Here is a 57,671-nt window from a genome sequence, read left to right as displayed (position 1 = left end):
GCTCAATATCAAGGGAGATCTCTTCCTCCTGATCCAGTTCGTACATTTCGAATACGTCTGTCGGGATTTCCAGGCTAACCATAGCAACGTGAGCAGGGTCCACCGCCTTGATTATAACCCCATCTTTTTTGAATGAAAATTTAGCTTCGCTAACGATTGTATTGAGCAGGTCAGCAACTTCTTTCAGGTTCTTCACACTAATTTTTAGTTTCATAGTCAGATCATCCTTCGCTACCAGATCAGTTAAGCAAGAAGATAAGTTATTTGTTCAATAATATTCTTACGATCGGGTCAGTATCTCATTGTCAATTTATAATAGGATGTTCCAGATACCAAGTCGTTGATCCAAAAAGGTCACAGAATACTGCTCTTAATCGCCAGATTAAGTATACCGGACCTTGAGAGAATTGAAGGATACCTTACCAGGAAAATAATAGTGAGGAGGCACACAGATTCCCTCGAAATAGATCTGGAAACTATGGAACCATCGAAGGTGGTTTCTTTTTTCAGGTCAAGCTCCGCCCTCCTATTGATCAGAAAGCTCATGCCTGAAGAGACCGTGACTAAACTTGGTAGCAGCGGGTTAGTGATTATCAGGGAACAGATACTAGATACTGCATCGGCGCTTTTTGAAGAGGAGAGATACTGGGAATCTCACATCCTTCTTGAGTCCCTATGGAAAGCAACCACTGGAGAATACAAGAAATACATACAGAACCTGATCTATTTTGCAGTATCAATGATCAAATATCAGATGGGAGAATACCAGACTGCCATGACCATTTTTCAAAAGGCCATGGAGAATTTTAAACAGAAATACTCTTTGCCTATTGACAATCTTATCATCGCAGACTTCAGATATCCATATTCATTAGATTTTACCAGAACTAGTAACATTCCAAAAATATAATACCGCTTCCTTATTCCTCGTACGATGCATTTAATAGGTGATATCCTCTCCAGTGGTTTTGTTGGCAAAACCGTTTCTGTAAGGGGATGGGTATACAGGACAAGAAGCAGCGGAAAGATAGCTTTTGTTGTTTTGAGAGATTCAAGCGGCATTATACAGACCGTAGCCAGTATCAGCAATCTTGGTGAAGAAAAATTCAAGATCATTGCTTCCCTTGGTATTGAAAGCAGCTTGGAGATTTCCGGAGAAGTGAGGAGAGATGAGCGAGCAGTCACAGGTTACGAAATAGATGTTTCAGATTTTACGGTTTACCAGAAAAACGATGTTTTTCCCATCACGAAGGATAAAGGTGAGGAATTTCTGCTTGACAACCGGCATCTTTGGCTCAGGAGTCAGGAGTTTTCCGCTGTTATGAAAGTAAGATCCACAGTTTTCAAAGCTTTTGCCGATTTTTTCTATTCAGAAGGATTTTACCAGGTGCAATGCCCCTTCATGGTATCCACTGCCACTGAAGGCGGAGGAACTCTCTTCAAAGTACCTTTTTTCGGAACAGAGGTGAGCCTGACCCAGAGTGCCCAGTTTTATCTTGAGACAATGATCTTTGGGCTGGAAAAGGTATTCACCATATCTCCCAGTTTTAGGGCTGAGAAGTCTAGAACCTGGAGGCACCTAACAGAATACTGGCACGGAGAAGCAGAGGTGGCCTGGATAAACAATGACCAGATGATGGACATTGAGGAGAAAATGATTCATTTCATCATCCAGCGTGTTCTGGAAGTAAACACAAAAGAACTGGGCATAATAGGAAGGGATCCAGAGATCCTGAGGCACTGGATGCAGCCGTTCCTCAGGATGAAATATTCCGAATTGATAGAAAGAGCCCAACAATTTGGGATGGCAATCAAATATGGAGACGACCTTGGATCTGATGAAGAAAAACAGATTATGGTTCATTTTGATCGCCCTGTTTTCGTTACTCACTATCCGAAAGAGCTTAAAACATTCTACTTCAGACTGGACCCCAAAAACCCCGGAGAGTTGTTATGCCATGACCTTCTGGCCCCTGAAGGATACGGTGAGATAATTGGCGGCAGTGAGAGAATCTGGGATCTTAATGAGTTACTTGGAAGAATGCAGGAATTCAACCTGAACCCTGAAGAATATTACTGGTATATAGACCTCAGGAAGTACGGAAGTATCCCGCATTCCGGATTCGGGCTTGGGCTAGACAGGGCTATAATGTGGATCTGCAAGCTTGACAATATAAGGAATGCTATTCCCTTCCCCAGAACAATCAGAAGGACTAAACCTTGAGTTGTTTGCATTCATCCGTGAGGACTGGTGACCTTTGAACTCCTTTAGGAAACTAATGTTTGGGAACATCCCCGATACTATTCCAGTATGGTTCATGAGGCAGGCTGGCCGTTATCTTCCCGGCTATATGAAGGCAAGAGAAACGATGTCAATAAAGGATATCTGCATAAATCCGGAAGTTGCAGCTGAAATCATGAAAGAGCCTGTAACTAAAGTCGGGGTTGATGCAGCCATTGTTTTCTTTGATATCCTACTGCCCCTGGAATCCATGGGAATTTCAGTGGATTTCCAGGAGAGTGTTGGTCCGTTGCTCAGCGGACAGAGGGAAGCAGATGGAAAACTGAAACTCAACACATTTGATAGAAAAATGATGAAATATCCTCTGAACAAAGTAATAGAAAAATTCAGTGAACACAATCCAGAAACACCAGTAATAGGCTTCGCCGGCGGACCGGTAACACTCCTTTCATACGTCGTTGCGAACGGCGCCGACCGTGAGCTTGCCATGACCAAGAAGTACGCACTGCGACACGAAGCCTCGTTTAAAGAGAATATGGCAAAGCTTACCGAGATGGTAATTGACCTGCTAAAACTTCAGATATCAGCAGGTTCAGTTGCCGTACAGATTTTTGATAGTTGGGCTGGATTCTATTCGCCTTACCAGTTCACTAACCTGATTAAGCCGTATCTTCAGGAAATTGCGTCTGAAATTACTGGCCTTACAAAAACCATTTACTTCACGACATCGGGTGGCGGCCTTGCGGGACCTGCTTCGGAATGCGGGTTTGATTTCCTGAGTGTAGATTGGAGGACCAGGCTCAGCGGCATAGAGAGAGAAACTGGCGGAAGTGTAGGTCTCCAGGGGAATCTGGACCCTGCGATTGCAGCTTCAAATTTAGAAAGTGCCTTGCGCGAAAGCAGGATGATCCTGAATGACATCTCTGGCAAAGAAGATTATATTTTTAACCTTGGGCACGGGGTACTTCCAACCACTGATTTTAAGACCCTAAGATATATTGTTGAAGAGGTGCACAGTTTCAGGCGACGTTCATGAAAACAGCAATTCTTCTCATGGCATACGGAAGCCCAACGAGCATGGATGATGTTTATCCATATCTGCAGGGGATCTACCACGGCAGGCCTGTCCCTGAGTATGCGGTTCATGAAAACACTGAGAAATACAGAATGGTTAATGCAATCTCCCCGTCCAATGCAATTTTGGATTCAATGATATCAAAGCTTAAAAATAGAATGAAAGAGAAAACCATAGGAATTTTCCTTGGAAATAAGCACTGGAAACCGTGGATATCTGAGGTCGTCAAGGATATTTCAGAAGAGGGTTACAGAGACATTATTGCTGTCCCCCTTTTCCCGTTCCCTTCACACAATGTAATTGATTCCTATGTAGATCCTCTGACGACGATTGTGGAGAGAATTGCGCCTCAGACTAATCTCACAGTGGTCAATGGTATAAGTGGCAGGGATGAATTCATAAGGATGTGGGCTGATATCATTCATAAAGTGGAAACTTTCAATGAGCCTGAGTCGCTGGTGCTGTTCACCGCCCACAGCCTTCCGAATTCTCTCATTGATGAGAATGATTATGATCAGGCTTTTAAGGACGCTGCCAGGAAGATTTCAGAAATGTCAGGAATAACCGAATATATAACTGCATACCAGAGCAGGGGGAAATACGGGGACAGCTGGCTAGAGCCGTCCATTTATGACGCACTGAAAACTGTTGAAACTGCCAGAAAGACCAAGATAATTACCGTTCCTATTGGATTTCTGTACACGCATCTTGAGGTTCTTTACGATCTTGACCTGGAATTTGGAAATTCAGTTCGTGAACATGGTCTTCGATACGTGCGGACCGAGCTTCCAGACACCAAAGATTATTGCATAGAACTTCTTTATAATGTAATAAGGGAGAAAATAGACGGAAAAGACAATTGATACCCTTTTATATTCATCGGCTATATTGAAATCTCTATGAAGGCTATCAGCGTTTTTGCCTACAACGTTCCTGATATTATAAGAGAAGTTGCGAAGAAAGGAACAGAGAGTGATATAACACTTTATAACCGCAAGGATGGCGATAATGTGCTGACATTTCTCGTTCCTTCCAGATTCCCTGAAAAAATGTCTTCACTTACGGACTCAATGTTTCCCGCGGACGTTGTTATTCTCGGAATAGACGAAATTAATCGTGACCTTGGGGAAGTGATAATCTCCCTTGACCTGATGAAAAAACAGCACGGTTACATTATGCTTAAGGACGAAAGCAAGTTGCCCACTGTCAGGAAGCTCATAGATAACACCGTTGCATCAAAATACAAGTTCTTTAAGGGATCACCCGTGGAATTAATGAGCGATATTTCAGGGTCTCCAATGAAACGACCGGATGGAGATACCGTGGTCATTGTTGACCATTTCTTCAAGGTAAAGAGCGTTGGTACTGTTGCGCTTGGCTTTGTCATGAGCGGGACTGTATCGAAGCACCAGAACCTCTTTGCCTCCGGATTAGAAAAACAGGTACAGGTGAGGTCAATACAGATGCAGGATGTTGACGTCGATGACGCACCCACAGGGTCAAGGGTTGGCCTGGGCCTAAAAAATATAGAAGTTGATGATATGGAGAGGGGGCTCCTGCTCACTTCTACAAAACTCCCAGCTTTAACCAGAATAAGCGGAAACATAAGCTTCCACAGAAGTGTAGCTAATAAGAATATAAGTGGAAATGAAATATTCCTATGTGATCAGATGAGGTACTCTAGGGGCTTCAGAAGTGGTGATGAAATAACTCTAGATCGCCCATTTTTCCCCTTAGGAACTGAGCTTGCAGTCTGTTCCAACACCTCAGTGCCAAGAATACTTGGTACCATAAAGACTCAGTGAACAACCGACTTCGCTTTTTCTTTCATGAATTTCCTAGAACCTATATCATGACGGACATAGTAATTGCCGTTTACCCTGAACAGATTGGATTCCACCAGGTCTGATGCTTCCTCTATGGTGTCACCCTTTGCAATAACTGCAAGGGCTCTGGAATTGCTCATTTCTACCCGTTCCATTGTACCTGAAACAGCGGCATAATAAATGCTTAGGTTTTCAGGCAATCCTGACAAATTAATTTGAAGCGTCCCTTTCTGAGGGTTGGAGCCGTAACCGATCGGAACAATATACTTAAGCGTGGAAGCTTTGCACTCGAAGTCAATATTGCTTCTCAGGTTCGAACCTGCAATCCTGAATAGAATATCTGAGAGGTCATCTCTCAGGAGAGTAAGAACGTTTATTCCCTCGGGGTCAGCAAATCTAGCGTTTATCTCCACTATTTTAGGCTCAGATCCAACCTGCATGAACTGCCCATACATTATACCACGGAACGGTGTACCCTCTCTTCTCATCCCTTCCGCTATCTTTCTCATTATAATCAGTGCTTCATCCCTGCAACCAGGGCTTATAAATGGCAAATTGTGATCTGCGTCCGTGATCGATCCCATCCCACCGGTATTGGGGCCAACATCGTTTTCATACGCGCGTTTATAATCCTGCGCAAGCGGCATCGAGGATACGTGTTTTCCGTCTGAGAATAATTGCAGTGAGAATTCCTCGCCGGATATTCTCTCTTCCAGCAATACTTTCCCGTCTTTTTCTACTACCTCCTGGGCATAAGCGATTGCGGAACTTCTGCTGTCAAGTTGAAGCCCCATCACTTTCACTCCTTTCCCGCCTGTTAGGCCTATTGGTTTCACGGCAAATTCTCTGTCATCAGATCTCATGAATTCTGCCACTTCGGGCTTCCCCCTGAATATCTTGGAAAAAATGTTCCCTTGGATGCCATTTCTCCCTATGAATTCCCTCATGTATTCCTTGGATGTCTCTATCCTCGCAGCCTGTCTGGACGGCGATGCTACCGAGATTCCAGATTCCTCGGCAGTGTCAACAAGCGGGGTATCCAGCACAGGATCAGGACCAACGAAGAGCAGGTCCACACCCATGTCCTTTGCGAATTGAATTATGCTCTGGTAATCAAGCTCATTGACTACCTTGTATTCTTTTGATATTTTCTTCAGCGATGGATTTAAGTTCTTTGCTGCACAATATAACTGTGTCCCGCCTTCAACGAGTTTTCTACCGATGGCATCTTCCCTTCCACCAGCTCCAACAAGAAGTATTTTATTCATTAAATTCACTCCCAATCCCCTGTTTCGACTTTTTCCCAAGCATTTTTTCCAGGCTTGTTCTGTCGATCCCAAAATACTCGAAGAACTTTTTTCCTGTGGTCAGGATTTCAGTATTCCTGTATCTTTTGGAATGCACCAATTTCATGTCCTTCAGTCTCTCAAGAGGGATTGCATACCTGTCCCCAAATTTATCCCTAAGATCTCCTCTACGGCAGGATGGGTTTGCTGCAATAAAGCCCATCACGGAAAGCTCTAGGTTTGTTAGTTCTGGTTCAGAAACTGCATTCACGATGTCTAGGTAATCCTCTCTCAACTGCATTCTGTATCTGTTGCCGATTTTCACAATAGTAATTGAAGTCTCCCCTTTATCATACTCCCTCAAAAGTTTCTTGATTTCCTTGGACACCTCTTTTGCAGGAATGGAAAGGACCCCGGAAATATCCCTGACAGTTAATGGCTTATTACTTGCATAAAGAACTGCTTCAACCTTGAGAGTCTGGTTCACTTATATGAAAAACGTGATTCGTATTAAAACCTTGACTTCTATTATCTGTGGAAAATCTGCCCCTTTTGCATCGCTTGTTGAGTATAGTGACACCGTTTGGCCCACTATATAAAGAGAGAGCAGCAATGGCTATTTTTTTATATCCTGAGCGTATCCCTTTACTGTGACCGAACAAGTGTTAGGTGAGAGCGAAAGGTTCAGGGAGAAAATTGATGTCCAGGCCGTTCCGGAAAATGCCAAGGGACCAAAACCCTCGTCGCTGTTTTTCCTTTGGTTTGGGTCCAATCTGACTATTGGAGATTTCGTTCTGGGCTTTATCCCAATTTCTTTGGGCTTTGGAGTGTATACAACAGTGGTTGCACTTGTTATTGGTAATTTGCTGGGAGCATCCCTTCTTGGATTAATGAGTTCCATTGGACCTAAGTCCCGCGTGCCTCAGATGGTCACGGGAAAACGGTCCTTTGGCAGCAGGGGATCTACGGTTATGTCCCTGCTTCAGTGGGTGAATACTACTGGATGGTTGACCATTAATACCATACTTGCCGCGTTTGCGCTAAGTTTGCTGGTAAATGGCGCAATCCTTGTTTACTCTGTGATCCTTATCACATCAGTGGTAGCGCTATCTGCATACTTTGGGCAGCGATTCATTCATGGTTTTGAACACTTAATGGCGTACCTTCTTGGAATACTATTTGTTGTAGTGACTTATTTCTCCCTCGCAAAGATGAATTTCACCATCTCATATGCTCCCTCAGCGTCGTTTTCAACCTTTACCCAATTCGGCGTGGTTCTTGCCCTGTCTTTTTCCTACATAATGAGCTGGGGGCCATATGCTTCAGATTACTCAAGATACATAAGCTCCTCCACGAAACCATCCAGGACGTTCACTTACACGTTCATTGGTGGTTTTACAGCGTCTCTATGGCTTGAGATTACGGGGATGTTGGTTGCTATTGGTTCAGGAATGGCCTCCGCAGATAATCCTTTCAGGGCTCTGTCTCCCATCATGGGAAATTTTGTTGATCTTGGCCTGATTGGAGTTGTCCTTGGGGGGATTGCAGCAAACTCGATCAATCTTTATTCAAATTCTCTGTCTATCAAGGCCGCGGGCTTGAAAGTAAACAGGGTAACAGTGGTTGTTGTAATGTCCGCCTTAGTGGTGATACTTTCCCTGATTTCTGCTCTCAATGGTTTCAATTACTCTTACGAAACATTCCTCTATCTTCTTGACTACTGGATTACCCCGTGGCTCGGAGTGATGATAGCTGACTTTTTCATCGTAAATCGAGGCGGGAAACTCTCTGAGGCGAAATTCAGGAGTTTTAATTTCTCTGGTATAATATCATATTGTGTAGCGCTTCTTGCCTCCATTCCATTTATGGCTCCTTCTGGTTTTCCTTACGGCCCAATAGCTGTTGCGTTGAACGGGGTAGATCTTAGCTATTATGTTTCCTTTGTTCTTGCGATCGTTCTATATGTTCTGCTAAACAGGTTTGGCGTTGGAGAGTGGAAAGGTAGCGGGGTTCCCAAAATCTGATCTATTATTGGTTTATGGTCTAAACGGAACAATATTTACTACCCTTTTCATGTGGTAGGTGAATGATCTCAGACAGGGAAATTAAATCGATGGTATCAAACGGAGAACTCATAGTGAGTGATTTCAGGCCTGAACAGCTTACCCCGAATGGATATGACCTCACCGTTGGGGATCTGAAGATACAGGGCGGAAAGGGCAACATTGACGTGGTCCCGCCCAAGACACTCTTCTGGATATCCACAATGGAGAAACTGTGGATTAGATCGGGAATAACCGGACAGATATGGCTAAAGTCGTCTTTCTGCCGAAAGGGAATTTTAGGAAGTTTTGGGCTTGTAGATTCCGGTTTTCGCGGGGTGCTGACCTTGACCCTTTATAACGCTTCCGACGAGGCTGTCGTCATTACAGTTGGAAAGCCAATAGCCCAGATAGTTTTCACTAGGATGTCCACATTGCCGGAGATGACTTACGAAATGCGTTCTGGGAACTTTCAGGATCAGGTAGGTATTGTTACCGATATCCCTGAAAGGAGTGACAGAAAGTAGCTTGTACCCTCTACCCTTGACCTATTTGTCAGGATTTAGTTTGGCTTAATGTGCTACAGAAGGCTACTTCAGGTTACGTCAACACACTGTCTGAGACAGGGAGCTGCCACTCCCATGTTTTTCAAGGCTGCTGTGCTATTTCTAGGGCTCAGTGTGTGATTTTTGCTTCCCATTAACGTTGGACAAACGCCGAGGGAAACCTTTCAAAGCTGGCTTTCACATGATATTCACACTGCATAGTAACTTCAACCGAATTTTTGGGGTTGTGCCAATTTTCGCGATTGTGACGACCAGAAAAAGTCTTGACTCAAAAAGAGTCGTTTTTCGGAATTATTTATATTCAATGGACTATGGAGGATTTGATGCTTGATCTAATAACAGCAATACTTCTCCTACTTGTTGTAGGGATAGGATTAGGGGAATTGTTCAACGTTATTGGTTTCCCGGAAGTCGTTGGCGCGATTATAGCAGGAATAATACTTGGCCCAGCGGTCACTGGCATCGTATCTCCCACATCGGGACTCTCCACATTGAGTACACTGGCATTATTCTTTATCATACTCCAGATAGGTATAGAAGCCTCATCGGACATATTTTCAAAGAATATCAAGTACGTAACTGGTTTTGCGGTGACATCGTTTTTAGTTCCGTTTCTGGTGATGTCTCTTGGTTCTTTTTACATTTTCAAGCTACCGTATATTGAAGCAGTGAGCATTTCCCTTTCTGTAAGCATCCCGTCAATTTCCATAACTTCCGTATTGCTCGTAAGATCTGGACTGATCAAGATGGAAGATGGACTGAGGTTGCTTGGTGGCGTAGCTATGAGCGATGCAGTCGCTTTCATAATCCTGGTTTCATTCCATCGGTCATCGTTAGATATAATGGTTGATACTGCTGCGTTTGCAATTTTTCTGGTAGTACTTTACTTTGTTGACATGATCGTGAAACTAAAGTCCGAACATCTTGTCAGAGGGTTCACCAGATTAAACGGGAGCCAGAAAGAAGCCATAATTTTTGCAATTGTTATAATGATGGGGCTTGCATTCTCATCTCTCTTCGAGTATATTGGCATAACGTTTGTCCTTGGAGCATTCTTTTCTGGTCTTATCATCCACAAGAACTCTGTGGGAGAAGAAACTTATGGGATGCTGAAGAGAACCTTTCAAAGAATCAATTCAAGTTTCTTCATCCCTCTTTTTTTCAGCATATCAGGCCTCCAAATGAGCCTAATACCTCTTTCCACTATTCCACTTCTCGTGTTTCTTGTGATAGCTACTGCATTAATCGGTGGGTTTGCAGCCTACCAGTTCTCAAAAAGATACATGAAGGATATTACCCCAAGGGTTTCCCTTGGAATTTTTGGAGGCAGAGGAGCTGTGGGCATAATAATTGCGTCCATAGCGCTATCCAAGGGATTTCTGGACACAACTGACTATTCCGTCGCTATTTTTGCTACCATAATCATGGCGATCACCTTTACGCTTGTTTTCGATCGTTCCATCAGGAAGATGAGATCCAAAGACTTTGGGCTACCTTTGCAGTGAACTGTTTCACTGTCTGTTCACCGGCACGTTATATTCCATGAGCTCCATACTGGCGTATGTTTGCGGGAAGATCAACCTGGCCTCTTCCAGCAATTTTCCAATATCTTCTATCCTCGGACTGTAATGGAATAGATAAAGTCGTCCGACAGCAGCTTCAGCAGCGATTTTAGCTGCCTGTCTCGAAGAAGTGTGCCCGAACTCGTTCACTTTCGGCTCGAATGACGAATCGGTTGTTGTATCGTGAATGAGGACGTCAGCGTTCCTGGCGAATTCCGCCATGTTGTCCATGGGTCTGGTATCTCCTGTATATACAATCTTTCTTCCTTTTCTTATTCCTGCGCTAACCTCTTCGAGCCGGAATATCCGGCCGTCTATTTCAAGAATGCCTTTTGTTCGCAATTCTTCAAGCCTCCTCACCGGAAAGCCAGCCATTTCCGCCTTTTCCCTGTCTATTTTTACTAAGTCCTTCTCTTCCAGGCTATATGATATTGCTGGAACCGGGTGATCGTTCTGTTTTGTTCTGATGACAAAATCCCCAAAATCGTAAGTTCGATCTGAATCCAATTCCGCAACATTTACATCAAAATTCAGGCGGAAGTATCCAACATTCAGCGCATTCATGACCATGTGAATTGCTCCCTTTGGCCCGTAGATATTAAGCGGTTCTTCCCTGCCATTGAACGACATGCTCTGTATCATCCCGATCATGCCGATGAAGTGATCCCCATGAAAATGGGTGATGAAGATATTCTCGATTTTCATAAATGAAGAATTGCTCTTCATAATCTGCTTCTGTGTTCCCTCCCCGCAGTCAAAGAGATTTAGACGGTCGTCGACCTGGACTCCCACTGCGGGTAAGTTCCTGCCTGGAGAAGGCCATGATCCCCCGGTCCCGAAAAATGTGATCTTTATGTTTGATGACAATACCGGGATAATCCGGCATAGAATAAATCTTTATTTCATCTCACGCTGCTTTCTTCTAGTGATACCGGTCTTCACAGCGTTTTGAACTGTGTCAAATATGGATGGTAGCTCTTCCACCGTTCTTATGGGCAGATTTTCCCGGATATAAACCCATAAAGCAGAATCCACATCAGAAATAATTGGGGTCAGTATAGATGATAAACGTTTTTTAAGACTGGTTCCCTTGCGATCGAAATCAAACAGTACAACCACCCTGTCGTGTTCCTTTGCAATCGCTTCCGCAAACGCAACTATACTAAGCCCCGCGTTGAAGACAATAACCTCTCCCCTGAACCCTATTTTCCTCAGGGCTTCCATATCCCTTGAACCCTCAACAATGATGGGAACTTTTTCATTCTTTCCTATGTATGCATCAATGATTTGCATTGTTTTTTCCGGAGTTCCCTTTTTGAAAATCATTGCACTACCCTCAGTCCCAGAATCTCTTGTTCTTTGCGAATTCTATTTCTGCGTTTAGGATAGCCCTTATCATATCTTCATCACTGTGATAGGAAACCTCAAGTATTCTAGAGGCTGTCTCGGCTCCTATTCCTCTGGCAGCCATGGTCATTATCGCAGTCATGCCACGTTCTCTCACAAGATGCGCATTTTTAGATATCCTTCTTCTTATTTTCGGATTGTCCTCCTTGCTCTTATTGATCGTGTCCAATTCTTCCCTGTCGTATCTAGACAGCGATGCCACAAGGTAGCTCCCACAAGCGGGGCACTTTATGGAAGTTATCTCGCTTATCTTAAGGGTCCTCACATTGCCACAGGAAGTGCAGTAAAGAACGGTTTCCTCATTCATCAGTCTTTTTTTAACGGACTCCAATATGGATTTTGTCGGTTTTAGTGGAAGTACCTTCTCCGAATAATGCCGAAGGAATATTCCTGAAGAGTTTGAGATACTGTTTCTGAGCACAAAATCAACTGAACCAGCATTCAGGAGGAATGCACGCAGGGAGGGGATATCCATATAATTGGTGATCAGTTTCCTCACGGAGTCCATATAGACGGGAGTTTCTCTATAGGCATCCACGATTTTTTCGAACCGAATGCGGCTCATGTCGGCATCCTTACTTATAACCCCGAATTTCTTGGCTTCGTAGAGAAATACCATGTTAAAAAACCTTGATCTCCGCGCAACCCCCTCTATATATTTTTCAAGCATGTCAGGATTAATTCCCAGAATCACTCTTTTTATTTCCTCCGCGGTTATCACCCTCGAACACCTTACATAAACGTGGTACGGCGAGTAATCCATTTCAACGCTCTGGCTGGTCATCGACGAGAGGAAGCTAGTGATTATTTCAGCAAGCGCAAAATTAGCCCTGGTGCCGAGAATAATCTGTATTATGACCTCTCCATTCTTTGTTTCAATAATAACGCGGTTGTCAAGCGCGAGATCATTTGCATACCACTCTTTAAGGATCCCTCTAGAATAATCGTCTGTGTAGAATGGAACCAACTGTTTTTCCCTCATCTCAGATATTTTCCTGGTAACGTTAGGGAGGACTGGAATATCCTCGCCCGACCACTTTGGCGCTATTGCCACCGTCGGAAATGCCTCAACGAATATTCGGTCCTCATCAATCCTGACTGTCCTCCAGGTCGACCCCTTGATAACAAAATAACTACCTGGTTCAATCTCATTCACCACATATCTTTCATCCAGCGTGCCAATGAATTTTCTTGAAACTAGATCAATTACCCTGTAATTTTTTTCGCTGGGTATCATGGAGATATTTTCCAGATAGTAATTTAGTGTTCCAGATCTCCTGCGGATAGCTGGTGGATCATACCATATTTTCCTCACTTTAGCTAAGAACAGAAGCAAGGAGATAAACTCCTCTCGCGACAAAGTTCTGAATGGATATGCCGACCTTACCATTTCAAATAACTGGTTCTCGTCAAGTTCCTTAGCAAAATGAACTTCTGAAATTATCTGGTTTGCAATTGTTGCCAGAGAATTTTTCATGATCAGGATGTCCTCGAGATTCCTTGTTTTAGCTTGTTCAATGATAGCAAGGGCTTCCTCGAGTTCTATCACATCGGTACACACTATAACTCCAACGGAGACCAGATCAAGGCTGTGCCCAGATCTCCCCACCCTTTGCAGCATCTTGTTGATTTGTCTTGGGGAGTTGAACTGTATCACCAGATTGGCTAGTCCAATATCTATGCCCAGTTCAAGCGATGACGTGGAGATAATCGCCCTTATCCTTCCGCTCTTGAAATCACGCTCGGCTGTTTCCCTGGTATCGCGGGACAGAGATCCATGGTGAACCATTATCGGAGGGTCTTTCACCAGCAGCCTGATCCGGAATGAAATGTCTTCGGCAATACTCCGCGTATTTACAAATACGATGGTTCCAGGATTTCTTTCAATCAAGTTCCAGATATGGAGAATCGCGCCTGCGTACTGTTCATCGCATCCCATTATCTCGGCTGCAGACTTGTTAGAGGTAGGAGGTATAACCGCCAGCGCATCCATTCTTTTTTCCACAGGAACCTTTATGATTTCGACCTCTGCAGAGCTTCCAAGCATGCGAGACAATTCCTCCGCGTTTCCAACTGTTGCAGATAGCCCTACTGATTGAAATCCTCCCGTAAGCTTCCTTAAACGTTGTAAGGCAATCGAAAACTGCGAACCTCGCTCATTCTGGGCGAGTTCATGAAGTTCGTCAGCAATCACGTATCTCACGTTTCGAATGATTTCTCTCAGATTTTTTCCATTGAGCATTATCTGCAGTGACTCGGGAGTAGTTATTAGCACGCTGGCAGGATTCTTGAGAATCTGCCGCTTTTCCGCAGGTCCAATGTCACTATGTCGTACTTGCACGGAGATATTAAGGCTCTTTCCGTAGTCCATGAGCCTCTGGAGCATATCCCTGTTTAAGGCTCTGAGAGGCGTTATGTAGAGTATAGAAACTGGAGGAGGGTTATCTCTCAGCAGCAGATGCATTAACGGAAGCATAGCCGCTTCAGTTTTTCCACTCCCGGTCGGGGAAAGCAGGAGAACATCTTTTCCATTAATTATTGGTTCCATAGCCATTGACTGGGGGGCAGTGGGATGTAGAATGCCCCTGCCCGAAAGCATTTCAATGATACGCCTGTCTAACAGATCAAATGTGTCCAATTCAATCTTTCCTGCACAATATATGTTATAAATTTCCGGGGTCATTGTCCTCGACAGACAATGCCAGCCAGAAGAAGCATGATTTAATCATCATCGTCGTAGTCTTCATCCTCGTCGTCATCAAAATCTCGTCTTTTGATTACAAATGACATACGTGCACCTCCTCGGGGACTACAAATATTACACATATTTAAGATCATGGTAAAGAGCTGGAGATCCTGGCCATGCTCTGCAAAATGAGAAAATATCATTCTGAAGGATTGCATCCACTCCGAAATTAATCTGTGTAGGATTGCCTGGCGTTCTAGTACCATCCGTTATCAGCATTAGAGGCCATATCGTTGATATTGCTTAAAAAAAAGAGGCGGATGAAAGAATGCGAAATGGTAATTCTTTGAGAATTGAAATTGATGGTCACTCGACTGAACGATAAAAGAACCATAATATATACGAGATAAATGGAGGTATATGGATCCTAAATTTAGGGTCGTGGAAAGAGACAAAGACTCCATGACGCTAGAAATGCTAAATTACGACAATGCTCTTCTGAGACCTATTGTCGAGGAACTCCTTCACGATGATCAGGTTGAGGAGTCACATTATTATATCAAACATCCGGTGATAGATAACCCCCAGATTTATGTGAAGGTTAAAACCGGCAAACCTCAGGCTGCTGTGAAGAGATCGATCAAGAAATTGAGCAAGATATATGAGAATCTTGCAGTAGACCTCGCAAAAGAGACCAAGAAAAACTGATATTTTCATAAGCGGTAAATGCCCAGATATATTCTTGAATGCAGTTCCCTGAATCTGGAGCTGGTAAGGAATGAGATATCATCCATCAGCACCAACTACGGGGAATTCTCCGTAACTGATCAAATAGGTAATATTACAATCATTGAGGGAAACTGGGAAAAAACCAGATTATCAGCGTTTGTCAATATTGTGGATGAAATCCTTCAGGAGGTAGACTCCCCTGAACATTTTGATAGCGGTGTGCTTCCAGGTGGGAAATACTTTGTCAGGATGAAAAGAGTAAGAAATACTCTTCAGAAATATAATGAGTCATACATTGGGTCAATTCTCAAGTCTGAAGGCAGGATTTCATTCAAGAACTACGATTTTGTAGTTCGCGTTATCTGCGCGGAACACTGGTATCTCACCATTCAGATATATGAAAGAGACAAAAAGTCTCTGGAACAGAGACGGGCTCCCATGAGGCCGTTCTTTTCTCCCGTTTCACTTCATCCTAAATTCGGGATATATCTTGTGAACACAACAATGACGAAACCTGGCGAAACTCTTCTTGACCCATTCTGCGGAACAGGAGGGATACTGATCGAAGCTGCGATCATGGGAAGACGAATAATTGGAAGCGACTCATCACTAGGGATGGTCATGGGGGCTCGCCTGAATCTTAAATATTTTGGCTATTCTGAAGCTACTATTATAAACAGTGATATTTTTGATCTGAAGTTAGACAGTAAAGTGGATGGAATAGCTACCGATATGCCTTATGGGAGGAATTCCACACTGAATGGAAGGTCGGTAAAGGACCTCTATAAGAAAGCATTCGAAGTGTTCCACGATGTCTTAAAGGACGGGGGGAGATGCGCGGTCGTCGTGGGAGATATTTCGCTTTTGGAGCTCACGGACAATATGTTCAGCATTGAGTCCGCCATTGCGGTTCCCCAGCACAGGTCTCTTACGAGATATTATTCAGTTCTGAAAAAGAAATAGTATGGGTTATTTACCCAATTCAATGGCATCAACATAGCTGCACTTCAGTATAACCCTAGACTTCCTCAGCGTAGCTGGAATGATGACTTTTTTTACGTTGATAATCGCGTCAACGTATTTGTCGAACGTTTCGTCATTAACATCTGTCAAAGTGAGGGTATCAATATTCTTGAAAACTGTCTTATGGCCTATTTCTTCCAAATCCTTTCCAGAGATGTCTACGTTCTTTATGTTCTCTATGTACTTTGCCATCCCACCAACAAGTCCTTGCTTGAAATTGCGTGATATGTTCCCAAGCCCGTCAAAAGCTCCTATCATTGACTTGTAAGCTTCATTTGTAACTTCGCCAAGGGTTTTACCTGTTGCCTTGGCAATCTGAGAAACCTTGTCGTATACGTCCTTTCTGATTCCCTTCACTGAGATGTTCTGGACGGTTTCATCTTCAGTTCCCTGCTCTTTTTCATCCTTGATCTGCTTCTTTGACTCTGGCATAGATATCAATACTAAATAGATATCCTGCATTTAAGTTTTCTGGTTTTCGCGAAATCCCACTTCCAGACCAAGTTAGTTTTTATAATATTACTCCTTATCCTTGCCATGAGAACTGCGATACGTGAATATTATGGGAAGAATGTCAACCTTGATAAGCTAGGTCAGCTTATTGTCGAATTCTTCAACGAGGAGCACTTCAAGACACAGACAGCGAAACACCCGAATGGAATCATAATTCAGGCAAAAAAGGGTGGGGTTTTCAGAACCATTCTAGCTATGGACAGGGCGTTTACTATCATAATTGAAGGGGACCAGAGTGATTTCAAGGTTAAAATTGGGGTCAGTGCATGGTTGATGGACCTTGGAATAGCCGCCATTGAGACTTTCTTTATTGCTGGAGCACTTGCATTCATAGAAGTGCCGGAGGCTCTTTGGTCATACGAAATCGAGCACCAACTCTGGCATTACGTGGAAAATCAGGTTGAACTCGGCATCCAGTAATGCTATCATTATTTCCCATAATTTTTACCATTTTTCCCCTGTGATCCTGGTGAAGAGGCTACGGTAGAGATCGCTCGTCTGGCTTATGAGATTTTCAGGAAGGGCTGAAATGTCAGGTTCTTTTGTTCCTTTAGACCTTGCCTCATAAAGTTTATCATGATATCCGTTTGACCTATAGTACTGTCTGACAGACTCCTTGCTGAGTTCTATTATCCTGCCATTTTCGTACTCTTTTCTGTCCCAGAATCTGTCTTCATCAGCTGTTCCGAAAGTATCTACAATGACCGGTTGCCTGTGATCCCCAAGCGCAAATTCTTTCTTTCCATCAGCGTGGATGAGGCCATTTGATCCGACTCTTTTCTCTATCCTTCTGTCAATTTTAAGGATATACTCGAAGATTTCTGAAAGCTCCTCATTTCTTAATCCGCCTATCTCCAGCGCTTCACTCTTATTCAATGGTCTGTCAAACCTTTCAAATTTGGTAGTTGCCTCGAGATACGGATCATCAAGTTTCTGACCATAAACCGGCTTGCCTGCCAATCCAATTTCAGAAAGCGCAACTTTGCCTTCTGCCACCCTGTCATACAGTGAACCAGCTAAATAATATCTTGCAACAAATTCCAACGGGATGAGAAAGTTAACTGAAAAAATGTTGCCGTTTCCTTCGGGGACGGTAAACTTCCTTACCCTCATTTCTATTGGTGATACTTTTTCAATAAGGTGCGTTTCAACTCCAGCCTGCTGTGCAACAGTCCTAAACCAGAATTCCGAGGTCCTGCACAGCGATTCCCCCTTGAAAGGTATCCTCGATGGTATAATCTTGTCAAACACGGATATCTTGTCTGTAAACTTGAACAGAAGCGTCTCCCCTTCGTCGTATACCTCTTTGACCTTCCCAACCCTGACCAGTTTCATTGACACATGACCGTTTGAACTTTTATTAATTCTTCCGTAGATTAGATATCACTGGGTCTTAATGAACGATCTGTTAACGTTTCACGATATCGTAACTATCTAATTAATAGAGCGAAACGTATAACCAGTCAGAATTGAAGCACAATATAGAGAGTATGCTGGAAACGGCAGTCAGGGATGCGTGTTTTCGAGCGGAAATTGATGACAGAATAAATGAAATTATGAAGATGCTGGACAGCGGGTTCAGCAACTCCAGAATCAGGAGAGAACTTGAAAGAAGGAATCAGGTTAATGCTGCCTTCCTGATCGAGATAGCTCAGTCCAGAATAAGTACAAGAGGAAAATTCTCTTTGGGTGACAGGTTGTGGCTTGATCATTACAGCGCCAGGTATTCAACTCCTGAAATTGTTGGAACTTATCGGGCCAAACGAATTCACGGAGAGGTCATATTCGATATTGGTTCAGGCGGAGGAATGCAGGCAATATTTTTCTCTAAGAGCAATAAAGTTATAGGTTTTGAAAGGGATCGCATAAGACATCTTGAATCTGTGCTAAATGCCATGGCATACGGAATCGAAAATGTTGAACTTCTGAACAAGGAGTGGCCAGTTGAAACTTCGGAGTTAACGTCTAATGCAGTATTTTTCTCTGATCCACTCAGGCCATCCACTGCTGTGGAGAGAAGACTCGACGATCTTGTGCCTCCACCAGAAGACGTTATGAAGCGATTGGCTGGCATTACAAACAAATTCGCGTTCGATATTCCCCCACAGACCCGGCTTGATCGTTTACCGAAAAATGCCGAGACTGAATATGCTTCAGTGAACGGTGTGTTGAATCGGCTTACCCTTTACTTTGGAGACCTGAAAGAAACTGAAACCAGAGCCGTGATTTTGCCTCAGGGGCAAATAATCTCCGGAGTAAGGCAGAAAATGAATCTAACATCGTCGCAAACAGTTGAGCAGTATATCTGCATGGTGGATCCCGCAATGGTCTATGCAGGTCTTGTCAACAAAGTAGTTGAAACCTGGGAATGCAAGTTCCTTGCTTCAGACAAGCGGAGAGTTCTTCTTACAGGAAAGAACGAACCGGACAGGTCTGTCCCCGGGATGACTTACAGAACTCTCGACATCTGTGACAATTCTACGCTGGATACTTCTCTCAAGAGTGCAGGGGCAAGAAGGGTCTTTCCGCGTTTCGAGATAGATCCAAAGGAATACTATGTCCTAAGGAACGAGTTAGAGCAGAATTCCAGTGGATTCAGGGACGTCTATATCTTCAGGGTCTCGGAAAAATTTGTGTTATGCGAGAAATTGTACAATCAACTGTAAGCCCCATGTTAAAAAAACAGATATGAACTGCAACGTTACACAAAAATGGTTGTACATATTTTTATATCAGAAATCAATTTATTCGAGGAATAAAATGGTGAAGCTATACTCAAAGGCAAAATTGCCGACGATTTTCGGATTATTTGAAATATACGTGTTCTCAGATGAGGAAAATGAAGAGAATGCAGTTCTTGTAAGGGGAGACGTTACTTCCAAGGAGAATGTGCCTGTGAGAATCCACTCTGAATGCCTTACGGGAGATGTCCTAGGTTCAAAGAGATGTGATTGCAGGGATCAGCTCTTAAAGTCACTGGAATTCCTTGGGAAACAGGATTTCGGAATGTTAATTTATCTCAGGCAGGAGGGGAGAGGCATTGGCCTGCTTGACAAGATTAGGGCGTACAGCCTACAGGATCAGGGTTATGATACGGTTGAAGCCAACCTTATGCTTGGCCTCCCTGCTGACAAGAGGGATTATACCTTTGCAGTAAATGTTATAAAATACTTTAAGATAAAATCCATCAGACTTATGACAAATAACCCGCTGAAAATTGATTTCCTGCAGAAGTACGACATAAAGATTTCAGACAGGATCCCCATTATCAGCGAACCCACGCCCTATGACCAGTTCTATCTTGATACCAAGAGATTAAGATTGGGACACCAGATATGAAATCTGACCTAAATTAGAACTACGACATTTTAATACCATTTTGAAATTGCAAGCCATGGAATATGTAAAAGCAATTTACACAGTTGCTCCAGGTGGCGGAGTTAAGATAGACAGGCTTCCAATTGAAAAACTACCGGAGCAAAATGTAAAACTGAAGGTCATTTACAACGGACTTTGCGGTACAGACAGAGGAATTGTTTCTGGATCACTTTCCTTCGCTTACAACCCCTCTGGTTCTGATAGACTGATCCTAGGGCATGAGTCCCTTTGCATGATCGAAGAAATTTATGCTGAAAGCAATGAGTTCAAAAAAGGGGACCTCGTAGTACCCATCGTAAGGAGACCGGGTGATTGTGTAAACTGCAGGATAGGGAGACAGGACAACTGCTCCGACGGCAAGAAACATGAAGCTGGAATAACTGGGATGGATGGTTTCATGAGAGAATATTTTTACGATAATCTGGACTACCTGGTTAAAGTCCCAGATGTGGCACTCAAGGACGTTGCTGTGCTTACAGAACCCCTGAAAAATGTAGTCAAGGGGTTTGAGGTCTTTGACATAGTTTCAAAGAGATCTGTATTCGCAAATGAATTTTCGACCCTTGAGGGAAAAAGGTGCATGGTCATTGGGACAGGATCTGAAGCTTTCCTTTACGCAATGGTTGCCAAAGAATATGGTTTTGACGTCACTTTGATCAACAGGCACTCACTGGAGCCAAGGAAACTGGAAATAATTCACAGCTTCGGAATAGAGTTCCTTGACTACATCACGGAACCGGGCAAGGCTATTGACCATGAAAACAACCTGATAATCGATACCAGCGGGGACCCAGGAACAGTGTTCAGATTCTTGAAGACCCTTGCCTACAACGGTGTACTTGTTCTCTTTGGAACCAATGGCAGAGCTGCGCCGGCTTCGATAGACGGAAAGGATTTAGACTTCTTCATAGAGCGCAACATAACCGTTGCGGGTACCGTGGATGCTGCCAAGATACATTATATTAAGGCCATTGAATATCTTAGGAAGTGGAAATATGTTTATGGAAATTCGTTATCCGATCTAATAACCGGAATCTTTCCGCCTGAAAATCTGGAGTTGTTTTCACGAAAACCTTCCGGTGAGATAAAGTCTGTATTGAGGTGGTAATGAATTGACAGAACAAATCCTTGGTGGACCACTTGCAGAAAGAATGGTTGAATCACTGAAGGCACGGGTGACTTCGTTGAAGGATCATGGGATAGACCCACATCTATTTCTCGTTCAGGTCGGAAGTGATGAGGCAACAGAAACATATGTGCGAGCTAAGGTAAAGAGGGGAAACAAGATAGGCATTAAGGTTTCCCATCAGAAGTTTGATGTTGGCATAACCTATGAAAAACTGATAGAAGAGATCAACAGCATTTCACTAGATGAGGAGGTGAGCGGCGTTATGGTTGAAAATCCGCTCCCAAAGCATCTGGATTTCTTTAAGGTGGTGGAGAACATCCCCTTTTACAAAGATGTCGATGGGATGACCGCGACGAACCAAGGGATGATTGCCCTGAGGAATGAATTTCTTGTCCCTGCCACGGCAGCAGCTGTGGTAGAGCTAATTTCTGACGTAAAGCCTCCACAGGGATCAAGTGTTGCCATCATCAACAGGTCACCGATTGTCGGCAAACCTCTTGCAATGATGCTCATAAACCGTGATTTTACAGTTACGGTCTGCCATTCAAAGACTCCGGACATAAGGAAAATTACTAAGGCCTCAGATATCATTGTTCCAGCCGTTGGAAAACTAAATTTCCTTGACCGGAGTTATGTCAGCGAGAATAGCATAATTGTTGATGTTGGGATAAATGCTGTTGAAAATGGTATAAAAGGCGACGCTAACTATGAGGAACTGAACGGATTTGTAAGGGCGATCACACCTGTTCCCGGAGGCGTTGGACCACTTACTGCCACACTCATTATGGAGAACACGGTAAGGGCGGCCGAATACAAGAGATCTCACCGGTGAACAACCCAAAGCCGGGTATTCAGATATGCATTCAAACCTGCTGAAATATATAATCAAAAATATTTATTTGAGTTTCCAGTATTAGCTATACTGTGAATTCTGCAGTTTCTGCTGAGGCAGTGCAAAAGATCGTGAAATTTATCCGGTCCTATGTTTCTAAGAAACAGGCTATTCTCGGGGTCAGTGGTGGTATCGATAGTGCACTGGTACTAAAACTACTTTCCCTGTCTCTCGACAAGGAAAGAGTCAAAGCTTTTTACCTCCCTGATGGGATTTACGGAACAGCTGATGCCATAGACGTAGAAAAGATTTCTTCGGCCACGGGTATTCCTGTTCAAACTGTGGATATCCACGAAATAGTTTCTGCCTTTTCTCACACATTGAAAATCAGTGATAGACGGGCACTGGGAAATATAAAGTCGAGAATAAGAATGAGCGTACTCTATTATCAAGCTAATATTCACGATGGCCTTGTTGTCGGCACGACCAACAAAAGTGAGTTTTACACCGGGTACTTTACAAAGTACGGGGACGGAGGATGCGATCTTGAGCCCATCCTTCACCTTTCTAAAAGCGAAGTGCGTGATCTTTCTGCGTATCTGGAGATTCCGCCGAGCATTCTTTCCAAATCTCCAAGTGCAGGATTGTGGGAAGGCCAGACCGACGAATCGGAATTAGGGCTTAAATACAGGGATATAGATAACGCCATAGAAAACCTGATCAACCGCAGGAAAATGCCATCAAACGAAGAGGAAGCTAGAGTCTCCGAGCTAATCAGGGCCTCGGAGCATAAGAGGAGGTTACCTGAGTCTATGCTGTAAGAGGAAAGATAAGGTTAATGGTGTCAACATTTGCATATGAGTATTATCAGATAAGTTTCGTTTTCATTCTTGCAGCTTTTGCTATCCCAATTTCGAGAAAATTGACCATCGCCTATATCCCTATATTGATCCTCCTCGGCATTGTTTTTGGTCCCATGTTAGGGGTTCTAAGCAATAGTTTTTCCCTGTACCTGATGTCCGAATTTGGCACAGTAGGTATCGGGCTTCTCGGAATAGTCATAATCCTTTACTCGGAAAGCCACCATATAGACCTCAAGGTACTCAGGAGCCAGTTCTTTCCTATAGCAATTCTCGACACCCTAGGGATAACCATAACAGCCCTGATTGCCGCAATTCTTTTTTCCTTACTGACAGGCGCCCCGTTTATCATTGGATTCATATTCGGAGCTATCATTTCCCCCACTGACCCTGCAAGCCTCATACCAATATTTAGGAGGGTCAGCGTGAAGGAGGACATCTCCGGAACCCTTATAGGGGAAAGCCTTTTCAATGATCCCTTAGGTATTATTCTCTTTACGATTGCACTGGCATTTGTCGCATCACAGTCACCGGATGTCCAACTCTTTAATACTTTCGCAAGTCACGTGGGCATGTATCTGGGAACAGTCTCATTCCTGATTATGCAAATTGCTGTCCCATCAGTGATAGGCGTCGCGATAGGTTTCAGCGTTATTTATTTGAACAAATACCTGAATTTCGAGAGCCTGATAGTTGGGCTCATGCTTGGGATTGTGATACTGGAATTTACTATCCTCGAAGCTTCCGGCATCACGCCATTCCCCGCAATAATAGCCACTGGAGCTATAGTCGGGAACTTCAACGATAAGAGCATTTTCTGGAGCAGAGAAGCAGGATTTCAAGAGAATTTGTCATTTCTGTCTCAATCCATAATTTTTCTGCTTCTGGGAAGCATACTTACGAGGACAAACATTTTTGTTTATTGGGAAATGGGCGTCGCCCTGGCTCTTGGCGTAATTTTTGTTGCGAGACCAGCAGCTGTTTTTTCGTCTTTAAGTATATTTTCGAGGAAAATTTCAAAGAAACCAATAAACAACAGGACCAAGCTGTTTATTTCTCTTGTTGGTCCCAGAGGCGTTGTATCGGTCGTTCTTTCCACCTTACCGCTTGTCATAGGGAGGGAATACAACATACCATTACTGCTGCAATACGGCCAGGCAATTTATGTTGGAGTTTCTTTCATCGTTATAATTTCTATCATACTTCAGACCATATACACACCCTTCATAGCCAATCGCCTTACCAGGGAAGGGCCGAAGATATGATCAAACGCCATACATTTCTATAACTTTATCCCTGTCGTGGTAGAATGAGAAAATCATACCTGTAAATTCATCATAGTTAGTCGATCCCTTTCGGATCATTGATTCCAGAATACCTTTTCTGATCTGTACATCCTTCTCCATGACAGATGCCGGTATGCCATACCTGTTTCCAATCTTCTGAAGAAGGTAACTGAACCCGGAAGAGCTGAAGGTATCATCATGATTCAAGGAATAGACTTTATTCACCGTCAACTCTCCCCTATGACTCTCTGGAGGCATTACTTCAAGCAGTGACTTGACTCTCCTCCTGGTTTCTCCCTTATATACAAAATTGCCCATCACTATGACAGCGTCCAGGGAGCCTATAAGATTTCTTGGGATATTGATTGGCTCAGATTCAAGCCTATGGATCAGGGTGTCTATATCTTCAGCGTGAAAAGTGGCAAGTCCATACCTCCCAGTAGACATGGCTTGGAATATGGTAAATGCCTCACGCCCTCTCACTTCTCCTATTACTATATAGTTTGGTCTGTGCCGCAGGGATGCCGTGAGGAGATCAAACATATCTATCTGTCCCAATCTCTTGCCATTGGCCCGCGTTTCGCGACCTGTCCCTTCTCTGGAAATAAGAGAAAGCCAGTTGTCGTGCGGTAACCTCAACTCCCTGGTGTCCTCAATGGTGATAATTTTCTGGTTCTGCGGGATAAATAGTAGAATTGAGTTCAGCATGACAGTCTTGCCAGAAGCTGTTCCTCCCGTTATTATTATATTGGCACCATATTCTACCGCAAGCCACAGATAGGCGAAAACTTCTGAAGGGGCAGTCCCAAGGCCGATAAGGTCAAGCGGCGTGAGTGGCTCTTTCCGGAATTTTCTGATTGAAAAAGCTGGCCCTGTTGGCGTAACATCTCCACCTATAGATGCCTGTATTCTCGACCCATCAGGAAGGGTGCTATCCACGATGGGGCTGGCCACAGATATATTCTTGCCAGAATCCTGGACAATCTTGCGAATAAAAAAGTTAAGTTCATTCTCTGTGGCATAACTCACATTTGTGGGAATAAAACCATAAGCTTTCATAAAAACAAACACTGGTTTAATCGCCCCTTCACACGATATGTCCTCTACATCGGGGTCCAATAGAAGACCTGTTATTTTTCCGTATCTCGAAATATCTCTGTTAACATAATATTCTACCACATCTAAGTCTGATTCCCCCAGAATGTTAGACGCGGGATGTTTAGATTCCCTTGAAAAAAGATAGTCCCACCTCTTGGACGATGTGCCGTTACTAAGTCCGCTCTCAATGATTTTACTTATGCGCTTCCTATACTCCTCTTCTGCTACGGGACTCATCTGGGGCTCGAATATCTCGTATGAAATCCGTCTATCATCTGCATTTCTGTATATATGGGAATAAATTAGGCCGGGAAGGATTTCGCGAAACGACAGGTCACCCTCTCGCCTCTCCTTAACAAGCAGACGATGGCCATCAGCCATTCAGATCACCCCGAAAATAGCTAGAATTACGACCGATAAGAGAAGTGTTACTCCAGCGAGGAAGGATCCTGTCCCGATGCTTCCATCCCTAAGGATGCCAGACATGAAGCCTGTACTTCCTCCCTGTACAAGGATACCGATACTAAATATTATTTTGATTAATGCAACGCTTGCAATTCCGAGTGTAGTAAAGCTTCCGTGTGATATTTTTCCCAGAAATTCGATGTCGATGATAATGACAACAAAAAAAAACACTGCAAATGCCACGTACATCACAAGTACAAAATTTTTCATCTCGGATATCCGCCCCTCGCGAATAACCTCCATCTCTCCGGAGAATTCAGATACAAGGCGAAGAACCTCCGAAATATTATTTCCAGACTGGGTTGCCTTTCTCAGTACTATAAGGGCCCTTTTGATAGCCTTGGACTTAAGATTTTTCTCCTCAGATTCTATTGCTTCCTCAACAGGAACACCCGAAGAGATTTTTTTAGCCATGTTCCTGACGATTTCACTGATTCTCCCATAATCGTTGCCTCCAGCTTTCACTATTGATTGCGAAACAGGGAGGCCGAAATTTGCGTATTCCGCGATATCTCTCAAAAGATCAGGCAACCGTCTTTCCATTTCAAGCATGCCAAGCTTTTCCTTGTACTCATAATAACCGTATGGGGTTAATGCTGAAATCACGATCAGGGTTGCAGCGAAGATAGGATATGATCTGAAACTGAGGAATGGTATGTTCAGGTACGTTCCTATTGAGACGAGTATGATAACCGCCGCAACAGTAAAGGAAAAAACAAGATTCCTTTGAGGGTTGATCAGAATTCCACCTCCTTCATTGTGCTTCGTATGAATATTGAGAACAAACCAGTGATGACCGGTATCATTATACCTACTATGATCGCGAGGAAGAGAATTATGTTCAGGGATGGTGAAGGTGACAGTACCGCAATCACGCCAACGATTACCATCATCATGAGTGGAAACGCTACTCCAACCGTGATATAGCTCTCAGCCAGAACACCTATTGACTCAACATTACGCCTTATTCCGATTGTCAGTTCTGAATTGTACTGTTTTGCTTTACCCAGCAGGTATTCTCGAAGGTTCCCCCCCGAATTTGCAGTTGTATATATACCAGATAAAAACTCTGCGAATCTCCGAGACGGACTAAACTTAGAGGCTTCTTTTATGGCTCCGAGAATATCCATTCCAAATATTTCGGTCAACACACTTATTGACTTAGCTTCTCTTGAAATTTCTCCATAAAGCTCAATCTTTCCGAGATCTGAGAAAATTCTGTCAATCGGAATGTCAGCAGATGCCATTGCAGAAATATAGCTTATTGCTATGGGGAGCTTTGCATCTATGTCCTTTCTGCGTGCTGAAGTCACACTTGATGGAAAATAAAAAATGTATAACCCCCATGCGATGAATGACAGGAAAGCCACGGCGATTATGTAAATTGTATTGAATTTCAAAATCTGGCTGACTGAGATAGACACTGCAATATCCGCTATGAGAAAGAAAAGTGAATAAAGTGACATTAGAGATAGATACTGAACCGCTGTCAGGGGGATTTTTGACCTTTTTAGATCATCTTCGAGCTTGTTGGAGAGGGAGTTATTATTGTAAATCTTTTCAAATACCCTTAACGAAAATAAAAGCGTTGGAGATGGCAATCCCTCTTTGAAGACAGAATGCCCTGAGGCCTTTTTTTTGTCTTGAACATCGAGCTTAACGGCAGAAACATCGTCAGAATTTGGCATTACCGTATCAAGCCCCCCACTGTCCACTTTGCCTAAGATTAAACTTGCGAATCTTATCAATGATGCCGGATAGATCGTTATGTTCTGATGTTGATAGATCTGTCAGGAAATTTAACCTTGCCCTAAAATCCATGCTGAATTCATTGTCGGATAAACGACTCATAACTTTGAACTTTTCAAATATTTTACTCTGCCCGTTTAGGCGATGCTTATTGGCAACCGGATCATATTCAAAAATCTTATTGTAAACAATGCCATTTCCAACTTCTTCCGTTCCTTCTATTTCGTCAATTTCCGTGACTCTTCTTACCAATTTGTTGTTGATTCTAACAAACTTAACGATTATAACTGTATTCAAGTACACAGTGAGTATTCTTGGAACATTTATCGGTTCGCTTTCCAGCCTATTTATAAGCGTTTCCATTGAATCTGCATGTAGAGTTGAATAAACTGTATGGCCAGTTGACATTGCCTGAAAGAGCGAGAAAGTTTCGTCTCCCCTAACCTCTCCCACGACTAAATATGTTGGCCTCTGGCGCATAGCTGCCCTTACCAAGTCGAAAGTGTCGATCTTAGGCAGATTCTCCATGCCAAATCCAGTTTCAACCTGTCCCTCCCTCACTACAGTTGCAATCCAGTTATCATGCATAAAGTTGAGTTCGCGTGTTTCTTCAATACTGAATACTTTGGAATTCTCGGGAACGAATGCCAATATAGCATTAAGGAGAGAAGTTTTTCCTACAGCTGGTGGCCCTACAGCGATTCCAGAGGACCTACTCTCCACCATATACCAGAAGTAAACAGCCATTTCCGGGCTTATAGTTCCACTTCTGATAAGATCTGCTATGGTAAATGGATTCTTTCTGAAGAGCCTGAAGGTGAATGCGGATCCTCTTGGCGAGATTTCTGAACCGTAAATGGCCTGTATCCTGTGCCCATCCGGCGATGTGCCGTCTAGAATCGGGTCGTTAATAGAGATACTTCGCCCGCAGAGGCTGGATAACTTTACAATAAAAGAGTTTAGGGACTCTGCATCCCGGAAGATAACGTTAGTCCTCATTGTACCATACTTTCTGTGGTACACGAATATAGGGATATTTACACCGTCACACGATATATCTTCTATGTTGCCGTCCATTACGATGGGGTCGATAGCGCCATACCCGTCGTTGTCTCTTTTAAAATAATACAAGACCCTCTTTTTTGTCTCACCGTCCATAAGTGGTTCATAGAGTTTCAGGTAGTCTTCGAAGGCTTCCGTGCCTTTATTTTTCCCATTTCCTGCCCTGGATTTTCCCAGAACCACGTTCCTCATATTGCTATACATTCTATCTATGAACTGTTTAAGTTCAGTCGATACTTCGGGTTCGTTTATAGAATACAGAAGCTCTCCGGCAGCCTCTCTAATAATATCTACATATACAAACTGCGGGACTATATCGTAATGATCCTCTATAATTTGCCTTGAGTCTTCACTGTTCTGGCTCGTTATCTTTGTCTCATCCAAGATAAGACTTCACCCGATCGCTATAAATAAGTCTTTTGCACGATATAAGGATTTAATGTATGTCCTCACTGCGAAACGGGAACGTCCCGATATGTCTTTCATCGTAATGCATAATTTATGGGCCGTATCTGAATTTTTAACGATCCACTTAATCATTTAGTAATTGTAGAAACACCACCGATGGATAGTACACAAACTATCTAACAAATTACTACTTTGCAGGGGAAATGAGAACAAAAAGACAAAATTTTAAAGCATCCTCCCAATCCGTCCTTAATTCATTCGGGCTGGTAGATCAGAGGTAGATCGCTTCCTTGGCATGGAAGAGGCCCGGGGTTCAAATCCCCGCCAGTCCATCGGCAATTCTGCATGGTTCAACGGATTTGAACCTCAGAAAAAATTTGACTTTCTTCATCCGCATCTCAATGAATGCCTTTTCATGTGCAAATGCCAGCCTGAGCTTTCTGGTTAACGCCAACCTTTTCTTTGTATCCTGGAGAACCTTGAATGTAATGTAGAGGTTGTCATCCAGGTCATTGTAGATCTTCCCCTTTTTCCAATCATCGAGAACGTTAAGAAGAACCTTCCCTGAACCGCCGAATACGTCCACGATAACATCGAATGCATCCAGGTGATCCTCCATGATTGCAAGTATATCCCTCAGCTGGTTGAACTTCCGCCATAGTATCTGAACAGTGATTTCATTATTGCCGTTTACGCGGTCATTTTCAGCTTAAATGGTTTCTGGTTGCATAATGGAAAACTATCAGCACTCACCGATCATGATGAATGGTGGATCCAATTAAGGTCATAGAGAAGCAGTCAGGATTCCTCAGGCTGATTGTATTTCTTTCCAGGGAAGGGAAAAAAGCCTCTCACCTCAATACTAGCTGAAACCGATATACCTGTGCACCAGCTCTATTCCAGCATAGAAAAGGCCAGAGGATTAAGATTGGTGAATGCCAGAATAGATAATGCATCATATCCTGCTCGGAACCTGGTATCTCTGACAGATAAGGGTAAAAAATTCTCAGAAAAGATAAATGAAATGGCAGAACTGATCTTATCAGATTAGTTCCAACTCTTCCATAAGTTCCATGGCATTCTGGTCTGCAATCTTTGATATGACGTAATCGAACCTCTCTTCAAGGAACTTAATCAGTTCCTCCCAGGATTGCGTCTCCTCCAATGCCTTTCGGAAGATTGCATAATCAAGGTCATATTGGTCCTTCCTGCCTGTATAGTATTCCTTTGTGAATGGATTCCTCTTTGCCACTATCCCACGTTCCTGTCCAGTTCCGCTATCTTTTCCCTGAGCAGTCTCGAGAACTCCTGGAAGTCTCTGCTTTCTCTTAGCGCATCTTCTATAATGTTCATGTCCTGGAACTTCCTGTCGTTCCATCCCTTGTTGTATCCCAGCTTCCTTGCCTTCTGGACCGCAAGGTCATCAGGCAGTAAGAGGGATTCGCCTCTGTTGTTCATATCTTCGGCTAAGTTCCAATATTACCTATAACTATTCAAGGAAATAAAAAATGAGAAAAAGAGCCTATTTATCCAACTTGCCTATGCCGGAAACCTGTTCTATAGGGTTATTGCCATATCCGGTCATAGTTAGAGAAAAAAATACTCGACGTAACGCACGTATCGGCAAGTGGCCAAAAGGACCCATAGCAGTTTGAACGATCTGGCTCACAATCTGGTTTCCGTTCCAAATGTAGGACGGCGAGTTTGACACTGGAAATGGCGTTTGTCCTGGTTCGTTATCCTATAATTGCAAAGTACGCATCTATCATTATGCATAACTCTATAATGCGCATTGTTAAAAAAAAATATGTAAGTATTCCAATACAAATTTCCCTGCATCAAGGAAAATTTGATACATCTTCATGATTTGCTCATAAAATTACCTCTGAATTTGATTTATTTAATATGAAAGGATGGGCGTCATTTTCAGGCGGTAACGAGAGCACTCGTGATACTCTTGAAATGCAAGCTATATAAAGGTTAGAAGGGATTGTCTATATCAATACGGGAGGAGGTTTGTCTTGTACTTTCGAGTATGTAAAGAGTCTTTCAAGCTCATTTAACTGGAATTTGGAGGTTGCTAAGGGGTATACCAGTTATGAGGATTTCTGATAACCCAGAAGATAACGTTTTTTAATATCCCGGTCCATAATCAAAAAAGGGTATTTATCTGAGTCAGTGAAAAACAATCAAGTAAGAATTTTTCAACAAAAGAAAGGTTTTAGAAATCCTCTATAGTAAATTATTTACAGTGATGTGCCTATCAATCTTCACATCTTTTTTCTTCGGGAACTGAGAAGCTAAATCAAACATTTGTTTCACTGCCGGTGCAATGTTCTTCTCAATAATGGGCTTAGGAAACACGTGTTTTTCCTTTAAGTACTCATGAGCAAAAGATCTACTCATGAACTCTATATCCGAGAAATCAAGAACGAACTGAGAATCCTTCTTAGCCATTAACAGTTTGAAAAGCTCGTCGGCCCAAGATCGCAATGCCAAATCCCGCATACCTAATAACCCTGAAACTTTCACTTCCATAAGTAGTTAATTTTTCTGGCGATTAAAACTATTGCATTTTATTATGAACATTATGATGTTTATTATTAGCTCGTGTATTTGTAAATTTCAATATTGCTAGTTTTCATAGGTATTCTAATGCTAATTAACGTCCCCTGAAATCTTTGCTGGTCGTTGAGTCGATATAGTTGCGTTTCTTCAGACTTTTTGTAATAGACGCCATTTCTTGACACTATCATCGCTTCTGCTCCAGTTCCTTCACAGTATATCTGAAGTGAACTTTTGAGCCCTACCCCTCTCATAATTATCTTTTGTAGATTGCCCACTAACTGCCATTGATATGGCATTCCAGTCTCCTTCAAACCCTATACTGTGCTCTTCAAAATTACCTGGTATTGAAATGCCATCATCAATGAACGAAAGCTCAACGTATCCTTTCTTCCTATAAGCTTGGCACATCATAAACGACTTTTTAAATTTAGAATGCTGGCATATGTTATCAGTTAACTCGCTCAAGACGTATTTAAAAGCATTTTCTCCGCCAACTGGCGTATGGGATTCTATCAATTTACTTACTTTTGCGAATAAAGTCTTGAATTCTGTTTCTTCTTGGGGCAGTTCTGAAAAAGGAAGGTAAGAACTTCTGGCATTCGACATCTGAATGATTTCTTTCTTCCACCACATTGGATCTTGTGTCATTTGATCATAATATCCTTTTGCGTTGCTCTGACCAGTGCTGGTTACTTCGCATTTGTATTTAGTCTTCAAATAAGCAACTAAAAGTACACTAGTGGAGCATAACCAACTTCGATTCTTTAATTCAACAGAGTGGTCTTCTTGAGCCTGAGTTCTAAAATCGACAAATTCTGCATAATCGGTAACCAGCTCAGGCTGTGTTTGTGACATGGGTATTAATATCTCCAGTTTATATATTATTTACACTGGAATCATTCACATTGTGCATCAATTGATGTATTCCAGTCACCAGAACAGACATTTCAATCCCTGTCGATCTTTGTAACTTGATTGTGGCCACAATTTCATGGTGTAAATATTCTCTTATAATCCCACGTTGTAACCGTCATTTGCCGAATCATCCACAAACCACACATTCTGTAGAGCCACTTAGGAAACAGGGTCTAAGTTCTTTAGCCCCTTGAAGGTGAGAACTCACGCCAGTCCATTTCTATCGATGACCAACTGATTCACTCATTGACTCATGGCAATTTATGTGTATGAATGGAAAGGTGCCGGAAGTGTAGCTACGCATTAACTTTTATGATCAAATGACCAGATAAGTTATGTGTGGAATGCTGTAGTCCTGTTGAATGATTCTATATGTACCATCGTCTGCGTATATGATGGCCGGACGCAAAGTTTATAAAAAAAGGATAACATACTTCCCTATTGGCAGAAAAAGTTAGAGAAGGAACAGCGGGAAAGCTAAAGATCTTCATAGCCTTCTTGTTGGGCATTTTAATTGTAGCGATTTTCCAATTTTACCTCCTGCCGGTTCTTGAAAAATCTTTTCCCGTACTTGTTGGGTACGACCGATATCTCAGAGATGCTCTTGGCGCAATTGTCATATTCGCCCTTTCTTACGTAATTCTTCGCGTCATACGGAAGATGATAGAGAGGGCCACCAATCGCTCGCAGGGAAGGAACTATCACGGACTTTACACGATTATGCGTGCTCTGGTATACGGTGGAGCTATAGCCTCATTTCTGGGATATATTGGCGTAAGTCTGACAGGAGCCCTGATAGGAGGTACTGTTGGTGGTCTGATACTTTCATTTGCACTCCAAAATACTGTCTCAAACCTTCTCACCGGTCTTTTGCTTGCGTCCGCAGGGCTTGTGAAGCCGAAAGACAAGTTGGCAATATACTCCTGGATGTTTAATAACCCCGTGCTTGGTGAAGTTGTTGATATAAAACTATTGACTGTGCAAGTAATGACCGTCGACGGGAATGTTACAGAGTTGCCGAGTACTGCACTTCTCGGTCAGACCCAGTTCACCAATCTTGGGTCCGGTGCCGTCATCAGGGCCTCACTTCAGATTGCCCTGCCAGTTGACAGCCAGATAAGAGGTATAATTGAAATTGCTTCTGCTGCAATGGAACTTAGGAAAGGAGCTCTAGGTGTAACAAGTATAGAGTTGTATTTCTTTGGAAAAGCCTTCAACTCTAATACAATAAAATCAATCTTTACGTTTACGAGGTTAATGGAATACAACAGGATAGTCGACATGATCAACACAGCATTTGATGAGGCTTACTGGGAAATGAAGTTCAGAACTCCGCAGGGAAGCAATATTCTCCTGGGGTTTCCTGTTGACGTACCTGTTCTAAACATAATAAGCAAAGGAGACGCAATTTTGAATACAAGAATTACGGAAGCTGGCATATCCAGTTTTCACTCTTACTTTTACAATAAAAATTCGACCCTAAACACGATAAACGTGAAATTCAATACGATCTCGGGAGCTTCATATGATGTTGTGACGCACGTAGTCAATTCGTCTTATGAAGAGGCGTACCTGAAATTGAAGAATGACACCGGAGTAAAGGATTAGATATTATCGTTGATATGATTTCTCTGGGCACCGTTCGGAGAGCGATTTTCCCCCCGGTACAACATTAGCTAAACAGTATATGATGAAACCAATTATGGCGTTCGTGTGACAGCATTCAAGCGTCGAAGCATACATGTGCAAGAGTTAGAAGGTGAATTGAACTAAAGGTGCAGTGAATATATGAGCGCTAAGTCTTCCATTTGGCCTTGATGTAATCCTTCTAATGTTATTTCCTGACCCTTCACTTTTCGTTCCAAAGGAGGCCATGAAAATGACCGCTTATACTTAATTTATGCAGATAAATGGAAAATATTGTACATCTACCTCACATGGTGCCCTCAAAAAAAATGAAATGGTAAAAATTACTCCATTATTTGCTTTGTTGCCGGAAATTCACGCTTCACACTGGACTCGGGCTAGCTGTTCCGGCTATCACCGCCACCACTACTGCAATTACGACCATCGCTATTCCATACAGCAACAAGGTTCTGTCCAACTCTAGTCGCCCCCAATTATCAATACAATGTGAAAATATACACGTTGCTCTTCACCTGTAAAGTAAGACTGAAGAGCCGTTTTATGGCTGTAGAAATAGTGCAGCAGCAGTATAAAGACCTATTTTCTTGTTTAAAAGTGTGATAGAAAAAAAATAAAATACCAGCGGTTGGGAGCTATACGCGCACAAAATTTTATGAGCGGGTGCAGCGGGGTTGCATGCGTTCAATGAAATGGAACCATGAATTGTTGTGCGGAAAACTGTTAATTTCAAACGAGATCACACATTGATGGCAGTTAGTCTCCTGTACAGTTCGCGCAAGCTCTGCCCTATCTGTTTAATAAGTTCAACTAAAGCAGGCATAACGCTTGAATACATCGCTTCAAGCCGGTCAATGAGATGAATCATGAACTCTACCCTTGATTTGAAAACCTCGACCGCTATGGCGAATTCCCTCGAGGACTTTGCTTTTTCATCCGTCGACGTGGACTCGACATACTCTTTCGTACCGATGAGTTTCCCCTGTGGAATCTCAAGATCAATGGCACTGGGATACTTGATAAATATAAAATTCGTCAGTTTTACTCCCTGATCTATAGCTTGTACACAATCTTCTTCCGTGACTTGTCTCCAGCTACCGTTCATAAAAATTATTTTTAGATTGAGATCTATGCAATTGGGATCTTCGAAAGCCCTGAGCTTCTCTGCCAGTCTTCCCTTGATATTTGCATAAACTGAAAATGGGTATTTATCATGCATCTTCCATATTTCTTCCTGAAGAGCAAGCAACCCTTTGTATCTATTTATGCTATTAATCCTCTCAATCGTTCCATGGTATCCATTGAGGCTGTCGTCTCCCACAAGAGAAAATTCCAAATTTATATAAGATACTAATAGCGTCTTGCAAACATGAACAAATTTCGCTTGGTTTGTTCACAAAATGACGCATTGTCTAGGATAGATTTCAATATGTGTCTATCCATGCGCGAAATTTAATCGCTGAATAGCAAAAATATGGAGTCGGCACAATCAATGATCTAAATTGACAAATTTCAAAAAATTGGGTGCATTCAATATCCAGCAGTCGACCGAATATCAATTTCGCTGTTATGTCATGCATTTGTTACATACACGATTTGATCCTAAATGTGATCTCCAAGTCAATGGTCTTGGAATAGCTATTTTGTGGCTTTTGTAGGTTTACCGTTTTCTTTCACTTAAAAGACCTGTTTATTTTTGTATTTCGCTGACAAATAAGCCAAGCGAAGGAAATTCGTTCTGAACGTAGTAATTCATTTGAAATCCCTTCGATTCCAAACCAGATGCTTATCAAAGACGTCGATCAGCTTCTTGACATGCAATGCGTGATTGCGATCAAGGATGGGTACGAACTACTCGATTTTAGCGAAAAGTTCCATCTCAATCTCTCCTGTACCGCAATAGTTGAAAAACAACAGATCGGTCTAGTCTTTTTTATTCGTAAGGAAGAATTTGAGAACAGGGATATCAGAATGTTCCTGAAAACCTTTAACGCCGAAGAAAAAGATGGGGTTTGGATAGTAAAGCTAACTGAATCTGCGGACAGCGAGCTGAATGTTCTGAAAAATTTCCTGATTATTCCCTCGGTTGTGCTTGACCACATATATTTGGAGAATGGGATAATATATGCCAGAATAAGATTCCACAAAAATTACTTGAAGTCCATATCAGATGAAGTTATGAGAACTGTCAAGAGAACAGATAAAGTTTCTTTGGAATATCTTGGTAAGAGTGATGGTCTCTTATCGGTTCTTAAGGAAATTGACAGGAGAGTACCGCTTTTCTATTTTTCCTTGGACAGCGAGCCTCCGGAATCTGCAAAGAACTCTGACGATACTCCGGTTCCTGGAAAATGGATCAGAGAGATAAAATTCACCTCCGACGACCTGATAAACGGGATTTATGCCGTAAACTCTTCTGAAAACGTGACAGATAACAGGGTACAAGAAATATCCAAGTGTGACAAGTTATATGAGGGAAAGTCAAGAAATGATGTCCTCGACTTCCTCCGTATCAGATCCATGGAGACTTTGATCCCGACATTCTCAAATGTTCAGGGATATGATGGAAAGAAGCTTTCTATGGATTTTGTAGTTCCTGAGTTCGAGGTCCAGAAATTTCTTTCAGTGGTCTCGGAAACCCTCAAAGCGTTTCCAGACTGGAAGATAAATGTGGCCAATGCCGGAAAATTGTCATCAATACTTGAAGATGGTTAGTTGATTCCAGCTGAAAATCTCATAATCAGGACCAGGATTTCTGGATATAGATCGCATTTTAGAGAATTGTATCAGTACAATGATGGAAAACATTAGATACCGTCATTCTATTTTTAATGGGATGGTGGTTCAGTGACCGAACTTAAGCGGGGACAGGTCAGGAAAATCAGAAAACTCCTGAAAGAGGGTGTTGACGTCCCCGAAATATGCAGACAGTTCAATATTAAACCGGAAGAGTGGAGAGAGCTGGTAAACAGATACGAGCTGTTTTGAAAAGAAAACTCAATTTACCACACAGAATTTCCGCGCCCTGGTGCAGAGGTCTCCGGTCTGTTTTATAAATATTATAGGATAGATAATATTAATAACGGAACAGTTATCTCTCACCCCTGGATCAATAGCGCAGGGAAGGAGTTTTTCGAATGGAACAGAATGCAGGTAGACTTTGGATTGTTTTTTCCCAATATTTCAAGAACTACTACCGCTCCAGAAGCTTTTACTTGATGCTCATTGTCTCGTTATTTGTATCCATAATAATGACTTACTTCTCCCTGAGGTATGGAAGCAATATTCAGGTCAGGTTTGATGGATTCACGTTCAGTTCTCTGAGCAGCCAGTTAAAGGAGAACATAATTCTCTACATCTGGGGCATCATACTCTCCTATCTTCCAGTGTTCTCGTCTGTTTTCTTTGGCTCTCCGGCAATATCAAGCGAAATCGAGAATGGCACCGCATATCACATATTTCCACTTCCAATCAAAAGGACTACACTTCTGGCGGGCAAACTGATTTCCGCTATATTTGTGTCATTTATTGTCGTCAGCATTTACTCTGTCTTCGAGCTTGTAAATTTAGAAATTATGTTTGGCAGTGTCCCTTGGGTTCTTTTCCTTTATTCTTATCTGCTACTTCTTTTATTTATCGTTTCAATAACTTCGTTCACTTTTCTCGTGAGCGCAGTATTTAACAAGAATCTGTATGCGTATATCACTGTCTTTCTCCTGTATTACCTTATTTTCAGTGCCGTTTACATCATATTGGAGTTTCTCTACAATTATAATGCTTATTTTTTGCTGAACCAGGCCGCCACAATAATTGAGCGTGTTTTTGTCAACCTAAATTTTCTTTTTCCACTCAGTAATTCCACCATTAATGGAGCTAGTGCTGGAGAAATGTATAGCGCTGCAATTGTGATGTTCCTGTATACCGTGATTTCTGTTGCCGGCGCCCTTCTGTTGTTCGACAGAAAGGAGGTCAAATAATGGCCACAGTTGAAGTAATCGAGGTTTCAAAGCGATATGGCAGATTATTGGCTCTTGAAAACATCAACCTGAAAATGGACTCAAATGGATGCGTAGGGATCCTTGGTCCCAATGGGGCGGGTAAGACCACCCTTATGAAAATAATGACAAATATAATAAAACCAACGTCAGGAAGAGTTCTGATCAACGGTGTCAATGTATCTGAGAACCCATCAAGGGCGCTAAGGACGGTTGGAAGTATTGTGGAACAGCCAGAATTCTACAGGTACCTGACCGCTCGGGAGACACTTATGTTTGTATGCAGGGTGAAAGGGGGATCTTTAAGATACTGCGAAGATGAAGTTGCGAGGGTTTCTAAAATCACCGAAGTCCAAGGATTTATTGACAGAAAAACTGGAACTTATTCCAGAGGGATGAAACAGAGACTCGCTCTTGCAATTGCCCTGATAAATACTCCCGACGTGATAATTCTAGATGAGCCAACGTTTGGTCTTGATCCTCGCGGAATGGCTGATATAAGGAAAACACTTGCAAGAATAAGGGATGAAAGGCAGTCACTGATCGTAATGAGCACCCACCTTATATCAGAAGTGAAGGAGCTCTGTGATAGGGTAATAATAATCAACAGCGGCAATATAGCATACGATTCAGTTTCCGACACCTCTGACAGGATTCTGCGAGTGCGGTTCTACGAGCCCCTAAAGGAAGGGTTGGGTAAGCTTAGCCTTGATGCAAGGATTGGGGATGACGGCAAGACGGCATTGATAAGAGTAGAAAATAATACCCCCAACTACTTTGTGATCCGTAAATTGATCGAGAGGGGGTTAAAGATAAGGGATGTCGATGAATCCACCAGCATAGAGGAAAAATATCTCTCCATAGTTGGTGCCAAAGAAGCATAAGCAGCTATTTCTGAGCCAGTGTAAGGCCATTATACTGACTTTCCTGTTGCGAGAACGTTTTGAAAGCTCTATTTACTTCTATTGCTTCCCCAATAATAATCCCAGTAGTTAGGGCAAGAAGAGCGTCCACACCAAGGATAGCATAGAGTACTAATGGATACAGCACCGCAAGGATTTCTCTTACAAGAAATGATATTAGCCAAAAAATAAGAATAAATTGAGATCTCTTGTAATAAAGCGTTTCATTCATTCTGTAAAATTTGACACTTGATCCGAATCTCAGTCCCATCGGGATACCGGGCAGGATAAGAAGAAGTACTGATATTTCTAAAATAAAATTGTTTCCCAGTGCAAACATCGAGAAAACTAAGAGGAAAAAATAAATCGCAGGTATAACAGAAAGGCGAGATTTGCGATACTGGCGTCCGTAAATTCCTCTGTAAATTCTTCTGATGACGAAAAGGCTGAATATGACGATAAGTGCAATGGAATCTTCGAAACCAACGGGAGGGGAAGAGGAAACTCCCACCGTGGAAAACCCGGAAATCATGGCGGTGATTTTGATTGGTTTTTCATATAAATTGTTTATGTTTGATATGCCCATTATCTCGCGTTTGAGCTGGTCGAGCTATAATGAGATGATCATCTACCCGTATTACACAACGAAAACGAGGTCGCAGACGCCACAATATTATGCAATTAACTGAAAGAGTTTATATGAAAGTGCATAATGCATCACCATATGGATGTCATAAGGGAGTCCCTTGCGGGAAAAGTTGCTGTTGTTATGGGCACAGGACCCGGCCAGGGAAATGCAGTTGCACGGCTCTTGATTAACTTTGGCGCCAAGGTTGCCTTGATATCAAGATCCGGGAGCAGTTTCGGGCTGGTGGAGTCTTCAACAATTAAGATATATAAGGGAGATTCAACCAGCGAAGACTCTGTGAAGGCTATTAGAGATGAAATCGTTGCCGCTTATGGCGGAATTGATGTCATATACAATTCAGCTGGGAAGTACGAGGAAACAGGAAAGGAGTTCCCCGCCCTAACAGATTTGACAGAGATGTTCTTCAGCAATGTTGTGGCACAGTATAATGTAATCAGGGTAATGTCTGAGACAATGAAGAAGAAAGGTGGGGCTATCGTTAACGTCGGGGCATCCCCTGCACTGTTCACTGGATCAAGTATATCCTATTCGATCGCAAAAAAAGGGATAGAGGAGATGACCAGGAAATCCGCGGAAATGCTTAAACCGTATAACATCAGGGTTAACGCAGTCTTGCCTGGTGCAGTTTCCCGTGAAGACAGATTCAGAAAGACATTCCCATTTAATTTTGGGAAAATATCTGATACCACTGACCTTGAGGCCACAGAAGTTGCCTATGTTTCGGTCTTCCTTCTAAGCGAAATGTCATATGGAATAAACGGCCAGTCCATAGTCGTGGACAAAGGCATGAATACAATGAAACTCTCGAGAAAATAATTTATCTACAAAAATTGTAGCGATCGAGAATGCAATTACGGCTGTATTCATCCAGCCCTTAGCTAAACCCTTATCTAATTTTTAGTTATACCTGATCATGCCATTTGATAATGAAAATACACTGATAAAATTAAGAGAGGCTGGCAAGGAGAAGGAATTTGATGAACTTTATGATAAGGCGGTGAAGGAAGCTGAGACCTATCTCTTAAAGGAATATCCGAACCTAGCAAACGGCGAGGTAAGAGAGAAGGAAAAAATTAAGGATATTTCACCAATAGATGGAAAGGAAATAGCCACCTTTCAGATGTCATCAAGTGAATCAGTTGAAAAGACTCTCGAGGCACTCCATTCATCTTATCGTGCTTGGTACAACCTTGGCTATGTAGAAAGGTCAAGGATTCTTCTGAATGCTGCAGACATAATGAGCAGGAGGAAATTTCTTTTATCAGCGCTGCTAGCTTACGAGAACGGAAAGAACCGGTATGAGGCCATGGGAGATGTTGATGAGGCCATCGACTTTATGAGATTCTATGCTCTTAATTTGCTGGAAAACCAGGGTTTCAACAGGTTCACAGGTAAGGGCTACAAGAACGAGGAGAGCCTCAGCCTCATGAAACCGTACGGCGTATTCGCCGTCATACCACCATTTAACTTCTATTCGATTACAATAGGGATGACAGTTGGCCCGCTCGTCGTTGGGAATGCCGTTGTTCTAAAGCCATCAAGTGACATACCACTTTCCTCGTATCTTGGGATAAAGATACTGCATGAAGCAGGGGTCCCAAAGAATGTTCTAGCTTTCCTTGCCGGATCTGGAAGCGTTGTAGGAAAGAAACTGAGTGAGAGTGAACTTGTTGCAGGGTTCGTTTTCACAGGATCAAGAGACGTCGGCATGTCACTGTACCATAAGGCCACTGAGAAACATCCCAGAGTCGTTGTCACAGAAATGGGTGGGAAGGATGCTATAATAGTGTCATCTAAGGCAGATCTTTCCAAGGCTGTGGAAGGAGTTGCAAGAGCTGCTTTTGGGTTTTCAGGGCAGAAGTGTAGCGCATGTTCGGTGGCCTATATCATTGAGTCTGTTTACGACAAATTTGTCCCCATGCTGGTAGATCGAGTTTCCAGGATGCAGGTTGGAGACCCTAGGAAGAAGGAAACTTTCGTATCTCCCGTTGTTAACCGGGGAGCATTTGAGAAGTACAAAGAGTTGATTCCGAAGATTGAGAAGGAGGGTAAGATTATATTTGGAGGCAAAGCAAGAGACGGTGATGGTTACTATGTGGAGCCGACCATTGTCGCAGATCTGAAGAAAGATTCCTTTGTACTCAAGGAAGAGCTATTCCTGCCCATACTTGCACTGGCCAGGGTCAAGAACCTTGACGAGGCAATTGAAAGGGTAAACGCTTCAGAGTATGGTTTGACCGGAGGTATTTTCACAGAAGACCAGAAGGAGATTGAACAATACTTTGCCTCTGTTGATGTTGGTGTTATTTACGCTAACAGGACCAGCGGTGGATCAACGGGAGCTATGGTAGGATCACAACCATTTGTGGGCTGGAAGATGAGCGGAATAAGCGGGAAAGGAACGGGGTCCTTCTATTATCTTCAGCAGTTTCTCAGAGAACAGGCTCAGACAATAGCCCATTGATTTCCTTCTGGAAGTCAATTAATTTTTCATATTTTTTATATTCCGTGATGCTTAATTTTTCAAGCAATGCGTTCTCAAGCTCCAATTTAACTTCGGCCATATTTATGATTCGTCCGGTCTCCTTCTCCATGCTCGTCATCACGGAAGCGTCAAACCCACACGGAGATATCTTGTGGAACTTTGTGAGATCTGTTGACACATTCAGGGCTATCCCATGAAAAGTGGAAAATTCCCTGATCGCGAAACCAATTGAGCAGATTTTTCTACCGTTCGTCCATACGCCAGTCTCCCTTTCGAGCCTTCCTTCTGCCTTTATTCCATAATTATCCAGAATCCCTATGATTGTTTCTTCTACAGCAGTTATAAGATCTTTTACGTTTATTCTCCTGTCTTTCATGTCTATTATAAAATAGATTACAAGCTGACCTGGCCCATGATATGTATAGGCGCCGCCCCGCTCCACCTCAATCACAGGTGTCTTAGGATCAATGAGCGCGGATCTGTCTCTATGTATGCCTGCAGTATAGGTATCTGGATGCTCAAGGAAAAGCAAAATGTCACCAATCCGCCCTGAATTCCTCATGCCAACAAGAATCCGCTGAATTTTCAGGATTTTCTCGTAATCCTGCAAGCCAAGATCAAGAATGTAATCCACTGCATGTTATCCTTCATCCATTAATGTAAATTACTGCGTCCGGATTATCTCAATTGTCAGAATCAGCGAATTGCCCATTAAATAAAAGTTTAATAAGCTCGGTTCTTCATAAGAACTCTCATAATTTCGGGAAATGTTGAAATTGCAACTTAAATCAACAAAATATTATGCGGAATCAGGCATAACCATGCATGATACTTGAGCAATCCAGATTAAACCAGCTCATGGTACTCGTGAATGTTTTCAAGGGGAAAACAAAACCCACAGAAATTGGAAAAGATCTCGGGATAACCCTGCAGGGTGTTATCTATCATCTTAAGATACTCAAAAAGGAGGGACTGGTGAGCGAAACAAATGAACTCACGAAGAAGGGGTTTGACTTCCTTTATAGCGGTCTGAATGAAATTAGAAACTTTGTCCGTGAAAATATAACCGAAATGGATTCCGCACTTACTTGGGAAGCCATCAGTGACCAGAAAATAATGAAAGGCGAACGGGTGAGCCTCATAATGCGAGATGGGTATCTTCACGCTTCTAAACATGCGGAGCCATCTAATGGGGCTGCAGGAACTGCACAGACTGACGCACTTGCAAATGAAACTGTGGCAGTTTCTTCCGTGACTGGTTTGATCTCGATGAAACTTGGTACCCTGAAACTGGTAGTGGTACCGAATGCAGAGGATCTCCTTAAAAAGAGTGAATTGATCCAACACATAAAGCAGTTAAAAAACGAAGAGAATACGCCGTTGGTTGGTGTGATAGGTGAGGCAGCGAGATTTTACGCGGTCCAAGCTGGCTTGAGGATCGATTTCGAATTTGCTTCTCTTTACGCAGCTTTCGAGGCTGCGACCAGGGGGGAGTCCTCCATGATAATCGTATCGCAGAGGCGGTTCCACTTCTCGCTTCCCGACATAAGATCTCTCCAGGTGAAGAATCCAGAAATCGTGCTCAAAATATTGCATCTAGAGTAAGTTTAGGTCTTAATCTATAATATTATTAAAATAATATTATTTATATTCATTACACACGCTAGGGTTTTACTATTTTATTTATCAAAGTGAATTTTTATCAAAACTAAGAGTCCCAATAAATATTTAAATACAACATATTAATTAAGGAAAACTGTAATAATTGAGGTGAAAAAATGGAGGATGATGAGAGTGGCCGTAGGTGTACAAATTATTGCAGACCTTTACGGTGTCGATGAAGAATTGATATCTGACGCGAATAGACTTTACCCTATATTTGAGGGGGCCATAAAACATGGCAGGCTCACGGAGATTTCCTCAGACTATTACCAGTTCCAGCCAAGAGGTGCAAGTGGCGTTGTCCTTCTGGCAGAATCGCACCTATCGTTCCACACTTGGCCTGAACACGGGCTGGTAACGCTGGATATATATACCTGTGGAGAACCTCAGAGCGCGGACATAGCCTTCAATTATATAGTAAGTCGTCTAAAACCTGAATCTGTTGATTACAAGAAACTCAACAGAGGCGTAAAGGTGGAGGAAACTGTAAAGGTCCTAAGACCCGAGCAGATAACCATATCGTGATTAATTGAGAACTCTGCCCAGGGACCTAATTGCTGGTATTATTTTTGCTGGCATTATTATTCTTATAATTGTTGATTATTATTCTCGTTCTATTCTCTTTGCCACCATTGGCCTGTTGATTTCAGTCATTGGCCTTTGGATTGGTTCTGAATTCTTTGTTGATCAGGCTATTTTCTTTGGGAAACGGTTCAAAGTATCCGGAAAGTTGGTGGGACTAGTACTGCTTTCGATCGGAGCCTCCATAGATGAATTTATCCTTTCTCTTACAGCGGCGTTCGAACGGTACGGTGAAATCAGCTTAGGAAACATCCAGGGATCAAACATAATTACTTTCATCGTGTTTATTGGGATAGCACCATTTATTCTGAAGAGGAGAAGAGAGGGTTTTACGGTAGAAACCCTGATGTTACTTATCCTCTATATTACACTGATTTGCTTTACTTTTTCCGGATTGTCTTCATTTTACGTGGGCACAATACTAGTAGCTGTTTTCATAATTTATATAGTGGCATCTGGAAAGCGTGTGCCGGGGGATTATGCGAACGTTATTGCAGGACGCTTTTCATGGCTTAGAAGTCTTTTTGGGATTGTGTTACTTTTCCTGGCTTCTGAACAGATGGTAATGGTAGTAAATTTCTTTTCAACTAATCTTAGCCTCTCACTTTTTACGTCCGGCTTCATCTTTGCTGGAATCACCGGTTCGATACCTGAATTGTTCATTCTGTTAAGTGCAATCAGGAAAAGGCAGAGCGACATGAGTATAGGAGTAGTTTACGGGAGCACCATCTTTAAGGTAAGCCTAGTGCTAGGATCTGCTATGATGGTAACTTACGTCAATCTCGGCCCAGCCCTATACACCTATTTCATAATGCTGATACTCATTCTGGCCAGCGGGCTGTCAATTTTTGTTTTCACAAGGAGAAGTAGCATGCCCGATGCATGAGAACTCCCTCACGCTCTTGTTCCCCAGAATATATTGCCCTTTCTCTTTATCTTAATTGTCTCATCCATTGCACTGAGAGTACCTTGATCAATATTGCTTTCCCTTAACTCTTTCACTACGGATTCAGGAATATCGACGTAAAGAGATTCCCCTGGGAAAATCTGCCTGTTCAACGTTACCCCATCAATAGCAACAGCTATTTCCGCAGGAGCATCTGCATACCTCTTACTGATCTCCCCGTCTCTTATGCTCTTGATTGTTCCCCCGTACCTGCCGTCCGACTTTATGAGTTTATCTCCAACCTTGATGCTCCCGCCCTCGATGTGAATCCCAACTATGACGGGCTTGTTCGCCCTGAATATGTTATCCGGCATTATGGTGATCTTTGCAGGCATAGATTTCTCCTGCTTCCTAGCTTCGTGCATCTGAGCGACTTTATCTTTGATCCACTTTTCCGTTTGATCCATCAGAGAGTATATGATATTTCCACTCAGAATGCCCACATCCGTGGACAGGACAGCATCCCTTGCATCCTCTGTAACATTAACATTAAAGCCTATTATCAGCCGCTCTGTCGGATCGTTAAGTGTTGATACGCCAGTGAGATCTCGTCTTGTTATGTCACCGATTGATGCACTTCTGACAGGTATATTGCGCTGAGCCAGTTCATAAGATATGGCTTCAAGTGATCCAAGAGCCTCTGCCTTCACAGTTACCCCATGAGTCGAAAGTTCAATATTTGTCTGTGATTCCTTTTCTATCTCAGAAAAAACAGATTCAACGGATTCAGATGGATTGGTGGGGCTGATCAGCGGAGATCCTGCGATGACCTCAAATTTGTCACCGATGAGGACTCTCACTCCAGCAGCTGCGGATACTGATCTTTTTTCAACGAGCCCTTTCTGCTGGTTACCGCTGTTCACGAGCAGGGCTTTGACGCGGGTTATCTTTGGGCCCTCGCGCGTATTTATGGCTATAACGTCACCCGCGTGCAGGGTCCCCTGATACAGGATGGTATCAAGAGTCGTACCAATCGAGCTTTCTACCTTCACCTCTATGATGGTTCCTCTTGCCTCCCCGCTCACCAAAGATATTTCCTTTTCAAGATATTTCTGTGATAATCCGGCTAGAATTACCAGTATATCTTGAATACCGATCTTGAACTTGGCGCTGACAGGAATTATCGCGACGGTCTTAGAAAAATCGGTGACCCTGTCAAACCTGTCAGATGGAAACCCCTGAGTGTATATTGAATTCACCAGATCATATATTCTCTTGTCCAGTTCCTCTTTATACTCTTCTCTCTGCTTCTTCATGAACTGAGAGAAATTAAGATTGTTTACTTGTGTGATGAGAGGGATCAGGTCAATCTTATTTGCAACGATTACAAATGGTGTCTTGTGCTTCTTGAGTATGTTAATTGACTCAATCGTCTGCGGCATCAGCCCTTCATTGACGTCAATGACCAGAATGGCTATGTCAGCAAGGGCACCACCTCTCGCACGCATGTTTGCAAAGGCCACATGGCCTGGTGTATCTATAAAAAGAAGTCCAGGGATCTTGAGATTTGAATCGGTAAGGAGATTTTTTGTCCCCTTTATAATTGTGGAAACGTCTATTTGAGTGGCACCAATCCTTTGGGTAATTCCACCGGCTTCCCTGCTAGCTTGTGTGGTGCCACGTATTGCATCGAGAATTGTCGTCTTACCATGATCAACGTGTCCAAGCACACATACTATCGGCTGCCTGATGGTTCTGATATTCATAACCACCTCTAAACTATATTTTCGTCACCGTAATTGAATTCAAGGATTTCGTCCTGCTTAAAAAATATTGGATATTCATGATCATACGATTCTTGGGAATCAGATGCGTGAATTATATTTCTCTCGATACCCGTTGCGAAATCTCCCCTTATAGTTCCCGCTTGGGCCTTGGATCCGTCTGTGCTACCCGACATAATCCTTACTACCTGAATAGCGTTATTACCTTCCAGCACTGCCGCAAGGATCGGACCGGATGTGATATATTTAACGAGATCATTGTAGAATGGTTTTCCCTTGTGCACCTCGTAGTGTCTCTGGGCCATGGACTCAGTCATATGTAGCATCTTTGCAGCTAGTATCTTCAGCCCCTTCTTTTCCATCCTGCCGAGAATCTCACCAATGAGTCTTCTCTTTACACCATCTGGTTTCACGAGAATAAGCGTTCTTTCCAAATGAGCACCTCACTGCTTGGTCGATCTCGTCTTGAGATCCTTAATCTTATGATATTCGGCGGTCCACTTTGTGTACCTGGGGACTCTCTTAAGCTCTGTCATGTTTATTCTGCACTTTCTGCTGCAGAAGTTAAGAATAGCTCCATCTTTCCTCACCATTACAGTACCGCTACCAGGTTCAATAGTAGCACCGCAGAATGAGCAAGTTCTATTTACCATTTTATTACCTCATGGAAAGCTTCTTTGCTTCCCTGGCTGTTTCTCTCAGCATCAAGATGTCCCCAACTTTGATCGGCCCGAGGACATTTCTCGCAATTATCCTTCCCTGATCTCTTCCAGACAGGACCCTTACCTTGACGGTTGTAGCTTCCCCGGCCATGCCGGTTCTGCCCATCAATTCAAGAACCTCCGCTGCTGTTGCTTCATCTGCCAGAAAAAACACCTCACTTCTTCAGTTTGCTGATTTCACCGACAATCTTGTTGTAAGCTTCCTCAGATTTTCCATAATCAACAACTGAAATTGAAGCAGCTGATGATATACCGACCTTCGCACCAAGATCGATTCTCTTCTTAACATAACAGTACGGGACCTTCCTTTCTTCACAGAGCATGGGGAGATAGAAAACGACTTCTGGGGGTGAAACGTCTTCTGCTATCACCACAATCTTACTTTCCCCTCTCTCAATGGACTTAATTACCTCATTGGTTCCTTTCTTTATCTTTCCGCTCCTGAACGAGTTTTCCACAAGATCAAGCACGTTCTTTTCAAGGGACTCGGGAGTTTCAAATTTTACGTACGTTCCTTTTTGCATTTTAATTCCTCCTTCACTAGGCTTACAGTTAACTCACGACAATATTTATAGTTTCTTGATTACACTGGCCTCATCAGGTTCTAGCTTTGCCAGACTTGTTCATTAGATTGTCTATTATCTCAGGTGATGGTTTCTGCATAGGAATCCTGTATCCTCCTTCGATGCCGTGTTTGAAGTAAAAAGCTGCATAGTATGCCTCGGGGAATGTAGTCTTTGATAACTGATCCATCATGCCATTGATATTATCAAGCTGAATCTTACTGCATTCCTCTAATTTACCGTCAGCGAATGCTCTGTATAGATCCATGACAGATCGAGAAAAGTTGGTTGTGCCGCAAACACCGCCGTCAGCTCCAATCGCTAGAGAAGGCAAAAGCAGATCGTCTTGACCCTGGAAAACAGAAAAATCCTTGTCGGAGAACTGTAAAAGCCTGGAGAAGTAACGCATGTCTCCTGAACTTTCCTTTAGACCGACAATATTGCTATTTTTAGCAATGAGTGTTCTTATTGTTTCCACGCTTATGAATTCTCCAACAAATTGTGGGATATTATATATTATAAATTCGGAATCAACTGATCCAAAAACAAGATCCATATGGTTCCTAATATAATTCTGATCAGGTTTAATGTAGTAACTAGGCATGAGCACAAGCGCATCCGCGCCAGAGTTGGCCGCGTGTCTTGATAGTTCAATGCTGTCATAGCTGTTTGATGCCCCAACACCAACAAACACTTTCATCCCAGCAGAATGTTCAATGACAAAATCAGTGAATTTGTTCCTCTCATCGTTGCCCAACCAGTTGAACACCCCCGTGGAGCCAAGCGGAAAGAGTCCTTGTACCCCTATCGACTTCAGAAACGCAAGCAGTACTTCAGTGGCTCCATAATCTATCTGACCTGATGGAGTGAAAGGCGTAACCATGGGCGTGATGATTCCAGTAAACTTCATTAACCAATATCGAGGCATTGTTGATAACCTTTGGCAAGATCAGAACATGTATCCGGGTTTTTCTGATCTCATGGCATCGACGAGTTCCCTTGGCATTCCTTTTTCCACAAGATAATCCCAGCCGGAAATAACTGATTTGGATATGGCAGAATTCACAAGGTCATATAACTGCACATATATAGTTCCAGGGGCGTAAATGGTTCCCAGGACCCAGGGAGGAACATCGAAGTAATTTTTGAAATGCCCAGGCACAACAGCTGCAAGGACCTCGTCGAGTATAGTGGATATATTTTCATTGTAATACCATTTTTTTATTGGAGAATTCGTAAAATTACCTTTAGGAATGTAAACTTTCCATTCCAGGTCAAACATCGTTTCTGTTCCAACGAACTCAGAGCTTCCGCCGAAATTATCAAGCGAAGTCTGTGGCGGAAATTCTTCGATTCCAGAGACAGAATTAACGACCTTGAGGTCAAACTTATTATATACACTCATGTATCTGTTTATAAGCCTGTCCAGTTCCTCAACTTCTGCCATTGTAACTTGCGGATCATTCTGCAGTTGTTCAGAAATGAGATGATACTCGTCGAGAGATGCATTGAGTATCAATTTCAGATAATAATTGAACCTGTCACCAGACATAACCCCTCCTGCAGACCTCTGAGTGCCTGAACCATCATAAGCAATATCTCTATTTAATTTTAGCGAATCTGTAGCAGTCGAATAAGATCTGCACATTTTTTGTGAACTGGTTGATATTAAATTCATGTTTATAGAAAGGAAGTTACGATCACCGCTAATTTAAGGACATTAAGTAAGAAGCAATTGATGAATGATGGGATATCAGGCAATTGACTCAAAGATAGAAGAGTACCTCTTGGACACCGTTTCGATACGAGACAAATTTATCGAAACTCAAATGAGCAATAAAGTGGATTCAAATGTGATAACTCCTTGGAGCTTAGCACAGATTTGTGCAAATCTCAATGGTGTTTCAGAAGAAAACTTGCTGGACTTCGTTTCAAGGTATAATGACACACTCATTCTCGATGCAGATGTATATGGCAAAAGGATATTGCTGAAGGCTGGCAAAAATGTCCCTGAGTTACAGCGGGTTGATTTACCCAGACACATCCGTATCATTGATTCTCTCTCGTCCTGCAGAGTATCAGACGCTTTCTCAATTCTTCTTCTCGAAAAGGTAACGGAACTAACTGTGGGCTTGTCAAATTGGGTGAAGAAGGAGGATGCCATATTTGGAATTAAGAATTCCCTTATGATTCCAGACGACTTCATGCCACCGTCGTGGATGTTAATCGTGGAAAATGATGAACCGATAACATCTCTGGATGTGCTGGACGATATAAGCATAATATCTGGCGAAAAGTCGCTATATGTATATTCCTCGATGTTACAGGGAGTACCCGTAAGACCTCTTTTTTTCTATCCGAGAAAATCATCTGGGATTAAAGTGACCCTGGCGGAAGATGACGTGGCGAGTCGTATAACTGAAAGTTTCAGCAAGATGCGGTCATCTGAGAGTTTTGATGTCTTCGCCGCAAGCAGGTCAATAAAGAATGCCATCTTCAATCTACAGGCAAAGAACACGAGGGAACTCAAAAAACCAATGTTTGACACTGGCAAACTTGGCCTGATGATTAGAGACGGCTTGGTGTCAGAAAGGGATGGGAAATTCTTCCTGAATGATTCTATTGATCTTGCTGAACTGGTGAGGATTCAATCAGAATACAAGAGAGAATCTGCAAAACTTGCGCGAACATGGTTAGATTCAACCTTTACCTAGAGTATGGTTTACATTGCCCAGCATACTAATTGTGAAGATGTATTGAGATTATTGCGATGCCAACGCATGATCTTACCATTCGCCTTTGCCATGGTTTCTTAGACAGATCAGGACAGCGGATACAAGGTTTCTCCTAGATGCGTTTTGCTCAATTGCAAACTAACTTATTTCTTCAGGCTGATCTTGTCCAGGGAGTCTTGAATTTCATTTGCAACATCACCGATGCTTTTGATCCTGCTGGCCACATAGTCTCTTGTGATACCAGCCTCCTCTAGACCTTCTGTTGGCTGAAAATCGTTTTTGATTACGGCAGAGAAGAAATCAACATAATCTTGTCCTGAGATTCCAATGACCGCCTGAAGAACTTTTATGTAATCCGTTCCGGCAAGTATGTCATTTCCGGCTACTGAAAGCTTAAGCAGCTTCAATCTGTGCACCTCAAGTGCGTGGATTGCTTCAAAAATTGCCTTCATGGCGCTTTCAAGAGATTCCATATCCAGGTTCTTGTTCAGGGCAGGTTGAGACGTAACGTCGACCTGTTTAGTAGGATCCGTATAGTCCACACTTAAAGTAGATCCTTTGTTATCATTGGAGTAAATAAACTTAAAGTTGGATTTCTTTGAGGTGTCAGAGAAATTACAAATAAGATTGCTTCCGGACAATTCGGCCGATGCCATTGCATATTTGTCCAGTCTTTCATAGTCTATTGCAGGTTCCTTACTTATCCACGTTCCAGCTGTTCCAACAGGGATCTTAAATGATTTAATAAGTGCAGAGAAGAACAATACATCCCTAAAAATTTCTATATTCCTGGCGTTAAGCGAAAAATCGTATTCAATATCGCCATCGCAGAGATATTTTGCCCGAGCTTCATATCCGCCTTCAACCATTTTTAGAATGATCCCTTTCTCATGAACACGAAAATAGCTTCCCGAAACAAATGCTTCCAGAGATTTCAAAGATAGGGTCCTGCTGGACTCGATTTCACCAGTTATCTCGTTTACTTTATTTGAGTATATCTTATTCAATTTTGACTTTACCTGATCCAGCGCTGTTGTTGCGAAGCTGGTTATTGGATCAAGGTTTTCTTTGAGGTTTTCCAGACCCACCTCGTCTATATATTGCTTGATTAGACGGGAGATTGACTGGAGAAGTTCATCTGTTCTAACCAGTCTCGTGGATAATTCCTTCTGAACCTTCTCGGTATCTTCCTTCTTGTCTGAGGATCTTTTGGAATAAATTATGGCATCAAAAAGGTCCGAAAGTATGCCTTTTGTTAAATAAGTATAACGTGACCCTGGTTTATCGACATTATCTGGAACCATGATTCTGTGTATTCATGTGCTGGTATAATAGTTTGGCATATATTAACTGGTTTACTTTTGCCCAAGCCCGAAAAGGTTTTGGAAACTGAAAATCACTCAATAAAACCAACATACAAAGGTTTATAGTTTATCTAAAGTCACATGGATTGGTTAGACGTGCAGAGATCAGATTCCGGAAAAAACGATGACATTTTGGACAGGTTAATTTTGGATATCAAGGCGGTTATGCTGATCGCAAAGACAGATTCCTCATTAAGTGACCTTCTGGAGAGGAAAATTAGTGGTTCTGTGGATAGTGACGTACAGGATTTCAGGAAAATAATCCAGAAGTCAAAGGAAATTAACGTCTTGGGGATAATTTTGATATCAATAGGCGAAATCGCCCTTGCTTCAGTAATGGTTATAACGGGAATCGGGATCATATTTCCTTCCCTGCTTGGTACTCCCTTTTCTCCGACTGGAATTGTTCACTATTTCTCCATGGCGGAAGTGAATCTTTATAATCTCGGTAATTCGGCAGCGCTGGTTCTATTGATAAATTACGTTCTCGCGGTACTGTTGCTCGCATCAGCGTTTTATATCCTTAGGAGGGCCGCAGAGGAATTGAGCGATGCAGGCCTGAAGGTATAGGTGCTCCGTAACATGCTCAGATTAGATATAAACAGGAAAACGCTTGTTCTAAGTTTCAAACTCGCTACGGTATGTATTGGCGTATTAATTCTTATCATGGGTGGATCGTACCTTGTTACTATGATACGGCTTCTTCTCGAGGGTGTTCCATTCAATATGGATCTTGTATTTACGCTCGTTGCCTTTTTTGGCTGTATGATAAGTGGATCTGCCCTGATCATTGCATTACCGGATTCTCTACGAGTTAGATTCCGCAGGCCTGACCTCAAAGGTATTTCAAGGCCTACCTATGGGTTCACAACACTTTTGGCAATCGGTATTGGTTCAACGATTGGGTCTCCGCTTTTTGTAATCATACCTGAGAATATAGTGGAGTACTCTATTCTTTCAGTTGGATCCCTGATAATCGCCGCAGCTCTTTCGTTGTTAATGGCAAAAGTCTACAGAGATATGAATGCTTATGCAAACGAGAAGAGCCTAGATGCCGTAGGCGGCCCTGCCTTTTCCAGGGAAGCCCTCGGGCAGAGAAGCCTCCGTTACTTTATCACGAGATTTTCGATGTGGATAGCAAACACAGCCCTGGCGGCTTTTTCTTCAATTTTCTTTATCCTGTTTGCGTTCAGTGTTGTTCCTTCCCTTCTCTCTGGGCTGGGATTTAGCCCGTTGATCAGTCAGGCAATCGTTTTTATTGTAATTTCAATTTTTGTATTCTGGTTCCTCATTAACGCCTTCTTTGAGAACACGTTTCTTAGGGGGATTGGAAGAGTACAGATCGTAATGGTAATTGTCATGGTTTCCATTCTCGTTATTCAGAGTGCTGCAATTTTCTCGAAGACCTCGTTTAACCTCTCGGGAATCCTACATCTCTCCAGTGGAAGTCCTGTCATTGCACTCATAACGAACACTGGCTATCTCTTCATACTATTTTTCGGCTTCCAGGAAATACAGGTGCTGAATAGGGAAACGGTCGACGAAAGTTCTATACCAATATATACTAAGATCACAGGAAAAAAAGTAACTAGGGTAACCTACATGGGGCTTGCCATGGCTCTCACGGTGATCATCTCAGCTACGGTTGAAATATTCTATGGACTTGCAATTTACAGTCTCCATCCTAACCTCGCTTCCCTTTACGCCTCCAATATTCCTGCACTGTATGTAGCAAGAGAGTATTTCAGTCCTTTGTGGGAGGTGGTAGTAGCCATTTCGTTCATGATAGCAACCATCACCACCTTTGTTCCGGCATTTCTGGCTGCTTCCAGGCACCTGAAAGCACTGTCGGAGGATGGCTATTTTCCTGCATCGTTCGGATCACTTTCATGGGCATTCACCCTGATAGTAATTACAGTGCTTTCTTTTGCGGGAAGTGATTTCCTGGTCAACATTACCGATTTCATGGTTCTCATCAGCCTTGGTCTGATCAACTTCTCCTCCCTGTGGCTAAGACATGTGAGTTTCAGAGCGCTCAAAAGAAAGGATTTTTACCCCATAATTGTAGGCACAATGTGTTTTATAGTAGGAATTTCGGTTTATTTACTTAGCCCATCTGTTGTACTGCTGGGTTTCCTTGCAATCCTCTTAAGCTTTCTGGTGTACGATATTATAAATCTTGGCTCCATTGGACTTCAAATTTTTATTATTATTTTCAATCTTGTATCTTTTTACGTCTTTTCTGTATTCAGGTTCAGTCTGAAAGGCTACGGAATAGACTCCTCTTCATTCATTGGTGAAATTGGAAGAAATGCTCTGATAGTAGCACCCATGGTGTTGCTCATCAGCAGCATCCTCCTCTCCATTAACGTTCTCACAGACGTTTTGGTCCTGAGGAGAACGAGGATAAAAGCGCAATCCTATGAGCAGTGACTGCAAATTCCCGTATTGAAGCAATTCTATTTAAATAGAATACACACTTATCTGTCGTGCATTTGATAGGTTTCACCATCCCTTCGGTAGAATCATTGCTGGGTTCCCTGAATCTTTTGCAGCTTGGCTTCTTAGGCATAATCATTGTTATCCTTCTTCTGTTCTCTGTAAGATTGACACTTGCAATGCACGGCACAAGATATACAACATTTCGCTTAGCTTTCGTGCCGATACTGTATACACTCTTCTCATTGTACCTATTTTACCAGACCGTTGGAACGAATATTTCGATCCTCGGTACCCCCTACGTGCTGAGATCATTTGTTCTACTTATACCGTTGGGGTTAGCTGTGGGCTTCGTTCTTGGTATGGCTGCCGGGAAGAATGTGAAGTTTTACAAAAAAAATGGAGGAGAATATTTCAGGAAATCCCTTGCAGTAAGCCTCTTTTGGACTCTTTCCTTCATCCTGGAGTTTATTTTTGTGATCTATTTTCCGGCAACTAATTTCAATCTCCTCTTTACTGGTATTCTTTCCATAGCAACCGGTATGCTTGATGGCCAGGCTATACGCGCACACTTCATGCATCGGGCAAGAAGCAGAGATATTTCTGGTAATTAATATAATGTTTATAATATATTGTCAGCCATATTAAATAAAAAACGTGGAAAGGTTTTAATATGAAAAAATGGTAATAAGTGAACCGGAGGGGAGATTAGGTTGAAGAAAGTAATGCATAAGGATGATGAAGCAGTATCACCGATCATTGCAACCATACTTCTGATAGCGATTACGGTTGTCCTTGCGGCCACGTTATACTCTGTGATTCAGGGATATACCTCATACCTTGGAGGAACTACGCCTACTGCGAGTATCAAACTAATTCCAACTACCACAAACACAAATGAGAATTACCAGATCTATATAACCGGTGTCAGCCCAAACGGTAATATTTCACTTTCTAACGTTGAGCTAATGATAACCAACAACACCGGCAACATAACTGAAACAACCCTTGGATTCGCAAAATCTACTGGCACTGCGCAAGTCACTGTCTCGTCTTGGATAATTTCAGTGTCTGCTGGCAACTACCTTGGCGAAGATCCTGTCATAGGGCTTCAGAGCAAAGTCGGACCCCAGTCCGTTTCTTATCTTGAACTTATAGATACCCAGACCCACGCGACCATAACGACTTATTCACCATCTACGGTCTAGTCCGTCTCGTGTCCCCTGTCCTTTACGATATGTGTGCCATAAGGTCTTCAGGTGTGTAAACAGGTGGGAGACACGAGAAGTTTCTGCATACAAGTGCAGATGTCTTCTCAGCAGCTTCGGTGGAAATATCAGTGTATTTTCCCAGTAATTCCCTGTTGGAGTCATTTATGACAAGTACAGACAGCAGGGGATTGAATTTTTCTCTTGCCTTGGCGATCATGGACTCTGATACCTGGTCCTTTCCGCTGAAGATTCTAATCTGTATAACGGGGCCGATTGCCAAGTCAACAGCACACATCAGGTAAAGGTGAAAAACGGTGGATCTCGATGCCGTTTCATACTCGGAATTAATGGATTTGAGGGCAACTTCTCTCAGTCTATCGTTCTCGAGTAGTTGGGATAAGCGGAGGAGATTCAGTATCTGAATAGAATTTCCTGCAGGAAGTGCGCCATCATATCCTTCCTTTCGCCTGTTTCCGATCTCATTTCTGTAAATGGCGGTAAAATAAAATCCAAAGTTGGTCTTATCAAGGAACTCTGTGAGGGTTCTGTCATTCAACCTGATGGCTTTCTCCAATAAACTTGAATCATATGTCGCTTCGTATAGATCAAGCAGTGCCTGTACCATATAGGCATAGTCATCAATGAATCCCTCTACAGAAGGAACTCCTTCCGAATAGGTGTGAAATAACCGATCCTGGCCCGCGTCAAGTTTTTCAAGAATGAAATCTGCCGTTTGCAAGGCCAGATCAAGATATTGTTTGTTTCCAGTCGCAGAGTATGCCTTTGCAAGCGCAGTAATTATTATTCCATTTGTTGCGGTTATAATTTTTGTGTCAGTGGCCGGCGGAATTCTCCTCGTCCTTGCTTCGAACAGCTTCTTCCTTGCCGATTCAATCCTGCCTTTAAGTTCGTCTTCGCTGATTCCCTCTTCTTCTGAGATTTCTGCCAGCTCCTTGTCGAGGTAGAGTACGTTTCTTCCAGTATGCCTGCCGGTTGCCTCGTCGTGAAAGTTTCCTTCCGAGTTAGCGTTGAATAGCCTAGCATAATACCTTCCATCCTCGTCGCCGAGGAATTTTAATATCTCCCCCAAGGTCCATGTGTAATATTTCCCCTCCACACCTTCACTATCGGCGTCAATTGCGGAATAGAATCCTCCGCTTTTTGAGTGAAGATCCCTCAGAAGAAAGTCATGAATTCTGGAAATAAGATCGCTGTAAAAGCTGTCATGAGTAACACGATACAGTTCAGCAAGCACGGTCATTATCATTCCCTGATCATAAAGCATTTTTTCAAAGTGAGGCAGGAACCAACCAGCGTCTGTTGAATATCTGTGGAAGCCAT

At 42.7% G+C, this 57,671-nt stretch carries 61 protein-coding genes and 1 tRNA gene (2 of these 62 cut by a window edge); 33 read left to right on the top strand and 29 right to left on the bottom strand.

The features are described 5' to 3' along the window. Nucleotides 1–214: the 5' portion of a DNA polymerase sliding clamp gene (locus QW597_05245; GenBank protein MEM0155989.1), read on the bottom strand. 536 nt of this gene lie to the left of the window's left edge; only the first 214 of its 750 coding nucleotides appear in the window; its start codon is at nt 212–214; its stop codon lies off the left edge, out of view. Nucleotides 215–340: 126 nt separating this feature from the next. On the opposite strand from QW597_05245, the gene QW597_05240 reads away from it, so the two are divergent. From QW597_05240 to QW597_05220, 5 genes are read left to right on the top strand one after another with little or no spacing between them, the layout of a single operon-like run. After that, nucleotides 341–910 carry a DUF309 domain-containing protein gene (locus tag QW597_05240; GenBank protein MEM0155988.1) on the top strand — a complete coding sequence of 190 codons (570 nt, stop codon included), beginning with the start codon at nt 341–343 and terminating at the stop codon, nt 908–910. A gap of 24 nt (nt 911–934) precedes the next feature. Continuing rightward, a complete protein-coding gene (asnS, locus tag QW597_05235) occupies nt 935–2,224 on the top strand; it encodes an asparagine--tRNA ligase (GenBank protein ID MEM0155987.1) in 1,290 nt (429 codons plus the stop codon). A gap of 34 nt (nt 2,225–2,258) precedes the next feature. Continuing rightward, nucleotides 2,259–3,278 carry a uroporphyrinogen decarboxylase gene (gene hemE / locus QW597_05230; GenBank protein MEM0155986.1) on the top strand — a complete coding sequence of 340 codons (1,020 nt, stop codon included), beginning with the start codon at nt 2,259–2,261 and terminating at the stop codon, nt 3,276–3,278. Beyond that, complete coding sequence (gene hemH / locus QW597_05225; protein MEM0155985.1) at nt 3,275–4,180, top strand: ferrochelatase; 906 nt, start codon at nt 3,275–3,277, stop codon at nt 4,178–4,180. The genes hemE and hemH overlap by 4 nt, the downstream gene beginning before the upstream one ends. Before the next feature lie 36 nt (nt 4,181–4,216). Next, nucleotides 4,217–5,122, top strand: a complete 906-nt coding sequence (locus QW597_05220; protein ID MEM0155984.1) for a GTPase — start codon at nt 4,217–4,219, stop codon at nt 5,120–5,122. On the opposite strand, the gene purD is transcribed toward QW597_05220, so the two are convergent. Both purD and QW597_05210 read right to left on the bottom strand, forming a co-directional pair. Next, complete coding sequence (purD, locus tag QW597_05215) at nt 5,116–6,411, bottom strand: phosphoribosylamine--glycine ligase (protein MEM0155983.1); 1,296 nt, start codon at nt 6,409–6,411, stop codon at nt 5,116–5,118. The two genes, QW597_05220 and purD, sit on opposite strands and share 7 nt — an antisense overlap. After that, nucleotides 6,404–6,916 (bottom strand): SMC-Scp complex subunit ScpB, encoded by a 513-nt coding sequence (locus tag QW597_05210; GenBank protein ID MEM0155982.1) that lies wholly within the window; start codon nt 6,914–6,916, stop codon nt 6,404–6,406. The genes purD and QW597_05210 overlap by 8 nt, the downstream gene beginning before the upstream one ends. 163 nt (nt 6,917–7,079) lie before the next feature. On the opposite strand from QW597_05210, the gene QW597_05205 reads away from it, so the two are divergent. The 3 genes from QW597_05205 (at nt 7,080) to QW597_05195 (ending at nt 10,542) form a co-directional block, all read left to right on the top strand. After that, nucleotides 7,080–8,453, top strand: a complete 1,374-nt coding sequence (locus QW597_05205; protein MEM0155981.1) for a cytosine permease — start codon at nt 7,080–7,082, stop codon at nt 8,451–8,453. Between the two features lie 62 nt (nt 8,454–8,515). After that, entirely contained in the window at nt 8,516–8,998 is a 483-nt protein-coding gene (locus tag QW597_05200) for a dCTP deaminase (protein ID MEM0155980.1), read from the top strand. A gap of 362 nt (nt 8,999–9,360) precedes the next feature. Continuing rightward, nucleotides 9,361–10,542: a cation:proton antiporter gene (locus QW597_05195; protein ID MEM0155979.1), complete on the top strand. Its 1,182-nt coding sequence runs from the start codon at nt 9,361–9,363 to the stop codon at nt 10,540–10,542. Between the two features lie 6 nt (nt 10,543–10,548). On the opposite strand, the gene rnz is transcribed toward QW597_05195, so the two are convergent. From rnz to QW597_05180, 3 genes are read right to left on the bottom strand one after another with little or no spacing between them, the layout of a single operon-like run. Further along, nucleotides 10,549–11,466, bottom strand: coding sequence for a ribonuclease Z (gene rnz, locus QW597_05190; GenBank protein ID MEM0155978.1), 918 nt, complete (start codon nt 11,464–11,466; stop codon nt 10,549–10,551). A 30-nt stretch (nt 11,467–11,496) separates the two neighbouring features. After that, nucleotides 11,497–11,925 (bottom strand): hypothetical protein, encoded by a 429-nt coding sequence (locus QW597_05185; GenBank protein MEM0155977.1) that lies wholly within the window; start codon nt 11,923–11,925, stop codon nt 11,497–11,499. A 10-nt stretch (nt 11,926–11,935) separates the two neighbouring features. Then, on the bottom strand, nt 11,936–14,644 hold the full coding sequence (locus QW597_05180; protein ID MEM0155976.1) for a DEAD/DEAH box helicase: 2,709 nt from the start codon (nt 14,642–14,644) through the stop codon (nt 11,936–11,938). 468 nt (nt 14,645–15,112) lie between these two features. Here QW597_05180 and QW597_05175 point away from each other — a divergent pair, with 468 nt between their 5' ends. Then, nucleotides 15,113–15,400, top strand: coding sequence for a DNA-directed RNA polymerase subunit L (locus tag QW597_05175; protein MEM0155975.1), 288 nt, complete (start codon nt 15,113–15,115; stop codon nt 15,398–15,400). Between the two features lie 18 nt (nt 15,401–15,418). Further along, on the top strand, nt 15,419–16,384 hold the full coding sequence (locus tag QW597_05170; GenBank protein MEM0155974.1) for a methyltransferase domain-containing protein: 966 nt from the start codon (nt 15,419–15,421) through the stop codon (nt 16,382–16,384). Nucleotides 16,385–16,390: 6 nt separating this feature from the next. On the opposite strand, the gene QW597_05165 is transcribed toward QW597_05170, so the two are convergent. Beyond that, nucleotides 16,391–16,876 carry a hypothetical protein gene (locus QW597_05165; GenBank protein ID MEM0155973.1) on the bottom strand — a complete coding sequence of 162 codons (486 nt, stop codon included), beginning with the start codon at nt 16,874–16,876 and terminating at the stop codon, nt 16,391–16,393. A 105-nt stretch (nt 16,877–16,981) separates the two neighbouring features. On the opposite strand from QW597_05165, the gene QW597_05160 reads away from it, so the two are divergent. Beyond that, the gene (locus QW597_05160) at nt 16,982–17,377 is read left to right on the top strand and encodes a hypothetical protein (protein ID MEM0155972.1); all 396 of its coding nucleotides are present in this window, start codon (nt 16,982–16,984) and stop codon (nt 17,375–17,377) included. Nucleotides 17,378–17,401: 24 nt separating this feature from the next. Here the strand turns inward: QW597_05160 and QW597_05155 are convergent, their stop codons facing one another. Then, nucleotides 17,402–18,292, bottom strand: coding sequence for a phosphoribosylaminoimidazolesuccinocarboxamide synthase (locus tag QW597_05155; protein ID MEM0155971.1), 891 nt, complete (start codon nt 18,290–18,292; stop codon nt 17,402–17,404). Nucleotides 18,293–18,426: 134 nt separating this feature from the next. Here QW597_05155 and QW597_05150 point away from each other — a divergent pair, with 134 nt between their 5' ends. From QW597_05150 to QW597_05125, 6 genes are all read left to right on the top strand, one after another. Next, nucleotides 18,427–19,623: a hypothetical protein gene (locus tag QW597_05150; GenBank protein MEM0155970.1), complete on the top strand. Its 1,197-nt coding sequence runs from the start codon at nt 18,427–18,429 to the stop codon at nt 19,621–19,623. A 94-nt stretch (nt 19,624–19,717) separates the two neighbouring features. Next, a complete protein-coding gene (gene ribA, locus QW597_05145) occupies nt 19,718–20,296 on the top strand; it encodes a GTP cyclohydrolase II (protein MEM0155969.1) in 579 nt (192 codons plus the stop codon). A 55-nt stretch (nt 20,297–20,351) separates the two neighbouring features. Beyond that, nucleotides 20,352–21,443, top strand: a complete 1,092-nt coding sequence (locus QW597_05140) for a glucose 1-dehydrogenase (GenBank protein ID MEM0155968.1) — start codon at nt 20,352–20,354, stop codon at nt 21,441–21,443. 4 nt (nt 21,444–21,447) lie between these two features. Continuing rightward, nucleotides 21,448–22,296 (top strand): bifunctional 5,10-methylenetetrahydrofolate dehydrogenase/5,10-methenyltetrahydrofolate cyclohydrolase, encoded by an 849-nt coding sequence (locus tag QW597_05135; GenBank protein ID MEM0155967.1) that lies wholly within the window; start codon nt 21,448–21,450, stop codon nt 22,294–22,296. Between the two features lie 92 nt (nt 22,297–22,388). Further along, nucleotides 22,389–23,117: an NAD+ synthase gene (locus tag QW597_05130; protein ID MEM0155966.1), complete on the top strand. Its 729-nt coding sequence runs from the start codon at nt 22,389–22,391 to the stop codon at nt 23,115–23,117. A 17-nt stretch (nt 23,118–23,134) separates the two neighbouring features. Beyond that, nucleotides 23,135–24,421 carry a sodium:proton antiporter gene (locus QW597_05125; GenBank protein MEM0155965.1) on the top strand — a complete coding sequence of 429 codons (1,287 nt, stop codon included), beginning with the start codon at nt 23,135–23,137 and terminating at the stop codon, nt 24,419–24,421. Here QW597_05125 and QW597_05120 read toward each other — a convergent pair whose 3' ends face one another. From QW597_05120 to QW597_05105, 4 genes are all read right to left on the bottom strand, one after another. Further along, complete coding sequence (locus QW597_05120) at nt 24,422–25,921, bottom strand: type II/IV secretion system ATPase subunit (protein ID MEM0155964.1); 1,500 nt, start codon at nt 25,919–25,921, stop codon at nt 24,422–24,424. Beyond that, nucleotides 25,922–26,611, bottom strand: a complete 690-nt coding sequence (locus tag QW597_05115) for a type II secretion system F family protein (GenBank protein ID MEM0155963.1) — start codon at nt 26,609–26,611, stop codon at nt 25,922–25,924. 131 nt (nt 26,612–26,742) lie between these two features. Next, the gene (locus tag QW597_05110) at nt 26,743–27,693 is read right to left on the bottom strand and encodes a type II secretion system F family protein (GenBank protein ID MEM0155962.1); all 951 of its coding nucleotides are present in this window, start codon (nt 27,691–27,693) and stop codon (nt 26,743–26,745) included. A 7-nt stretch (nt 27,694–27,700) separates the two neighbouring features. Further along, entirely contained in the window at nt 27,701–29,200 is a 1,500-nt protein-coding gene (locus QW597_05105; protein MEM0155961.1) for a type II/IV secretion system ATPase subunit, read from the bottom strand. 284 nt (nt 29,201–29,484) lie between these two features. Between QW597_05105 and QW597_05100 the strand changes: the two genes are divergently transcribed. Further along, a tRNA-Ala gene (locus tag QW597_05100) sits at nt 29,485–29,556 on the top strand. Here QW597_05100 and QW597_05095 read toward each other — a convergent pair. The 5 genes from QW597_05095 to QW597_05075 form a co-directional block, all read right to left on the bottom strand. After that, the gene (locus tag QW597_05095) at nt 29,538–29,864 is read right to left on the bottom strand and encodes a DNA adenine methylase (protein MEM0155960.1); all 327 of its coding nucleotides are present in this window, start codon (nt 29,862–29,864) and stop codon (nt 29,538–29,540) included. The genes QW597_05100 and QW597_05095 overlap by 19 nt on opposite strands. 402 nt (nt 29,865–30,266) lie before the next feature. After that, a complete protein-coding gene (locus QW597_05090) occupies nt 30,267–30,476 on the bottom strand; it encodes a hypothetical protein (GenBank protein MEM0155959.1) in 210 nt (69 codons plus the stop codon). After that, nucleotides 30,476–30,682 carry a hypothetical protein gene (locus tag QW597_05085; protein ID MEM0155958.1) on the bottom strand — a complete coding sequence of 69 codons (207 nt, stop codon included), beginning with the start codon at nt 30,680–30,682 and terminating at the stop codon, nt 30,476–30,478. Before QW597_05085 ends, QW597_05090 begins: the two co-directional genes overlap by 1 nt. Before the next feature lie 774 nt (nt 30,683–31,456). Next, nucleotides 31,457–31,762 carry a hypothetical protein gene (locus QW597_05080; protein MEM0155957.1) on the bottom strand — a complete coding sequence of 102 codons (306 nt, stop codon included), beginning with the start codon at nt 31,760–31,762 and terminating at the stop codon, nt 31,457–31,459. A 237-nt stretch (nt 31,763–31,999) separates the two neighbouring features. Continuing rightward, complete coding sequence (locus QW597_05075) at nt 32,000–32,647, bottom strand: hypothetical protein (GenBank protein ID MEM0155956.1); 648 nt, start codon at nt 32,645–32,647, stop codon at nt 32,000–32,002. A gap of 501 nt (nt 32,648–33,148) precedes the next feature. Here QW597_05075 and QW597_05070 point away from each other — a divergent pair. Continuing rightward, a complete protein-coding gene (locus QW597_05070; GenBank protein MEM0155955.1) occupies nt 33,149–34,315 on the top strand; it encodes a mechanosensitive ion channel in 1,167 nt (388 codons plus the stop codon). A gap of 775 nt (nt 34,316–35,090) precedes the next feature. On the opposite strand, the gene QW597_05065 is transcribed toward QW597_05070, so the two are convergent. Continuing rightward, the gene (locus QW597_05065; GenBank protein MEM0155954.1) at nt 35,091–35,672 is read right to left on the bottom strand and encodes a hypothetical protein; all 582 of its coding nucleotides are present in this window, start codon (nt 35,670–35,672) and stop codon (nt 35,091–35,093) included. Nucleotides 35,673–36,133: 461 nt separating this feature from the next. On the opposite strand from QW597_05065, the gene QW597_05060 reads away from it, so the two are divergent. From QW597_05060 to QW597_05045, 4 genes are all read left to right on the top strand, one after another. Continuing rightward, nucleotides 36,134–37,066: a hypothetical protein gene (locus QW597_05060; protein ID MEM0155953.1), complete on the top strand. Its 933-nt coding sequence runs from the start codon at nt 36,134–36,136 to the stop codon at nt 37,064–37,066. A 132-nt stretch (nt 37,067–37,198) separates the two neighbouring features. Then, nucleotides 37,199–37,339 carry a hypothetical protein gene (locus QW597_05055; GenBank protein MEM0155952.1) on the top strand — a complete coding sequence of 47 codons (141 nt, stop codon included), beginning with the start codon at nt 37,199–37,201 and terminating at the stop codon, nt 37,337–37,339. Between the two features lie 149 nt (nt 37,340–37,488). Continuing rightward, nucleotides 37,489–38,328, top strand: a complete 840-nt coding sequence (locus QW597_05050; protein ID MEM0155951.1) for an ABC transporter permease — start codon at nt 37,489–37,491, stop codon at nt 38,326–38,328. After that, nucleotides 38,328–39,230: an ABC transporter ATP-binding protein gene (locus tag QW597_05045; GenBank protein MEM0155950.1), complete on the top strand. Its 903-nt coding sequence runs from the start codon at nt 38,328–38,330 to the stop codon at nt 39,228–39,230. The genes QW597_05050 and QW597_05045 overlap by 1 nt, the downstream gene beginning before the upstream one ends. A gap of 4 nt (nt 39,231–39,234) precedes the next feature. Here QW597_05045 and QW597_05040 read toward each other — a convergent pair whose 3' ends face one another. Further along, a complete protein-coding gene (locus QW597_05040) occupies nt 39,235–39,780 on the bottom strand; it encodes a hypothetical protein (protein ID MEM0155949.1) in 546 nt (181 codons plus the stop codon). 192 nt (nt 39,781–39,972) lie between these two features. Here QW597_05040 and QW597_05035 point away from each other — a divergent pair, with 192 nt between their 5' ends. Both QW597_05035 and QW597_05030 read left to right on the top strand, forming a co-directional pair. After that, nucleotides 39,973–40,713 carry an SDR family oxidoreductase gene (locus QW597_05035; protein MEM0155948.1) on the top strand — a complete coding sequence of 247 codons (741 nt, stop codon included), beginning with the start codon at nt 39,973–39,975 and terminating at the stop codon, nt 40,711–40,713. 97 nt (nt 40,714–40,810) lie between these two features. Further along, complete coding sequence (locus tag QW597_05030) at nt 40,811–42,361, top strand: aldehyde dehydrogenase family protein (GenBank protein MEM0155947.1); 1,551 nt, start codon at nt 40,811–40,813, stop codon at nt 42,359–42,361. Here the strand turns inward: QW597_05030 and lipB are convergent. Then, nucleotides 42,330–43,016 carry a lipoyl(octanoyl) transferase LipB gene (lipB, locus tag QW597_05025; GenBank protein ID MEM0155946.1) on the bottom strand — a complete coding sequence of 229 codons (687 nt, stop codon included), beginning with the start codon at nt 43,014–43,016 and terminating at the stop codon, nt 42,330–42,332. The two genes, QW597_05030 and lipB, sit on opposite strands and share 32 nt — an antisense overlap. Nucleotides 43,017–43,207: 191 nt before the next feature. Here lipB and QW597_05020 point away from each other — a divergent pair, with 191 nt between their 5' ends. The 3 genes from QW597_05020 to QW597_05010 all read left to right on the top strand — a co-directional run bounded on the left by QW597_05020 (nt 43,208) and on the right by QW597_05010 (nt 45,512). Then, nucleotides 43,208–43,987 carry a transcriptional regulator gene (locus QW597_05020; protein ID MEM0155945.1) on the top strand — a complete coding sequence of 260 codons (780 nt, stop codon included), beginning with the start codon at nt 43,208–43,210 and terminating at the stop codon, nt 43,985–43,987. Between the two features lie 180 nt (nt 43,988–44,167). After that, nucleotides 44,168–44,569, top strand: coding sequence for an adenosylmethionine decarboxylase (speD, locus tag QW597_05015; GenBank protein MEM0155944.1), 402 nt, complete (start codon nt 44,168–44,170; stop codon nt 44,567–44,569). A gap of 4 nt (nt 44,570–44,573) precedes the next feature. Continuing rightward, entirely contained in the window at nt 44,574–45,512 is a 939-nt protein-coding gene (locus QW597_05010) for a hypothetical protein (protein MEM0155943.1), read from the top strand. A gap of 8 nt (nt 45,513–45,520) precedes the next feature. On the opposite strand, the gene infB is transcribed toward QW597_05010, so the two are convergent. The 7 genes from infB to QW597_04975 form a co-directional block, all read right to left on the bottom strand. Further along, nucleotides 45,521–47,278, bottom strand: a complete 1,758-nt coding sequence (gene infB / locus QW597_05005) for a translation initiation factor IF-2 (GenBank protein ID MEM0155942.1) — start codon at nt 47,276–47,278, stop codon at nt 45,521–45,523. Nucleotides 47,279–47,286: 8 nt separating this feature from the next. Continuing rightward, nucleotides 47,287–47,730 (bottom strand): nucleoside-diphosphate kinase, encoded by a 444-nt coding sequence (gene ndk / locus QW597_05000; protein MEM0155941.1) that lies wholly within the window; start codon nt 47,728–47,730, stop codon nt 47,287–47,289. A 9-nt stretch (nt 47,731–47,739) separates the two neighbouring features. Then, nucleotides 47,740–47,949 carry a 50S ribosomal protein L24e gene (locus tag QW597_04995; protein MEM0155940.1) on the bottom strand — a complete coding sequence of 70 codons (210 nt, stop codon included), beginning with the start codon at nt 47,947–47,949 and terminating at the stop codon, nt 47,740–47,742. Between the two features lie 4 nt (nt 47,950–47,953). Next, a complete protein-coding gene (locus QW597_04990) occupies nt 47,954–48,163 on the bottom strand; it encodes a 30S ribosomal protein S28e (protein ID MEM0155939.1) in 210 nt (69 codons plus the stop codon). 10 nt (nt 48,164–48,173) lie between these two features. Then, complete coding sequence (gene rpl7ae, locus QW597_04985) at nt 48,174–48,542, bottom strand: 50S ribosomal protein L7Ae (GenBank protein MEM0155938.1); 369 nt, start codon at nt 48,540–48,542, stop codon at nt 48,174–48,176. 73 nt (nt 48,543–48,615) lie between these two features. Then, nucleotides 48,616–49,491 carry a dihydrodipicolinate synthase family protein gene (locus tag QW597_04980; GenBank protein MEM0155937.1) on the bottom strand — a complete coding sequence of 292 codons (876 nt, stop codon included), beginning with the start codon at nt 49,489–49,491 and terminating at the stop codon, nt 48,616–48,618. A gap of 39 nt (nt 49,492–49,530) precedes the next feature. Beyond that, nucleotides 49,531–50,133: a hypothetical protein gene (locus QW597_04975; protein ID MEM0155936.1), complete on the bottom strand. Its 603-nt coding sequence runs from the start codon at nt 50,131–50,133 to the stop codon at nt 49,531–49,533. A 190-nt stretch (nt 50,134–50,323) separates the two neighbouring features. Between QW597_04975 and QW597_04970 the strand changes: the two genes are divergently transcribed. After that, on the top strand, nt 50,324–51,295 hold the full coding sequence (locus QW597_04970) for a hypothetical protein (GenBank protein ID MEM0155935.1): 972 nt from the start codon (nt 50,324–50,326) through the stop codon (nt 51,293–51,295). A gap of 164 nt (nt 51,296–51,459) precedes the next feature. Here QW597_04970 and QW597_04965 read toward each other — a convergent pair whose 3' ends face one another. Then, nucleotides 51,460–52,620 (bottom strand): hypothetical protein, encoded by a 1,161-nt coding sequence (locus QW597_04965; protein ID MEM0155934.1) that lies wholly within the window; start codon nt 52,618–52,620, stop codon nt 51,460–51,462. Between the two features lie 141 nt (nt 52,621–52,761). Between QW597_04965 and QW597_04960 the strand changes: the two genes are divergently transcribed. The 4 genes from QW597_04960 (at nt 52,762) to QW597_04945 (ending at nt 56,327) form a co-directional block, all read left to right on the top strand. Beyond that, nucleotides 52,762–53,250 (top strand): hypothetical protein, encoded by a 489-nt coding sequence (locus tag QW597_04960; GenBank protein MEM0155933.1) that lies wholly within the window; start codon nt 52,762–52,764, stop codon nt 53,248–53,250. Nucleotides 53,251–53,262: 12 nt separating this feature from the next. Then, nucleotides 53,263–55,113 carry an APC family permease gene (locus tag QW597_04955; GenBank protein MEM0155932.1) on the top strand — a complete coding sequence of 617 codons (1,851 nt, stop codon included), beginning with the start codon at nt 53,263–53,265 and terminating at the stop codon, nt 55,111–55,113. 62 nt (nt 55,114–55,175) lie between these two features. Beyond that, nucleotides 55,176–55,733, top strand: a complete 558-nt coding sequence (locus QW597_04950; GenBank protein ID MEM0155931.1) for a hypothetical protein — start codon at nt 55,176–55,178, stop codon at nt 55,731–55,733. 99 nt (nt 55,734–55,832) lie between these two features. Further along, nucleotides 55,833–56,327 carry an archaellin/type IV pilin N-terminal domain-containing protein gene (locus QW597_04945; GenBank protein MEM0155930.1) on the top strand — a complete coding sequence of 165 codons (495 nt, stop codon included), beginning with the start codon at nt 55,833–55,835 and terminating at the stop codon, nt 56,325–56,327. Nucleotides 56,328–56,349: 22 nt separating this feature from the next. Here the strand turns inward: QW597_04945 and QW597_04940 are convergent, their stop codons facing one another. After that, nucleotides 56,350–57,671 carry the 3' portion of a thioredoxin domain-containing protein gene (locus tag QW597_04940; protein ID MEM0155929.1) on the bottom strand. Its footprint extends 748 nt past the window's final position, so 1,322 of the gene's 2,070 nt are visible here — the last part of the coding sequence; its start codon lies off the right edge, out of view; the stop codon is at nt 56,350–56,352.

The organism is Thermoplasmataceae archaeon, from assembly GCA_038729425.1.
Lineage (GTDB): Archaea > Thermoplasmatota > Thermoplasmata > Thermoplasmatales > Thermoplasmataceae > B-DKE.
Note: the sequence above shows the minus strand (reverse complement) of the source record. Positions and strands in the feature narration are given on the sequence as shown.

Coding starts and splice junctions, on each gene's coding strand:
- asnS (MEM0155987.1), top strand. CDS start 935: ATGCATTTAATAGGTGATATCCTCTCCAGTGGTTTTGTTGGCAAAACC.
- hemH (MEM0155985.1), top strand. CDS start 3,275: ATGAAAACAGCAATTCTTCTCATGGCATACGGAAGCCCAACGAGCATG.
- QW597_05220 (MEM0155984.1), top strand. CDS start 4,217: ATGAAGGCTATCAGCGTTTTTGCCTACAACGTTCCTGATATTATAAGA.
- purD (MEM0155983.1), bottom strand. CDS start 6,411: ATGAATAAAATACTTCTTGTTGGAGCTGGTGGAAGGGAAGATGCCATC.
- QW597_05200 (MEM0155980.1), top strand. CDS start 8,516: ATGATCTCAGACAGGGAAATTAAATCGATGGTATCAAACGGAGAACTC.
- QW597_05195 (MEM0155979.1), top strand. CDS start 9,361: ATGCTTGATCTAATAACAGCAATACTTCTCCTACTTGTTGTAGGGATA.
- QW597_05185 (MEM0155977.1), bottom strand. CDS start 11,925: ATGATTTTCAAAAAGGGAACTCCGGAAAAAACAATGCAAATCATTGAT.
- QW597_05175 (MEM0155975.1), top strand. CDS start 15,113: ATGGATCCTAAATTTAGGGTCGTGGAAAGAGACAAAGACTCCATGACG.
- QW597_05170 (MEM0155974.1), top strand. CDS start 15,419: ATGCCCAGATATATTCTTGAATGCAGTTCCCTGAATCTGGAGCTGGTA.
- QW597_05165 (MEM0155973.1), bottom strand. CDS start 16,876: ATGCCAGAGTCAAAGAAGCAGATCAAGGATGAAAAAGAGCAGGGAACT.
- QW597_05160 (MEM0155972.1), top strand. CDS start 16,982: ATGAGAACTGCGATACGTGAATATTATGGGAAGAATGTCAACCTTGAT.
- QW597_05155 (MEM0155971.1), bottom strand. CDS start 18,292: ATGAAACTGGTCAGGGTTGGGAAGGTCAAAGAGGTATACGACGAAGGG.
- ribA (MEM0155969.1), top strand. CDS start 19,718: ATGGTGAAGCTATACTCAAAGGCAAAATTGCCGACGATTTTCGGATTA.
- QW597_05140 (MEM0155968.1), top strand. CDS start 20,352: ATGGAATATGTAAAAGCAATTTACACAGTTGCTCCAGGTGGCGGAGTT.
- QW597_05125 (MEM0155965.1), top strand. CDS start 23,135: ATGGTGTCAACATTTGCATATGAGTATTATCAGATAAGTTTCGTTTTC.
- QW597_05120 (MEM0155964.1), bottom strand. CDS start 25,921: ATGGCTGATGGCCATCGTCTGCTTGTTAAGGAGAGGCGAGAGGGTGAC.
- QW597_05110 (MEM0155962.1), bottom strand. CDS start 27,693: ATGCCAAATTCTGACGATGTTTCTGCCGTTAAGCTCGATGTTCAAGAC.
- QW597_05085 (MEM0155958.1), bottom strand. CDS start 30,682: ATGAACAACAGAGGCGAATCCCTCTTACTGCCTGATGACCTTGCGGTC.
- QW597_05080 (MEM0155957.1), bottom strand. CDS start 31,762: ATGGAAGTGAAAGTTTCAGGGTTATTAGGTATGCGGGATTTGGCATTG.
- QW597_05075 (MEM0155956.1), bottom strand. CDS start 32,647: ATGTCACAAACACAGCCTGAGCTGGTTACCGATTATGCAGAATTTGTC.
- QW597_05060 (MEM0155953.1), top strand. CDS start 36,134: ATGCTTATCAAAGACGTCGATCAGCTTCTTGACATGCAATGCGTGATT.
- QW597_05050 (MEM0155951.1), top strand. CDS start 37,489: ATGGAACAGAATGCAGGTAGACTTTGGATTGTTTTTTCCCAATATTTC.
- QW597_05045 (MEM0155950.1), top strand. CDS start 38,328: ATGGCCACAGTTGAAGTAATCGAGGTTTCAAAGCGATATGGCAGATTA.
- QW597_05040 (MEM0155949.1), bottom strand. CDS start 39,780: ATGATTTCCGGGTTTTCCACGGTGGGAGTTTCCTCTTCCCCTCCCGTT.
- QW597_05035 (MEM0155948.1), top strand. CDS start 39,973: ATGGATGTCATAAGGGAGTCCCTTGCGGGAAAAGTTGCTGTTGTTATG.
- QW597_05030 (MEM0155947.1), top strand. CDS start 40,811: ATGCCATTTGATAATGAAAATACACTGATAAAATTAAGAGAGGCTGGC.
- QW597_05020 (MEM0155945.1), top strand. CDS start 43,208: ATGATACTTGAGCAATCCAGATTAAACCAGCTCATGGTACTCGTGAAT.
- speD (MEM0155944.1), top strand. CDS start 44,168: ATGATGAGAGTGGCCGTAGGTGTACAAATTATTGCAGACCTTTACGGT.
- infB (MEM0155942.1), bottom strand. CDS start 47,278: ATGAATATCAGAACCATCAGGCAGCCGATAGTATGTGTGCTTGGACAC.
- QW597_04995 (MEM0155940.1), bottom strand. CDS start 47,949: ATGGTAAATAGAACTTGCTCATTCTGCGGTGCTACTATTGAACCTGGT.
- rpl7ae (MEM0155938.1), bottom strand. CDS start 48,542: ATGCAAAAAGGAACGTACGTAAAATTTGAAACTCCCGAGTCCCTTGAA.
- QW597_04980 (MEM0155937.1), bottom strand. CDS start 49,491: ATGAAGTTTACTGGAATCATCACGCCCATGGTTACGCCTTTCACTCCA.
- QW597_04975 (MEM0155936.1), bottom strand. CDS start 50,133: ATGTCTGGTGACAGGTTCAATTATTATCTGAAATTGATACTCAATGCA.
- QW597_04970 (MEM0155935.1), top strand. CDS start 50,324: ATGATGGGATATCAGGCAATTGACTCAAAGATAGAAGAGTACCTCTTG.
- QW597_04965 (MEM0155934.1), bottom strand. CDS start 52,620: ATGGTTCCAGATAATGTCGATAAACCAGGGTCACGTTATACTTATTTA.
- QW597_04960 (MEM0155933.1), top strand. CDS start 52,762: ATGGATTGGTTAGACGTGCAGAGATCAGATTCCGGAAAAAACGATGAC.
- QW597_04955 (MEM0155932.1), top strand. CDS start 53,263: ATGCTCAGATTAGATATAAACAGGAAAACGCTTGTTCTAAGTTTCAAA.